Origin of the sequence: Pseudomonas sp. GM78 (assembly GCF_000282475.1) — a bacterium.
Taxonomy (GTDB): domain Bacteria; phylum Pseudomonadota; class Gammaproteobacteria; order Pseudomonadales; family Pseudomonadaceae; genus Aquipseudomonas.
In genome coordinates this window covers 1-57,671 of record NZ_AKJF01000085.1, presented here as the reverse complement: position 1 = coordinate 57,671, position 57,671 = coordinate 1, and the positions used below count along the sequence as shown (strand labels likewise).

The 57,671-nt window shown below is 60.9% G+C and carries 48 protein-coding genes (1 of these 48 running past the window's edge); 13 read left to right on the top strand and 35 right to left on the bottom strand.

From position 1 onward, the window contains the following. The 3 genes from PMI35_RS17055 to PMI35_RS17065 form a co-directional block, all read right to left on the bottom strand. A protein-coding gene (locus PMI35_RS17055; RefSeq protein ID WP_008059362.1) for a monovalent cation:proton antiporter-2 (CPA2) family protein crosses the window boundary here: on the bottom strand, positions 1-523 show its start. 1,286 nt of this gene lie to the left of the window's left edge; 523 of the gene's 1,809 nt are visible here — the first part of the coding sequence; the start codon lies at positions 521-523; the stop codon falls past the left edge of the window. A gap of 105 nt (positions 524-628) precedes the next feature. Beyond that, positions 629-952, bottom strand: a complete 324-nt coding sequence (locus PMI35_RS17060; RefSeq protein ID WP_008059361.1) for a protealysin inhibitor emfourin — start codon at positions 950-952, stop codon at positions 629-631. Beyond that, positions 949-2,004, bottom strand: coding sequence for a M4 family metallopeptidase (locus PMI35_RS17065; protein WP_008059360.1), 1,056 nt, complete (start codon positions 2,002-2,004; stop codon positions 949-951). The genes PMI35_RS17060 and PMI35_RS17065 overlap by 4 nt, the downstream gene beginning before the upstream one ends. Positions 2,005-2,151: 147 nt before the next feature. Between PMI35_RS17065 and PMI35_RS17070 the strand changes: the two genes are divergently transcribed. Further along, on the top strand, positions 2,152-2,490 hold the full coding sequence (locus tag PMI35_RS17070) for an FKBP-type peptidyl-prolyl cis-trans isomerase (protein ID WP_008059359.1): 339 nt from the start codon (positions 2,152-2,154) through the stop codon (positions 2,488-2,490). A gap of 66 nt (positions 2,491-2,556) precedes the next feature. On the opposite strand, the gene PMI35_RS17075 is transcribed toward PMI35_RS17070, so the two are convergent. The 5 genes from PMI35_RS17075 to PMI35_RS17095 all read right to left on the bottom strand — a co-directional run bounded on the left by PMI35_RS17075 (position 2,557) and on the right by PMI35_RS17095 (position 8,778). Then, positions 2,557-3,576: a branched-chain amino acid aminotransferase gene (locus PMI35_RS17075; protein ID WP_008059358.1), complete on the bottom strand. Its 1,020-nt coding sequence runs from the start codon at positions 3,574-3,576 to the stop codon at positions 2,557-2,559. A gap of 242 nt (positions 3,577-3,818) precedes the next feature. Further along, entirely contained in the window at positions 3,819-5,201 is a 1,383-nt protein-coding gene (lpdA, locus tag PMI35_RS17080; protein WP_008059357.1) for a dihydrolipoyl dehydrogenase, read from the bottom strand. Between the two features lie 3 nt (positions 5,202-5,204). Then, entirely contained in the window at positions 5,205-6,482 is a 1,278-nt protein-coding gene (locus tag PMI35_RS17085) for a dihydrolipoamide acetyltransferase family protein (protein ID WP_008059356.1), read from the bottom strand. Then, positions 6,483-7,541 carry an alpha-ketoacid dehydrogenase subunit beta gene (locus PMI35_RS17090; protein ID WP_008059354.1) on the bottom strand — a complete coding sequence of 353 codons (1,059 nt, stop codon included), beginning with the start codon at positions 7,539-7,541 and terminating at the stop codon, positions 6,483-6,485. 1 nt (position 7,542) lies between these two features. Then, on the bottom strand, positions 7,543-8,778 hold the full coding sequence (locus PMI35_RS17095; protein ID WP_008059352.1) for a 3-methyl-2-oxobutanoate dehydrogenase (2-methylpropanoyl-transferring) subunit alpha: 1,236 nt from the start codon (positions 8,776-8,778) through the stop codon (positions 7,543-7,545). Positions 8,779-8,963: 185 nt separating this feature from the next. Here PMI35_RS17095 and bkdR point away from each other — a divergent pair, with 185 nt between their 5' ends. Next, positions 8,964-9,452 carry a Bkd operon transcriptional regulator BkdR gene (bkdR, locus tag PMI35_RS17100; protein ID WP_008059350.1) on the top strand — a complete coding sequence of 163 codons (489 nt, stop codon included), beginning with the start codon at positions 8,964-8,966 and terminating at the stop codon, positions 9,450-9,452. A gap of 111 nt (positions 9,453-9,563) precedes the next feature. On the opposite strand, the gene PMI35_RS17105 is transcribed toward bkdR, so the two are convergent. Next, a complete protein-coding gene (locus PMI35_RS17105; protein WP_008059348.1) occupies positions 9,564-10,427 on the bottom strand; it encodes an MBL fold metallo-hydrolase in 864 nt (287 codons plus the stop codon). Positions 10,428-10,588: 161 nt separating this feature from the next. Between PMI35_RS17105 and PMI35_RS17110 the strand changes: the two genes are divergently transcribed. Beyond that, positions 10,589-11,395: a sulfite exporter TauE/SafE family protein gene (locus tag PMI35_RS17110; protein ID WP_008059346.1), complete on the top strand. Its 807-nt coding sequence runs from the start codon at positions 10,589-10,591 to the stop codon at positions 11,393-11,395. Between the two features lie 151 nt (positions 11,396-11,546). Here PMI35_RS17110 and PMI35_RS17115 read toward each other — a convergent pair whose 3' ends face one another. The 7 genes from PMI35_RS17115 to PMI35_RS17145 form a co-directional block, all read right to left on the bottom strand. Further along, the gene (locus PMI35_RS17115) at positions 11,547-12,416 is read right to left on the bottom strand and encodes an aldose 1-epimerase (RefSeq protein WP_008059344.1); all 870 of its coding nucleotides are present in this window, start codon (positions 12,414-12,416) and stop codon (positions 11,547-11,549) included. 145 nt (positions 12,417-12,561) lie between these two features. Continuing rightward, positions 12,562-13,842 carry a TRAP transporter large permease gene (locus tag PMI35_RS17120; protein WP_008059343.1) on the bottom strand — a complete coding sequence of 427 codons (1,281 nt, stop codon included), beginning with the start codon at positions 13,840-13,842 and terminating at the stop codon, positions 12,562-12,564. After that, complete coding sequence (locus tag PMI35_RS17125) at positions 13,843-14,370, bottom strand: TRAP transporter small permease (RefSeq protein ID WP_008059341.1); 528 nt, start codon at positions 14,368-14,370, stop codon at positions 13,843-13,845. A 79-nt stretch (positions 14,371-14,449) separates the two neighbouring features. Beyond that, entirely contained in the window at positions 14,450-15,421 is a 972-nt protein-coding gene (locus tag PMI35_RS17130; protein ID WP_008059339.1) for a TRAP transporter substrate-binding protein, read from the bottom strand. A gap of 67 nt (positions 15,422-15,488) precedes the next feature. Beyond that, positions 15,489-16,376, bottom strand: a complete 888-nt coding sequence (locus tag PMI35_RS17135) for an SMP-30/gluconolactonase/LRE family protein (protein WP_008059337.1) — start codon at positions 16,374-16,376, stop codon at positions 15,489-15,491. Between the two features lie 50 nt (positions 16,377-16,426). Further along, positions 16,427-17,251 (bottom strand): NAD-dependent epimerase/dehydratase family protein, encoded by an 825-nt coding sequence (locus PMI35_RS17140; protein WP_008059335.1) that lies wholly within the window; start codon positions 17,249-17,251, stop codon positions 16,427-16,429. Between the two features lie 275 nt (positions 17,252-17,526). Next, a complete protein-coding gene (locus PMI35_RS17145; RefSeq protein WP_008059332.1) occupies positions 17,527-18,825 on the bottom strand; it encodes an OprD family porin in 1,299 nt (432 codons plus the stop codon). 268 nt (positions 18,826-19,093) lie between these two features. Here PMI35_RS17145 and PMI35_RS17150 point away from each other — a divergent pair, with 268 nt between their 5' ends. Further along, positions 19,094-19,714, top strand: a complete 621-nt coding sequence (locus PMI35_RS17150; protein ID WP_008059330.1) for a TetR/AcrR family transcriptional regulator — start codon at positions 19,094-19,096, stop codon at positions 19,712-19,714. 37 nt (positions 19,715-19,751) lie between these two features. Here PMI35_RS17150 and PMI35_RS33875 read toward each other — a convergent pair whose 3' ends face one another. From PMI35_RS33875 to hydA, 4 genes are all read right to left on the bottom strand, one after another. Next, positions 19,752-20,801 (bottom strand): RHS repeat-associated core domain-containing protein, encoded by a 1,050-nt coding sequence (locus tag PMI35_RS33875; protein WP_008059329.1) that lies wholly within the window; start codon positions 20,799-20,801, stop codon positions 19,752-19,754. A gap of 190 nt (positions 20,802-20,991) precedes the next feature. Further along, positions 20,992-22,266, bottom strand: a complete 1,275-nt coding sequence (gene preA, locus PMI35_RS17155) for an NAD-dependent dihydropyrimidine dehydrogenase subunit PreA (RefSeq protein WP_008059328.1) — start codon at positions 22,264-22,266, stop codon at positions 20,992-20,994. Beyond that, on the bottom strand, positions 22,267-23,634 hold the full coding sequence (locus PMI35_RS17160) for an NAD(P)-dependent oxidoreductase (RefSeq protein WP_032831582.1): 1,368 nt from the start codon (positions 23,632-23,634) through the stop codon (positions 22,267-22,269). Positions 23,635-23,788: 154 nt separating this feature from the next. Then, on the bottom strand, positions 23,789-25,228 hold the full coding sequence (gene hydA / locus PMI35_RS17165) for a dihydropyrimidinase (protein WP_008059326.1): 1,440 nt from the start codon (positions 25,226-25,228) through the stop codon (positions 23,789-23,791). A 541-nt stretch (positions 25,229-25,769) separates the two neighbouring features. Here hydA and PMI35_RS17170 point away from each other — a divergent pair. The 3 genes from PMI35_RS17170 (at position 25,770) to PMI35_RS17180 (ending at position 34,720) form a co-directional block, all read left to right on the top strand. After that, on the top strand, positions 25,770-27,254 hold the full coding sequence (locus PMI35_RS17170; RefSeq protein ID WP_008059322.1) for an NCS1 family nucleobase:cation symporter-1: 1,485 nt from the start codon (positions 25,770-25,772) through the stop codon (positions 27,252-27,254). 142 nt (positions 27,255-27,396) lie between these two features. Further along, positions 27,397-28,671, top strand: coding sequence for a Zn-dependent hydrolase (locus tag PMI35_RS17175; RefSeq protein ID WP_008059321.1), 1,275 nt, complete (start codon positions 27,397-27,399; stop codon positions 28,669-28,671). A gap of 199 nt (positions 28,672-28,870) precedes the next feature. Beyond that, positions 28,871-34,720: a DUF3320 domain-containing protein gene (locus PMI35_RS17180; protein ID WP_008059317.1), complete on the top strand. Its 5,850-nt coding sequence runs from the start codon at positions 28,871-28,873 to the stop codon at positions 34,718-34,720. On the opposite strand, the gene PMI35_RS17185 is transcribed toward PMI35_RS17180, so the two are convergent. The 9 genes from PMI35_RS17185 to PMI35_RS17225 form a co-directional block, all read right to left on the bottom strand. After that, positions 34,717-35,880 (bottom strand): XdhC family protein, encoded by a 1,164-nt coding sequence (locus tag PMI35_RS17185; protein WP_008059314.1) that lies wholly within the window; start codon positions 35,878-35,880, stop codon positions 34,717-34,719. The two genes, PMI35_RS17180 and PMI35_RS17185, sit on opposite strands and share 4 nt — an antisense overlap. 142 nt (positions 35,881-36,022) lie before the next feature. Then, entirely contained in the window at positions 36,023-37,411 is a 1,389-nt protein-coding gene (locus PMI35_RS17190; RefSeq protein ID WP_008059312.1) for an amidohydrolase family protein, read from the bottom strand. 12 nt (positions 37,412-37,423) lie between these two features. After that, positions 37,424-38,785, bottom strand: coding sequence for a nucleobase:cation symporter-2 family protein (locus tag PMI35_RS17195; RefSeq protein WP_008059310.1), 1,362 nt, complete (start codon positions 38,783-38,785; stop codon positions 37,424-37,426). A 113-nt stretch (positions 38,786-38,898) separates the two neighbouring features. After that, positions 38,899-39,945, bottom strand: coding sequence for a CobW family GTP-binding protein (locus PMI35_RS17200; RefSeq protein ID WP_008059308.1), 1,047 nt, complete (start codon positions 39,943-39,945; stop codon positions 38,899-38,901). Between the two features lie 18 nt (positions 39,946-39,963). Then, on the bottom strand, positions 39,964-40,650 hold the full coding sequence (locus PMI35_RS17205; RefSeq protein WP_008059306.1) for a UbiX family flavin prenyltransferase: 687 nt from the start codon (positions 40,648-40,650) through the stop codon (positions 39,964-39,966). After that, positions 40,647-42,032 (bottom strand): UbiD family decarboxylase, encoded by a 1,386-nt coding sequence (locus PMI35_RS17210; protein ID WP_008059305.1) that lies wholly within the window; start codon positions 42,030-42,032, stop codon positions 40,647-40,649. The genes PMI35_RS17205 and PMI35_RS17210 overlap by 4 nt, the downstream gene beginning before the upstream one ends. A 141-nt stretch (positions 42,033-42,173) precedes the next feature. Continuing rightward, positions 42,174-43,079, bottom strand: coding sequence for an amidohydrolase family protein (locus PMI35_RS17215; RefSeq protein ID WP_008059304.1), 906 nt, complete (start codon positions 43,077-43,079; stop codon positions 42,174-42,176). Between the two features lie 4 nt (positions 43,080-43,083). Then, positions 43,084-44,013, bottom strand: coding sequence for an amidohydrolase family protein (locus tag PMI35_RS17220; protein WP_008059303.1), 930 nt, complete (start codon positions 44,011-44,013; stop codon positions 43,084-43,086). A 325-nt stretch (positions 44,014-44,338) separates the two neighbouring features. Next, positions 44,339-45,229, bottom strand: a complete 891-nt coding sequence (locus tag PMI35_RS17225) for a LysR substrate-binding domain-containing protein (protein WP_008059302.1) — start codon at positions 45,227-45,229, stop codon at positions 44,339-44,341. 118 nt (positions 45,230-45,347) lie between these two features. On the opposite strand from PMI35_RS17225, the gene PMI35_RS17230 reads away from it, so the two are divergent. The 5 genes from PMI35_RS17230 to PMI35_RS17250 all read left to right on the top strand — a co-directional run bounded on the left by PMI35_RS17230 (position 45,348) and on the right by PMI35_RS17250 (position 51,012). Further along, positions 45,348-45,812 (top strand): (2Fe-2S)-binding protein, encoded by a 465-nt coding sequence (locus PMI35_RS17230; RefSeq protein WP_008059301.1) that lies wholly within the window; start codon positions 45,348-45,350, stop codon positions 45,810-45,812. Beyond that, entirely contained in the window at positions 45,812-48,016 is a 2,205-nt protein-coding gene (locus PMI35_RS17235) for a xanthine dehydrogenase family protein molybdopterin-binding subunit (protein WP_008059300.1), read from the top strand. The genes PMI35_RS17230 and PMI35_RS17235 overlap by 1 nt, the downstream gene beginning before the upstream one ends. 5 nt (positions 48,017-48,021) lie before the next feature. After that, entirely contained in the window at positions 48,022-48,924 is a 903-nt protein-coding gene (locus PMI35_RS17240; RefSeq protein ID WP_008059299.1) for a LysR substrate-binding domain-containing protein, read from the top strand. Between the two features lie 167 nt (positions 48,925-49,091). Then, positions 49,092-50,579 carry a helix-turn-helix transcriptional regulator gene (locus PMI35_RS17245; RefSeq protein ID WP_008059298.1) on the top strand — a complete coding sequence of 496 codons (1,488 nt, stop codon included), beginning with the start codon at positions 49,092-49,094 and terminating at the stop codon, positions 50,577-50,579. Between the two features lie 181 nt (positions 50,580-50,760). Then, on the top strand, positions 50,761-51,012 hold the full coding sequence (locus tag PMI35_RS17250; protein ID WP_008059297.1) for a DUF1652 domain-containing protein: 252 nt from the start codon (positions 50,761-50,763) through the stop codon (positions 51,010-51,012). 486 nt (positions 51,013-51,498) lie between these two features. Here the strand turns inward: PMI35_RS17250 and PMI35_RS17255 are convergent, their stop codons facing one another. The 5 genes from PMI35_RS17255 to PMI35_RS17275 all read right to left on the bottom strand — a co-directional run bounded on the left by PMI35_RS17255 (position 51,499) and on the right by PMI35_RS17275 (position 55,729). Further along, positions 51,499-52,266 (bottom strand): SDR family oxidoreductase, encoded by a 768-nt coding sequence (locus PMI35_RS17255; RefSeq protein ID WP_008059296.1) that lies wholly within the window; start codon positions 52,264-52,266, stop codon positions 51,499-51,501. 115 nt (positions 52,267-52,381) lie between these two features. Further along, a complete protein-coding gene (locus PMI35_RS17260) occupies positions 52,382-53,449 on the bottom strand; it encodes a phosphotransferase family protein (protein ID WP_008059295.1) in 1,068 nt (355 codons plus the stop codon). Positions 53,450-53,592: 143 nt separating this feature from the next. Beyond that, positions 53,593-54,558, bottom strand: coding sequence for a 2-hydroxyacid dehydrogenase (locus PMI35_RS17265; RefSeq protein WP_008059294.1), 966 nt, complete (start codon positions 54,556-54,558; stop codon positions 53,593-53,595). A 161-nt stretch (positions 54,559-54,719) separates the two neighbouring features. After that, positions 54,720-55,316 (bottom strand): TetR/AcrR family transcriptional regulator, encoded by a 597-nt coding sequence (locus tag PMI35_RS17270; RefSeq protein ID WP_008059293.1) that lies wholly within the window; start codon positions 55,314-55,316, stop codon positions 54,720-54,722. A 29-nt stretch (positions 55,317-55,345) separates the two neighbouring features. Then, positions 55,346-55,729, bottom strand: a complete 384-nt coding sequence (locus PMI35_RS17275) for a tautomerase family protein (RefSeq protein ID WP_008059292.1) — start codon at positions 55,727-55,729, stop codon at positions 55,346-55,348. 366 nt (positions 55,730-56,095) lie between these two features. Between PMI35_RS17275 and PMI35_RS17280 the strand changes: the two genes are divergently transcribed. Further along, the gene (locus PMI35_RS17280; protein ID WP_008059291.1) at positions 56,096-57,376 is read left to right on the top strand and encodes a serine/threonine transporter; all 1,281 of its coding nucleotides are present in this window, start codon (positions 56,096-56,098) and stop codon (positions 57,374-57,376) included. A gap of 199 nt (positions 57,377-57,575) precedes the next feature. On the opposite strand, the gene PMI35_RS35900 is transcribed toward PMI35_RS17280, so the two are convergent. Then, positions 57,576-57,671, bottom strand: a 96-nt coding sequence (locus tag PMI35_RS35900) for a hypothetical protein (RefSeq protein WP_008059290.1), incomplete at its 5' end; no start/stop codon positions are given.

Genomic DNA, 57,671 nt, shown 5'->3' with positions numbered 1-57,671 from the left:
TGCCTGCCAGCAGCGGCACCATGGCGATCAGCGGAATCGCGGCGATGTCCTGGAACAGCAGGATCGCGAACGCCAGGCGCCCGTGGGGGCTGGTCAGTTCCTTGCGTTCGGCCAGGCTCTGCAGGCCGAACGCGGTGGACGACAGGGCCAGTCCCAGGCCCAGCACGATCGAGGTGTTCAAGGGTTGGCCGAAGACATACAGCGCCAGCACGCCCAGCAGCGCACCGGTCAGCAGTACTTGCGCCAGGCCGACGCCGAACACCGCCTTGCGCATCACCCACAACCGTCGTGGCGACAATTCCAGGCCGATGATGAACAGCAGCAAGACCACGCCGAGTTCCGAGATGTGCGCGACACTTTCCGTATTGCCGATCAGGCCCAGGCCCGAGGGGCCAATGATCACCCCGGCAAACAGATAACCCAGCACCGCGCCCAATTGCAGGCGCTTGGCCAAGGGTACGGTGAGCACGGCCGCGAGCAGGAATACGACTGCGGCTTGTAACAGACTGCCTTCATGGGGCATGAGAAAAACTCCATCAACTCGGTAAAGCGGGTCGACAAGGATAAAGGCAGGTTTGGGTTCAAGGCTATCGCGGGAAAGAACTGTCGCGCGGGCAATGCCGCGCAACTACAACAATTGGCCAACGTCCCAGAGCCGCACAAGCTCAGCGGGGGCGTCATTTTCCGGCACTTTCAACACCATCTGGTCGTCCTGCTCGCCTTCGCGGTAGCGCAGCTCGATCTGGTAAAAGCGCTGATCGCCGCTACCTGTGGCCGGGCTGGCCAGCGGCAGGCAACCTTCGAGCAGTACACAGATGCGCGAGCGCTGCTCGATATCGCATTGGGCGAATGCAATCTCCCGGGGGCGCGTCAGGGCCTGGATCGCGGCGAAGCCGCCCTGGCGGGAAAGGCGCACAACCGCACGGTCGTCCAGGGTTGGCAGGGTTTTCATGATGTCTCCCGCGTCGAATCGACGCCCACTTGCGACCAGCCACGCTGCACCGCCTGGGCTTCATGGGGAGTGAAGCGCCGGCGTGCATGCTCAACGGTCAGTTTGGCAAAGGCGCTGAATGAGGTCTCGTGGCCCAGGCGCTTGTCACACAGTGCGTCGTACCAGATGCGCCCGGCGTGTTCCCAGGCGAATCCGCCCAGGGCCTTGACTGCCAGGTAAAACGCCCGGTTGGGAATGCCTGAATTGATGTGCACGCCGCCATTGTCCTCTTGGGTGATGACGAATTTACGCATGTGATCCGGTTGCGGGTCCTTGCCCAACAACGGGTCGTCATAGGCGGTGCCTGGGTGAGCCATCGAACGCAAGCCGATGCCCTTGACGCGCGGCGTCAGCAAATCCGCGCCGATCAGCCAGTCCGCCTGGTCGGCGGTGTGCCCCAGTAGATACTGCTTGGTCAGAACGCCAAACACGTCCGACAGCGATTCATTCAGCGCCCCCGACTGGTCGGCATACACCAGGCCCGCTTCGCTCTCGACCACGCCGTGGGTCAGTTCGTGCGCGACGACGTCCAGCGAGCGAGTGAAACGCTCGAAGATTTCCCCGTCGCCGTCACCAAAGACCATCTGCGAGCCGTTCCAGAAGGCGTTTTCGTAGTCCTGGCCATAATGCACGCTGCCGATCAGGGCGAACCCTTTATCGTCGATGGAATCGCGTCCGAGCACCTTCCAGAAGAAATCGTAGCTGGCCCCCAGCGCGTCGTAGGCTTCATCGACCGCCGGATCGCCACTCGGAGCCTGGCCCTCAAGGCGCACCGGCATGCCGGGCAGGAGCATCTTGCCCTGGGCATCGTGCACGCTGCGTTGCGCCTGGCCAGGTTTGCCGGGCGCCGGAAGGATCGCGGCAGCCGCAGGGCGCACCGGTGGCCCGGGCGGGTGCCACAGGGTGCGCACATGGGCCAGTGTGGTCATTGCGCTGGAACGCTGGCGTTCAGATCCGTGCGCGACGATGCGGTGCAGAATGTAGGGTGGAATGAAACTGCGCAGGCCGGTCATCAGAGGATCCCTTTCTGAACGCGAAGTCGATACTTATGTGAACGACGCAGGGGCGTTCGGTTCCGCGGGTTGCATACGGCCGCGGATTCTGCGAAAACCTGCGTCCGCGCCCGCAAGTCCCGGGCACCGTAGATGTGAGTTAAGAACATGAACGACGAACTGCAAATCATTGATCTTGAACCGGGTGACGGCAAGGCCGCCGTCAAGGGCGCGCTGATCACCACCCAATACCGCGGCTGGCTGGAGGACGGTAGCGAATTCGACTCTTCCTACAGTCGCGGCAAACCGTTCCAGTGCGTGATCGGCACCGGGCGGGTGATCAAGGGCTGGGACCAGGGCCTGATGGGCATGCGGGTCGGTGGCAAGCGTAAATTGCTGGTCCCGGCGCACCTGGCCTATGGCGAGCGCACGATGGGCAAAATCCCGCCGAATTCGAACCTGGTATTCGAGATCGAGTTGCTGGAAGTGCTGACGCGGGACGATTGATGGGGCAAAAAAAATCGCCGCCCTCGAATTCAAGGGCGGCGATTTTCATTGCAGGGGAGCGTCAGGTCAGACCTTGACGATCCAGCCTGCTGGCGCTTCGACGTCGCCGGTTTGCACGCCGGTCAGCTCTTTGTAGAGCTTCTGGGTGATCGGGCCGACTTCGGTTTCGCTGTGGAACACGTGCAGGTGGTCGTTGTAGCTGATGCCACCGATTGGCGTGATCACGGCGGCGGTACCGCAAGCGCCGGCTTCCTTGAAGTCCGACAGCTTGTCGATGAACACGTCACCTTCAATCACTTCCAGGCCCAGGCGCGATTTGGCCAGCTCGATCAGCGACAAGCGGGTGATGCCCGGCAACACCGACGGCGAGTTCGGGGTCACGAACTTGTTGTCGTGGGTGATCCCGAAGAAGTTGGCCGAACCGACTTCCTCGATCTTGGTGTGGGTCATCGGGTCCAGGTAGATGGCGTCGGCGAAGTGCGCCTTCTTGGCCTGGGAGCCCGGCATCAGGCTGGCGGCGTAGTTGCCACCGACCTTGGCCGCGCCAGTGCCTTGCGGGGCGGCACGGTCGTAGCTGGAGATCAGGAAGTTGTGCGGGGTGAGGCCGCCCTTGAAGTAGGCGCCGACCGGGATGCAGAAAATCGAGAAGATGAACTCGGGTGCGGTACGCACGCCGATGTTGTCACCCACGCCGATCACGAACGGACGCAGGTACAGCGCGCCGCCGGTGCCGTAAGGCGGGATGAAACGCTCGTTGGCGCGCACCACTTCCTTGCACGCCTCGATGAACTGCTCGGTGGACACCTGTGGCATCAGCAGGCGTGCGCAGCTGCGCTGCATGCGTGCGGCGTTCTGGTCCGGGCGGAACAGGTTGATCGAACCGTCCTTGCAACGGTAGGCCTTCAGGCCCTCGAAGCATTGCTGGCCATAGTGAAGGGCCGTGGAGCCTTCGCTGATGTGCAGCACATTGTCTTCGGTCAGGGTGCCTGCGTCCCACTCGCCATTACGCCAGTTCGACAGATAGCGCTTGTCGGTCTTGATGTAGTCAAAACCCAGCTTGTCCCAATTGATGCTTTCGTTACCCATGACACCCTCTATCACTTAACAACCGCCGAAACGGTTCAATGTTTCTGACGTTTTCTGGATGGGGACAACAATACTTCATTCCGGACCCATTTCGCAGCCCGGACTATCGGATGACAGGCAGATAAATCGAGTTGGCCTCAAGAAATCGCCAGCAGGCTGGCTCCCACAGGAGAACGCATTCCAAATGTGGGAGCCAGCCTGCTGGCGATGGGGTCATCCCTGCCGCCATCAATTGTTCTGAATCACAGGTGCAAGGCGTGGCCCAAGGCACGCAATGCCGCTTCCTGCACAGCCTCGCCGAGCGTTGGATGCGCATGGATGGTGCCGCCGATGTCTTCCAGACGCGCGCCCATTTCCAGGCTTTGCGCGAACGCCGTGGACAATTCGGAGACCCCGACCCCCACCGCCTGCCAGCCAACGATCACATGATTGTCCCGACGAGCGACCACGCGCACGAAGCCGCTTTTCGACTCCAGCGTCATCGCCCGGCCATTGGCGGCGAAGGGGAAGCTCGACACGATGCAGTCCAGGCCTGCCGCCTTGGCCTCGTCCGGGGTCTGGCCGACCACCACCAGTTCCGGGTCGGTAAAGCACACGGCGGCGATGGCGGTGGGGTTGAACTCGCGGCTCTTGCCGCTGATCAGCTCGGCCACCATCTCGCCCTGGGCCATGGCCCGGTGGGCGAGCATCGGTTCGCCACTGAGGTCGCCGATGGCGTAGACGTTGCGCATGCTGGTCTGGCAGCGGTCGTCGATGTTGATCGACGCGCCGTTCATCGCAAGGTTCAGCGCTTCGAGGTTCCAGCCCTGGGTGTTCGGTTTACGGCCCACAGCGACCAGCACCTGATCTGTTTCCAGATTCAATGTACGATCATCAGGCGTCCTGACTTGAAGCGTATTTGTAGTTGAATCAAAGCCTTGAACGCTGTGATTCAAGTAAAGTCTCACACCAAGCTTTTTCAGTTCTTCATGCACCGGTTGGGTCAATTCCGCGTCGTAGGCCGGCAGGATGCGTTCCTGAGCCTCGACGACGCTGACGTCGGTACCGAGCTTGCGATAGGCAATCCCCAGCTCCAGGCCGATGTAGCCGCCACCAACCACGATCAACCGCTTGGGCACGGACGTCGGCGCCAGGGCTTCGGTGGAGGAAATGATCGGCCCGCCAATCGGCAGTATCGGCAGGTTCACGCTTTTGGACCCGGTGGCCAGCACCAGGTGTTCGCAAATAATGCGCGTGTCGCCGACGTCGACGGTTTTGCCGTCAACCACCTTGGCCCAGCCCTGAATGACCTGGACCTTGTTCTTTTTCAGCAGGGCCGCGACGCCGGTGGTCAGGCGATCGACAATACCGTCCTTCCACTCGACGCTTTTGCCGATGTCCAGCGTGGGTGCCGACACGCTGATGCCCAACGCCGACTGCTGGCTGTGATGCCGGGTTTGATGGAACTGCTCGGCGACGTGAATCAGCGCCTTGGACGGGATGCAGCCGATGTTCAGGCAGGTGCCGCCCAACGATTCGCCTTCCACCAGGATGGTCGGAATGCCCAACTGGCCGGCACGGATCGCCGTCACATAACCGCCAGGGCCGCCGCCGATGATCAGCAGCGTGGTGTGCAAAGTGTGCATGACTTACTCCACAAACAGGGTAGCGGGTTGTTCGAGCAGGCCGCGCACGGCCTGGATGAAGAGCGCCGCGTCCATGCCATCGACCACCCGGTGATCGAAGGAGCTGGAGAGGTTCATCATCTTGCGGATCACGATCTGGCCCTTGATCACCATCGGCCGTTCGACAATCTTGTTCACGCCGACAATCGCCACTTCCGGCAGGTTCAGCACCGGGGTGCTGACAATGCCGCCCAACGCGCCGAGGCTGGTCAGGGTAATGCTGGAGCCGGACAGTTCATCGCGGCTGGCCTTGCCATTGCGCGCCGCCGTGGCCAAACGGGAGATCTCTGCCGCGTTGTCCCAGAGGCTGCGAGCTTCGGCGTGACGTACCACCGGCACCATCAAGCCAATATCGGCCTGGGTGGCGATGCCCACGTGCACAGCGCCGAGGCGGGTGATGAGCTGGGCTTCGTCGTCGTAACGCGCGTTGATCTGCGGGAAGTCGCGCAGGGCAACGACCAGGGCGCGGACCAGGAACGGCAGCAAGGTCAGCTTGCCGCGAGTGGCACCGTGTTTTTCGTTGAGGTGCGCGCGCAGTTCTTCCACTGCAGTCACGTCGATTTCCTCGACATAGCTGAAGTGCGCGGCACGTTGGGTGGCGTCCTGCATGCGCTGGGCGATCTTGCGGCGCATGCCGATCACCGGGATCTGTTCTTCGTCGTTGCGCTGGATGTAACCGCTGCTGACGGACGAAGCATTGGACTGACCTTGAGCCAGATAGGCATCCAGGTCTTCGTGCAGCACACGACCGGCCGGGCCGGAGCCACGTACCAGACGCAACTGAATGCCCAGGTCCAGCGCATGTTTGCGTACGGCAGGGGAGGCCAGTGGACGCTCATTGGCTTGGCGAGCGACCATCGGGCCCTGGCAAACGGCTGCCGGACGCGGTGCCGCCACCGGTTTGTTTTCCACCACCGCTTCGACTTTCGGTGCAGCGGCTACCGGCGCTTCCTTGACGGCAGCCGGTGCTGGCGCAGCCGACGCCTTAACGTTCCCCGCGCCTTCGACTTCAATGCTGATCAGGATGCTGCCAACCGCCATGACTTCGCCCGGCTGCCCGCCAAGGGCGATCACCTTGCCATGCACCGGCGAGGGGATATCCACCATCGCCTTGTCGGTCATGACATCGGCCAGCACTTGATCCTCGACGACCATGTCGCCGACTTTCACATGCCACTGAGACAATTCAACTTCTGCGATGCCTTCGCCAATGTCTGGCATCTTGATAACGTGCGTGCCCATTCAGACCTCCATGACCCGTTTCAACGCCGCGCCCACACGGGACGGCCCTGGGAAATACGCCCACTCCTGCGCGTGCGGGTAGGGGGTGTCCCAACCGGTGACGCGTTCGATCGGCGCTTCCAGGTGGTGGAAGCAGTGTTCTTGTACCAGCGCGGCCAGTTCGGCGCCGAAACCACAGGTGCGAGTCGCTTCGTGAACGATCACGCAGCGCCCGGTTTTCTTAACCGATTTGGTGATGGTTTCCAGGTCCAGTGGCCACAGGCTGCGCAGGTCGATGACTTCGGCATCCACGCCACTTTCTTCAGCGGCGACTTGCGACACGTAGACGGTGGTGCCGTAGGTCAGCACGGTGACGTCCTTTCCCGGGCGGGCGATGGCGGCAACGTCCAGCGGCACGGTGTAGTAGCCGTCGGGAACCTGAGCGGCCGGGTGTTTCGACCAAGGGGTCACCGGGCGCTCGTGGTGGCCGTCGAACGGGCCGTTGTACAGGCGCTTGGGCTCGAGGAAGATCACCGGGTCATCGTTTTCGATGGAGGCGATCAGCAGGCCCTTGGCGTCGTAAGGGTTGGACGGCATGACAGTGCGCAGGCCGCACACCTGGGTGAACAGCGCCTCGATACTCTGGCTGTGGGTCTGGCCGCCATAGATGCCGCCGCCGCAAGGCATGCGCAGGGTCAACGGCGCGGTGAATTCGCCGGCCGAGCGATAACGCAGGCGCGCGGCTTCGGAAATGATCTGGTCGTAGGCCGGGTAAACGTAGTCGGCGAACTGGATTTCCACCACCGGGCGCAGACCGTAGGCGCCCATGCCCACCGCGGTGCCGACGATGCCGCTTTCAGAGATCGGCGCGTCGAACACCCGCGAGGTGCCGTACTTGGTCTGCAGGCCTTCGGTGCAACGGAACACACCACCGAAGTAACCGACGTCCTGGCCAAACACCACGACGTCTTGGTCGCGCTCAAGCATCACATCCATGGCCGAGCGCAGGGCCTGGATCATGGTCATGGTGGTCGTGGTCATGGCGGTTTCCAGCTCGATATTGTTGTTGTGATCGTTCATGTCAGATCCCCAACTCCTGACGCTGGCGCTTCAAATGCTCCGGCATCTCTTTATAGACGTCTTCGAACATGGTCGCGGCGCTTGGAATCTGGCCGCCGGCGAGGGTGCCGTACTGTTCGGCTTCTTTCTGTGCGGCGATCACTTCGGCTTCCAGCTCGGCGCTGACGGCGCTGTGTTCCTCTTCGGACCAGTGGCCGGCCTTGATCAGGTGCTGCTTGAGACGCGCGATCGGGTCGCCCAACGGGAAGTGGCTCCAGTCGTCGGCGGGACGGTATTTGGACGGATCGTCCGAGGTCGAGTGCGGGCCGGCGCGGTAGGTGACCCATTCGATCATGGTCGGGCCGAGGTTGCGGCGCGCGCGTTCGGCGGCCCAGGCGGAAGCGGCGTAGACCGCGTAGAAATCGTTGCCGTCGACCCGCAGCGAGGCGATGCCGCAACCGACACCGCGACCGGCGAAGGTGGTGGCTTCACCACCGGCAATGGCCTGGAAGGTGGAGATCGCCCACTGGTTGTTGACCACGTTGAGGATCACCGGCGCGCGGTACACGTGGGCGAAGGTCAGGGCGGTGTGGAAGTCCGATTCGGCGGTGGCGCCGTCGCCGATCCAGGCCGAGGCGATTTTGGTGTCGCCCTTGATCGCCGAGGCCATGGCCCAGCCTACAGCCTGGACGAATTGGGTGGCGAGGTTGCCGGAAATGGTGAAGAAACCGGCCTCTTTGACCGAGTACATGATCGGCAGCTGGCGGCCCTTGAGCGGATCGCGCTCGTTGGACAGCAGCTGGCAGATCAAGTCCACCAGCGGCACTTCGCGGGCCATCAGGATGCTTTGCTGGCGGTAGGTCGGGAAGCACATGTCGTCGATGTTCAGGGCCAGGGCCTGTGCGCTGCCGATGGCTTCTTCGCCGAGGCTCTGCATGTAGAACGACATTTTTTTCTGACGCTGGGCGACCACCATGCGGTTGTCGTAGATCCGCGTCTTGAGCATGGCACGCATGCCCTTGCGCAGGATCTCCACCGGCACGCCTTCGGCCCATGGCCCCAGGGCGTTACCCTGGTCGTCGAGCACGCGAATCAGGCCACGGGCCAGGTCGGCCGTGTCCGCCGGTTCTACGTCGATAGGGGGTTTGCGCACCGTGCCGGCATCGGTCAGGTGCAGGTAGGAGAAGTCGGTCTTGCAGCCGGGGCGGCCCGAGGGTTCCGGGACGTGCAGGCGCAGCGGTTCGTACGCTTGGTTCATGGCTTCTACGCTCGATCTTGTGAATTTCTTGTAGTGAGCTGACAGATTTCGTTCTGTGGAAGAAATCTTGTCCTACAACAATCATAGGCCCGGCCAAGAAGAATATTTCTCTGTGTTTCGTTGCGCCCAAGATCATTTCCAGATAAAAAATCTGCATAAACATAAAAAACAGGTGTTTTTGTCTCATGCGCAAACTGGACCGTACCGATATCGGCATTCTCAACAGTCTTCAGGAGAACGCACGCATCACCAACGCCGACCTGGCCCGCTCGGTCAACCTGTCGCCTACGCCGTGTTTCAACCGGGTCAAGGCGATGGAGGAACTGGGCTTGATCCGTGAGCAGGTGACCCTGCTGGATGCCGATCTGCTGGGGCTGCACGTCAATGTGTTCATCCATGTCAGCCTGGAAAAGCAGGTGGAAGAGGCGTTGCAGCATTTCGAAGAGGCTATCTCCGATCGTCCCGAGGTGATGGAGTGCTACCTGATGGCCGGCGATCCTGATTACCTGATTCGCGTATTGGTGCCGACCATCCAGTCGCTGGAGCGCTTCATGATGGACTTTCTGACCAAGGTGCCCGGCGTCGCCAATATCCGTTCGAGCTTTGCGCTCAAGCAGGTGCGCTATAAAACGGCGCTGCCATTGCCGGCGAATGGGTTGACCTTGGGTACCTGAAAATCAAGAGATCGCAGCCTGCGGCAGCTCCTACATTGATCACGTACAACCGCGATTTCGCATTTGTACCGGGACCCTGTAGGAGCTGCCGCAGGCTGCGATCTTTTGATCTTAAAATTTGTTGATCGGGATCTTCAGGTAGACCACGCCATTGTCCTCCGCCGGCGGCAAATTCCCCGCCCGCACATTGACCTGTATCGCCGGCAACAGCAGCGTCGGCATGCCCAACCCGGCATCGCGGCGGGTGCGCATGTCAACGAACGCGGCTTCGTCGATGCCGTCGCGCACGTGGATGTTGCTCTTTCGTTGCTCGCCGACGGTGCTCATGCACTGCGGCGCACGGCCCTCGGGCGGGTAGTCGTGGCAGACGTAGAGGCGCACGCTGGCGGGGAAGGCCAGCAGCTTGTGGATCGAGGCGAACATCTGGTGCGCGTCGCCGCCGGGAAAGTCGCAGCGGGCGGTGCCGACGTCTGGCATGAACAGGGTATCGCCGACCAGGATGATGTCGCCGTCGATCAGGTAAGCCATGTCCGCCGGGGTATGGCCCGGTACATGCAGGGCGCTGGCCTTGAGGTTGCCGATGCGAAATGACTCGTCCGGGGCGAACAGCTGATCGAACTGGGAGCCGTCGATGCAGAATTGCGGCTCAAGGTTGAACAGGGTCTTGAACACGCCCTGCACCTTGCAGATCGACTGGCCGATGGCGACCTTGCCACCCAGTTCCCGGCGCAGGTAAGGCGCGGCGGACAGGTGATCGGCGTGGGCGTGGGTTTCCAGCAGCCATTGCACCTGCAAGCGGTGCTCGCGCACGAAAGCGATGATCCGGTCGGCCTGCAGGGTGTCGGTCCGTCCGGCAGCCGGGGTGTAGCCGAGCACCGGGTCGACGATTGCGCATTGTCCGCCATCGGCTTCATAAATGACGTAACTGTAGGTTGACGAGGCGTCGTCAAAAAAAGCTTCAATCAGGGCAGGCATGTGAGTTTTTCTTCATGGGCACGTCATGAGGGTAGTTTCATTTTCCCTGCGCTGACCAGCCCGCGATGCATTCAGTTGATGAAAAAAACGCAGCGGGCTCTATCCTGTCACTCTATCGATACCGGGCGTTCCCGGCCTTTGTCATGGATTACGAGCGTTCTATGTTGCTGGCGAGTTTTTTTGGGGTGGTCATGGGCTTGGTGCTCGGTTTGACCGGGGCCGGGGGTGGCATTCTGGCGGTGCCGGCGCTGGTGTTGGGGCTGGGTTGGAGCATGACCACGGCGGCGCCGGTTGCGCTGTTCGCGGTGGGCAGCGCGGCGGCGGTCGGGGCCATCGATGGCTTGCGCCATGGCCTGGTGCGCTATCGCGCGGCGCTGTTGATCGCCTTGCTGGGCGCGGTGTTTTCCCCGCTGGGCATCTACTTCGCCCATCGGCTGCCGGAAAAAGTCCTGATGATCCTGTTCAGCCTCCTGATGGTCATGGTGTCTGCGCGGATGTTGCGTCGCGAGCGCAAGGATGAAGGCCCCAGCGATCATGGTCACGCCAACTGGGGGCAGAAGAACTGCATGCTCGACCAGCAGACCGGGCGCTTTTCCTGGACCGCCAAATGCACCGCGACCCTGGCGGCCCTCGGCGCGGTGACCGGTGTGGTCTCGGGTTTGCTGGGCGTGGGCGGCGGCTTCCTGATCGTGCCGGCCTTCAAGCAACTGACCGACGTGCAGATGCGCGGCATCATCGCCACGTCCCTGATGGTCATCAGCCTGATCTCGGCCATCGGCGTGATCGGCGCCTTGCATGCCGGGGTGCGCATCGACGGCCTGGGTGTTGCCTTCATCGTCGCCAGCATCGTCGGCATGGTCATTGGCCGAAAGCTTTGCGCACGAGTACCGGCGCGAGCGTTGCAGGTGGGGTTTGCCAGCGTCTGCCTGATCGTTGCCGGCTATATGCTGTTGCGGGCAGGTGTCTGAATCCGCAATACCGCGTCATCGTCGTTCGCCTGTAGGAGCCAGCGGTGCGGCGATCCGACTTGCCGGCGAACCAGGCGCCGCGGTGTACCTGCAATACCGCATCATCGTTCTTCGCCGGCAAGTCGGATCGCCGCACCGCTGGCTCCTACAGTCACAGGGGGCGGTAGTGCAGGGTGAACATCAATTCTGCCGATTGACCTTGCTCCAGCAAACGCAACCCTGGCCGACCGGGCAAGTGGTGCGCATTGACCGGGTGGCTGACCGGCTCGATGCAGAAAAACCCCAGGCCTGCCGGGCAATAGAGCAGGTAGTAATCGCTGCCAGTGGCCTGGCACTCCAGTTCGTAACCTAGGTCGGGTTGCTGGATCAGGCAGTGACCATCCCATTGGCAGAAACCGTTGTCGACCAGGGTGTCGGGCAGTGCCTTGAGTTGCCGAAAATCCCATGCGGCGGGTAATGAACCCAGCTCGGTTGGCAGCTTGGAGGCGTCGCAAAACCACACTTGCCCAGCCTTTGCCTGCAGCCGTGTGCCTGCGCTGCGCGGCAGATACGGGTGCAACCCCAGGCCATGCCAGGCCGCGCGTTCGGCCAGGTGGGTGACGCTCAATTCGATACTCAGCTTGCCTTCGCCCAGATGGAAGCGTTGGCGGGCGCAATAGGCAAAGGGCTCGCTGCTATCGAGTTGCAGCACGACTTCATCTGCGGTTGTGGAAACCACCTGCCACGGCTGCTGCCAGGCGCTGCCGTGAATCGGCAGGGGATCGGTGAGGCTGTTGGGTCTCAGCGGCTGCCAGCCATCCGGGCAATCGAAACCCCCTTCGGCAATGCGGTTGGACCACGGCACCAAAGGGAAGCAGCCCAGCTTGCCGGGAAGGCCGGTGTTCAAGGCGTGCTCATCGGCGTGCCGCAGCAACGGCTGGCCCGTGTTGCGTACGGACCAGTTGACGATGCTGCCGCCGAGTTCGGGGGCGAGGGTGAGGCGGGTGAATTCGTCTTCGAGTTCGAGGAGTGTTGGTTTCATGTTCACCGCGATAGTAAAAGATACACGGAATGCCTCTGTAGGAGCCCGCGGTGCGGCGATCCGACTTGCCGGCGAAGGCGTACTCAACGACGCCTTCGCCGGCAAGCCGGGCGTCTACAGTTCAGGGGTTACAGGGTCAGCCGGTTTACAACACCAAATGCGGCAACCACAGCGACAACGCAGGAATGTAAGTCACGGCCATCAGCACCAGGAACAGCACTGCGTAGAACGGCAGCAGCGCCTTGACGGTTGATTCGATGCTGACCTTGCCCACGGCCGATCCCACGAAGAGTACCGCGCCCACCGGCGGTGTGATCAAACCGATCCCCAGGTTCACCAGCATGATCATGCCGAATTGCACCGGGTCCACGCCAATGCCGAGAATCACCGGCATCAGGATCGGCGTGAGGATCAGGATCAGCGGCGCCATGTCCATCACGGTGCCGAGCAACAGCAGCATGACGTTGATGCACATCAGGATCACGTAACGGTTGTCCGACAGGGTCAGGAACATCGTGGTGATCTTTGCCGGGATCTGCATCAGGGTCATGATGTAGCCGAAGCTGGCGGCGAAGCCGATCAGGATCATCACGATCGAAATTGTGCGCACCGTGCGGTGCATCAGTTTCGGCAGCTCGCTCCACTTGTAGTCGCGGTAGATGAACATGGTCACGAAGAACGCCCACAGCACCGCAATGGCCGCCGACTCGGTCGCAGTGAAGATCCCGCTGAGGATCCCGCCAAGGATGATGACCATCGCCATCAGGCCCCACAACGCTTCGCCGCAAATCTTCAGCGCTTCACGCATCGGAATGACTTCGCCCTTGGGGTAGTCACGCTTTTTCGCGAAGATCAGGCACAACACCATCAGGCACGCGCTCATCAACAGGCCCGGTACCACGCCGGCCATGAACAGCGAGGCAATCGACACCGTACCGCCCGCCGCCAGCGAGTAAAGCACCGAGTTGTGGCTCGGCGGGGTCAGCAGCGCTTGCACCGAACCGCTGACGGTCACGGCGGTGGCGAACTCACGGGGATAGCCGCGACGTTCCATTTCCGGAATCAGCACCGAGCCGACCGAAGCGGTGTCGGCCACCGAGGAACCGGAGATCGCGCCGAAGAAGGTCGACGCCATGATGTTGACCAGCGACAGGCCACCGCGCACGAAGCCGACCAGCACTCCGGCAAAGGCGACCAGGCGCCGGGACATCCCGCCCTCGGCCATGATCGCACCGGCAAGGACGAAGAACGGAATCGCCAGCAGGGAAAACTTGTTGACGCCGCCGGCGACCTGAATCATCAGCGCCTGGAATGGAATGTCGATCCAGAACGCGCCGATCAGCGCGGAAAGCCCCAGTGCGTAGGCAACCGGCATACCGATCAGGATCAACGCGATAAAACTGCCCAGCAGAATAAAAGCGTCCATTCAGGCAGCCCCTTCGTTTTCTTCAACGTGGTCGAAACGCACGACCCGACGGTGGCTCTGGTCGCCGAACAGGAGTTTTTCCAGGACAAAGATCAGCGTCAGCAGACCGCCCACGGGAATCGGCATGTAGGTGATGCCCACGCGCAGGGTCGGCAGGGCGCTCATGAACTGGTTCCAGGTCGACAGGCACAGCTTGCTGCCCCAGACGGTCATGAACAGGCAAATGGTCGCCATCAGCAATTGGGAAAACACGCTCATGGCCTGGCGCATTTGCGGCGACATGCGGTCGGTGAGCATCGCCACCGCCATGTGCGAACCGGAACGGTAACTGGCGGCGGCGCCGATGAAGGTGAAGACCATCATCAGCAGGATCGCCGTGGGCTCGGGCCAGCTCGAGCCGGTGCCGAGCACATAACGGGCAAACACGCCCCAGGGAATGATCAGCGCGATGGCCAGGACGGACAGCCCCGCGACCCAGATACAGGTCATGTAGAGCTTGTCATTGAAACGCAGCAGTAGATTCTTCATCGGGTTCCACCGTAACCGGGCACGCACAGACCGTCACCCAGGTCAGTGCGTGCCGGGCCTTTCTTGAATGCAGGGAGGGTTACTGAACGGCTTCGATGCGCTTGATCAGGTCCGCGTAGGGCGCGCCGTATTTCTCGCGGATCGAGGCGGTCGCTTCATAGAAAGGTTTTTTGTCGACGGTGATGAACTCGACGCCGGCAGCCTTGAGTTTTTCTTCGCTGCTGGCCGATTTGGCATCCCACAGGGTGCGCTCCTGCGCCTGCGCGGCCTTGGCGGTCTTCTTCACCAGAACCTGCTGCTCGGGGGTGAGTTTGTTCCAGGTGATCTTCGACATCACGATCGGCTCGGGCAGGATCAGGTGCCCGGTCAGGCTGTAGAACTTGGCGTTCTGGTAGTGATTGTGTTCGAGCAGGGTCGGCGGGTTGTTCTCCGCGCCGTCGATCACACCGGTCTGCAGGGCGCTGAAGATTTCGCCGGTGTCCATGGCGATGCCGTTGCCGCCCATGGCGTTGATGGTTTCGATGAACATCGGATTGCCTTGCACGCGGATCTTCATGCCCTTGAGATCTTCGAGGCTGCGCACCGGTTTCTTGGTGTAGATGTTGCGCGTGCCGCCATCCATCCAGGCCAGGGCCACGAGGTTGAATTCAGACTGGGTGATCTTGTCGAGGATCTCGTCGCCGACCTCGCCATCGATGACCTTGCGCATGTGCGCCTGGTCACGGAACACGAACGGCATGTTGAACACGTTCACGTCCGGTACCACCGGGCCGACGATACCCAGGCTGACCCGGGCCATCTGGATGGCGCCGACCTGGGCCTGCTCGACCACTTCTTTTTCCGAGCCGAGCACACCGCCGGCGAACATCTTGAAAGTCAGCTTGCCATCGCTGTCGGCGACCAGGGTCTTGCCCAGCTGTTCTTCGGCGACCACGGTCGGATAGCCCGCGGGGTGGATGTCGGCGAATTTGATTTCCAGCGCGTGGGCGGCGCTGCTGAGGGTGAAGGCCAGGGGGAGTGCTGCGGCGAGCAAGGTGCGTTTGAAGTCCATTGGGGGTGTCTCCAGTCTTGTTGTTGTTTTTATTCAAGGCACAGCGGTGTAGCGCCAACAGTTGCGTTCATTGCTTGAAGTGCGGCTCGGGCAAGCCCTTGACGCCAGGGTCCAGGGCGAACACGCCACCGGCCAGCGACTGTTCATCCTGGTCGTCTCCCGGGCGAATCGAGGTTACGAACAAGGTGTCCAGGCGACTGCCACCGAAGGCGCACATGCTCGGTTTTTTCACCGGTACGGCGAGGGAACGGTCCAGTCGACCGTCGGGGGTGAAGCGGTGGACCAGCCCGGCATCGTTGCCGCAGATCCAGTAACTTCCCTCGGCATCGACCGCCGCGCCATCAGGACGACCGCCGTACTGATTCATGTCGATGAACACGCGGCGGTTGGACGGGATGCCGCTGTCGACGTCGTAATCGAAGGCCCAGACCTGCTGCACCAGCGGATGGGAATCGGACAGGTACATCGTCTTGCCGTCCGGGCTGAAGGCCAGGCCGTTGGGCACGATCAGGCCGTTCATCTGTGCCTGCAGCGGCCCCTGTTGTCCGGCGTCGTAGCGATAAAGCGTGCCCACGGCGGCATTGGCGTTCATGTCCAGCACCATGCTGCCGGCCCAGAAGCGGCCCTGACGGTCGCAGCGACCATCGTTGAGGCGCATGCCGGGGCGGGCGTGATCGACGTGGGCCAGGGGGGCGCTGTCGAGTCTGCCGTCTTCATGCGCATGCAGATGGAAGAACCCGGTCTCCATGCCCGCGACCCAGCCGCCGTCGGGGTGACGGGCGATGCAGGCGAGCATCTGCGGGGTTTTCCAGGCATGCACATGCCCGGTTTGCACGCTCCAGCGTTGCAGGCGCCCGGCGGGAATATCGACCCAATAAAGGGCGTTTTCCTCGGGGGCCCAGATCGGGCTTTCACCCACCGCGTTGCGGGCATCGACAATCAGTTCGGCTGGCATGGCAACTCATTCCTTGGGTTGGTTGTGCTGGGGATCCGGATCAGGGGCGATCAGTCGCCGAACGGGCCGGCCGCGCAAAAGGCACCGCCCTGGTAGACCCGCACCGGGTCATCGGCGGCCGGTTGCGGCTGGGCTTCGACCTTTTCACGGAACACTTCGGAACTGTCCTGCGGCGCGTAGCCCAGGGCGCTGGCGTAGCGGTTGTCCCACCAGATGTCCTTGTTGTCGGACGCGCCGTAGACCACGGTGTGGCCGACGTTCGGGGTGTAGAGCGCACGTTCGAGCAACTGGGTGAGGTCGCCGAAGCTCAGCCAGGTGCTCATCATCCGGCGGTTTTGCGGCTCGGGGAACGAAGAGCCGATGCGCACGCTGACGGTCTCGATGCCGTAGCGATCGAAGTAGAACGTGGCCATGTCTTCGCCGTAGGACTTGGACAAACCGTAGTAACTGTCGGGGCGGCGAGGGGAGTGGGCGTCGATGACTTCGTCCTGCTTGTAGAAGCCGATCACGTGGTTGGAACTGGCGAAGATCACGCGCTTGACGCCGTGACGGCGCGCCGCTTCGTAGATGTGGAAGATGCCGCAGATGTTGGCGCCGAGGATCTCTTCGAACGAGCGCTCAACCGACACGCCGCCAAAATGCAGGATCGCGTCCACGCCTTCGACCAACTGGTGCACGGCGTGCTTGTCGGCGAGGTCGCAGGGCACGACTTCTTCGCGATCATCGATGGCCGGGGCGATGTCGGCGATGTCCGACAGGCGAATGACATTGGCGTACGGGCGCAGGCTCTCGCGCAGGACTTTGCCCAGGCCACCGGCAGCACCGGTCAGCAGCAGGCGATTGAAGGGCTTTTGGGCGGGTGCGGTGGTCGTCATGGGAATCCCTGGCAAGCAGTTGTTGTTATTCGGTCGTTGTAGGTTGTCGTACGACTTTGCTGAAGTATCGGTAGGCTTTGCGGTTTTTGTCAACGCGACGTTGGTGGAAATTGACGGAGGGTCGTCTCCCTCCTGCCGGGATTAAATTTCTGGACTGACCCGGAACCTGTGGGAGCGAGCCTGCTCGCGATGGTCGTCAACGATAACGCTGGAAGCCTGACACCCAGCGGCGTTCTCAGGTTCATCGCTGGCAAGCCAGCTCCCACAGGGGTGCGTTACAACAACGAAATCGGATAACTGATGAAAATCCGATTCTCATCGAACTCGTTCGTACTGAAATCCTTGCGAATGCTCGCATTGCGCCATTTCACGTTGAGGTTTTTCAGCGCGCCGCTCTGCACGGTGTAGGCCAGTTCCGATTCACGGCCCCATTCCTTGCCATCGGTGATGGTGCCGGTGTGCACGTTGTCGCCGCTGATGTAGCGGTTCATCAACGTCAGGCCGGGAACGCCGAGGGCCACGAAGTTGTAGTCGTGACGCACCTGCCAGGACTTCTCCCGGGCGTTGTCGTAGCTGGAGTTGTAGCTGTCGTTGGCCAGGGTCCCGCCGCTGGTACCGTTGACCCGCATCCACACATCGTCGCCGCTGAGTTTTTGCAGGCCGATGTAGAAGGTGTTGCCGCCGTACTTGGCCGAGAGCAGGGCAAATGCGGTCTTGTTATCGAGATCGCCGGCCAGGGCGCTGCCGTCTTCCTTGCCGATGAAATAGCCGAGGTTGGCGCCGAGGGTCCAATCGCCGATGGGCTGGCTGTGGCTGAGGTTGAAGTATTGCTGTTGGTAGATGTCGCTGAGCTGCGCGTACCACACGCCGACTTGGGTGCGTTTTTCGTTGAAGGCGTATTCGCCGCCGCCGAAGTTGAAACGGTCCGAGGCAAAGGCCGCCGATTTGCCGTTCATGAACATGTCTTCCATGCTCGCATCGTTGCGTGGGCTGTTCTGCCGGAACTGGCCGCCGTAGAGCGTCAGGCCGCTGATCTCGGTGGAGGTCACCTGGCCGCCGCGGAAGGTCTGCGGCAGCGAGCGACCGTCGTCGGAACGCAGGATCGGCAGCACTGGCATCCATTCGCCGACCTTCAGTTCGGTTTTCGAAATCTTGCCCTTGAGCGCCACGCCCAGGCGCCCGAAGTTGTCGGCCGGGCGGCCGTCACTGTGGATCGGCAGCAACTGCGTACCCCCGGTGCCTTTGCCGCCATCGAGCTTCTGCGAATACAGGCCCAGCACATCCACACCGAAGCCGACCAGGCCCTGGGTGTAGCCGGATTTGGCGTCGAGGATAAAGTTCTGTGTCCATTCCTCAGCCTTGCCCTGGGGGTAGGCCGGGTTGGTGTAGTTGCGATTGAAGTAGGCGTTGCGCAGGTTCAGCGTGGCTTTGGCGTCATCGGTGAAACCTTCGGCCTGGCTGCTGACGGGCAGGGCGAGGGCCAGGCTGGTGCAACCGAACAGGCTCAGCGTCTGCAGGCGGGTGAAGGATGGGCGTGGGGTACGGGCGGACGAATCGCGGACGAGCTGGCTCACTGTGACGCTCCCTTGCTGCTTTTTGTTTTTATTTTTGTTATACGTCGTCGTACAACGTTGGCGGCGATATTTGCTAGATTTTCAGGGGTTGTCAATTGGAAGTTATACGATGACTTCGTGGGTGTGCAGGATGGGAGCTTCGGCACCAGGCAAGAAGTGGGGCGCAGTCGAGCCCTGTTGGCCAGGTTGTACGAAGTTTGCCTGCGCCCTGTCGCCGCGAGCTAGAGCGGATGCTAGTCTTGTTCAATGTTGTTGTCAGGGAGCCCTCATGGGCAATCACAAGATCGAGATCCGTCGCAGTAACGTCGAGAAAATTCTGCTGGGGGCCGAGAAGGTCTTCGCCGAAAAAGGCTTTGGCAGCACCGCCATGGCCGACATTGCTGCCGAAGTGCAACTGCCGCGTTCCAACCTGCATTACTACTTCAGCACCAAGACCGAACTGTACAGCGCCGTGCTGTTCGACCTGCTGGAAGTGTGGAAGCAGGACGCCCTGTGCTTCGAGATGTTCGACGACCCCCGCGTGGTGCTCAGCAGCTACATCCGCGCCAAGATGAACCACTCGCGCAGCCGCCCCTACGGCTCGAAAGTCTGGGCCAACGAAATCATCCACGGCGCACCCACCTTGGGTGTAACACTGGACGCGAGCCTGTACGACTGGGCCAAGATGAAGGAAGCGAAGATTCGCCAGTGGGTCGACGACGGGCGCATCCTGCCGGTGGAGCCTTCAAGCCTGCTGTACATGATCTGGGCCTCGACCCAGCACTATGCCGACTTCGATCATCAGGTGAATATCCTCAATGATCACCAACCGTTGTCGGACATGCAGTTCGAGCGGGCGGTACAGACGGTGACGAGTGTGATTTTGCGGGGGATTGGGTTGGAGCCGTAGTTTGTTCGCTATCGCTAAATTCCGGGGTGCTTAGGACCTAGTTAGTTCTAATGTATTTATTGGTTGTTGAAGCCTGGTAGTGGTCTACACTTGTACTTTTTATTTTCAGTAGTAATGCATTAGTCTTTTCAGTATGAGATTTTATGGCGTCGGAATCCTGGAGGTCGGCTCTACTTTTCAAATGTGTGCTTAATTCTTTATAATCATTTTTGGTGGCTACTGTCTGGATGCGGCCGTTGGAGTATGCGTGGTCAAATACTTTTCCAGAATACACTACGTCCTGATAGTCCGGTGTGTTTTTAAATGAGTCGGGAATAGCCTTAATGAGTTCTTCCGTCGGAGGGAGTGTGTGATTTACTTTTACGAGCTGAGAAGCTGATGTTGAGGTGCTGGGTCGAGAAGGGGGCGCAGTGACTGAGGATTCCCCCAAGGCGTTTAACGACGACTTATGCACTGGATGGTTATTTTGGACGGTCCGCTTTATTCCGTTCCCGGACTTTTGTATTTGTCCCAATTTGTCTCTGACGACTCTTCTTGGATTTGCTACTTTGATGCGGAAATTACCCGTCGGGTCATTAAAGTTTACGGGGTCCCCCTGGCAGTATGCATAACAATTAATTCCTCCCTCACCGAACGGACTCAAATTATCCGGGCTGTTGAAACGCATCAACACCGGATTGAAAGCCCGATTTCCCTGGCCAAGTAAATAGTGCCCGGTTATGACGTCAGGACACTCACCGCTAAATTCAATCAAGAGGCTTAAACCACTGTCAGCCGGGTGGTGACCGTAAGCGGTATAGGCCAGCTGCCGCGGGTTTGTTTGCCCATGGGTCTGTAGTACCGAATGGGCTTGATCGGTTGCTAAAAGCGTGGCTTCGGTCACACCAACTGTAATTTGTTGCTGCGCCAACGGCTGAGCTTCATGGCGCAGGATTGTGCGTTGCGTCTGCTGTCCCAGCTCGGTAGTCAGGTGGTTCACTTGATAAAAACGCTGTGTGCTGTCGCCCGCCAGTAGCCCGACATCCGTAAGGCGGTCGAGTGCGTCGTATTGATAGCGGCGAAGAATTTTCAATGATGAGTCCGACATATCGAGATCCACGCTGGCGAATTGACTGTGTGAGCTTCGGAGATATTTCGAGTGGCGTCTACTAGCAGAACTGATAGGTGAAGCCTGAAAAAAGATCGCAGCCTCGTTGCACTCGGCAGCTCCTACAGGGGGGAACGCATCCCTTTGAGCTGTCGAGTGCAACGAGGCTGCGATCTCTTGATCTTAAAAATCAAACCGCAACGTGATAGGGATTCCTCGGATCATGATTCCAGTCCAGAAACGGCTTGCCGTTCTCCATCGGCACCATCTCGATGCAATCCTGCACCGGGCAGGTGATCTGGCACAGGTTGCAGCCCACGCATTCATCTTCGATCACTTGATACTTGTGGGTACCGTCCGCCTGTTTGAGGCTGGCCACCGCCTGGTGCGAGGTGTCTTCGCAGGCGATATGGCAGCGCCCACAACCAATGCACGCTTCCTGATCGATCTTCGCGATCACCTGATAGTTGATGTCCAGGTACTTCCAGTCCGTGGTATTGCCCACCGCACGCCCGGAAAACTCGGCGATGCTGGTATAGCCCTGACTGTCCATCCAGCGTGACAGGCCGTCCTTCATCTCCTCGACGATGCGGAAACCATGCAGCATCGCCGCCGTGCACACTTGCACCGAGCCGCTGCCCAGGGCAATGAATTCGGCGGCATCGCGCCAGTTGCCGATGCCGCCGATGCCGCTGATCGGCAGGCCATGGGTCTGCGGGTCGCGGGCGATTTCGGCGACCATGTTCAAGGCGATCGGCTTGACCGCCGAGCCGCAATAGCCGCCATGGGTGCTTTGGCTGCCGACAATCGGATTGGCAACCATGCGCTCCAGGTTGACGCTGGTGATCGAGTTGATCGTGTTGATCAGCGACACGGCATCCGCGCCGCCTCGGTGCGCCGCGCGGGCAGCCACGCGGATATCGGTGATGTTCGGCGTCAGCTTGACGATCACCGGCAATGAGCAATAGGTCTTGCACCAGCGGGTGACCTGCTCGACGTATTCCGGCACCTGGCCGACCGCCGCGCCCATGCCGCGCTCGGGCATGCCGTGGGGGCAACCGAAGTTCAGTTCGATGCCATCGGCCCCCGTGGCCTCCACCAGCGGCAGGATGTGTTTCCAGGATTCTTCGACACAGGGCACCATCAGCGACACGATCAGCGCGCGGTCTGGCCAGTCCTTCTTGACCTGGGTGATTTCCCGCAGGTTGATCTCCAGTGAGCGATCGGTGATCAGTTCGATGTTGTTGAAACCCAGTACCTCCCGGTTAGCCCCGAAGTGCGCCGAATAGCGCGACGACACGTTGACCGCCGCCGGGTCTTCCCCCAGGGTTTTCCAGACCACGCCGCCCCAGCCGGCCTCGAAGGCGCGGACCACGTTGTAGGCCTTGTCGGTCGGCGGTGCGGAGGCCAGCCAGAACGGGTTGGGGGACTTGATGCCAGCGAAGACAATCGACAGATCGGCCATTTATGCAGCCTCCACGTTGAGCATCAGTTGAGCGTTGATTGCCTCGGCGGCGCGTTTGCCGTGTTGTACTGCCTGCACGGTGAGATCCTGGTCGAGGCTGGTGCAGTCGCCGCCGGCATACACGCCGGGGATGCTGGTGCGCAGGTGTTCGTCCACCTGTATGCGATCACCCTCACGCTTGAGTTCCCGGGCCAGCGGATCGGCGAGGGCGCTGCTGTCGAAGGCCTGGCCGATGGCCTTGAAAATCGCGTCGGCGGCCAGCTCGAAGGTTTCACCGGTGGTTTGCAAGCGGCCTTCAACCAGATGGGTGCGGGCGAATCGCATGCCGCGCACCTGGCCTTGGGCATCGAGCAAGACTTCTTCCGGTTGGGCCCAGGTCATCAGGCGTACCTGATTGGCCTTGGCGATTTCCTGTTCGTGGTGGGTCGCGCCCATGTCCTCGACGCCACGGCGATAGACCAGGTTGACGTCGTGGGCGCCGAGCCGGGCCATTTGCACGGCCATGTCGATGGCGGTGTTGCCGGCGCCGAGCACGATGCAGTGGTCGGCCAGTGGTAACTGGCTCAGGTCATCGGCCTGGCGCAGTTCGCGGATGTAATCGGTGGCGGCCATCAGGCCGGGGGCGTCTTCATGCGCGAGGCCCAGCTGTTTGCTGGCTGCCAGGCCTAGGCCGAGGAACACCGCGTCGAATTGCTGATGCAGGTCGCTGAGGCTGAGGTTTTCCCCGAGTTTTTGCCCGTGGCGGATTTCGATCCCACCGATTTGCAGCAGGAAGTCCAGCTCCTTCTGTGCGTAGTCGTCCACCAGTTTGTATTTGGCGATCCCGTATTCATTCAGGCCGCCGGCCTTTTCCCTGGCCTCGAAAATCACCACGTCATGGCCGTGCATGGCACTGCGGTGGGCGCAGGACAACCCGGCTGGCCCGGCACCGACCACGGCAATGCGCTTGCCGGTGGCGGCGGCACGGGGGAACGGGTGCTGGCTGAAGTGCGCGTTGTCCACGGCATAACGCTGTAACAGGCCGATCAACACCGGCGCGCATTCATGGGCGTTGTTGCGCACACAGGCTTGCTGGCAAAGAATCTCGGTCGGGCAGACCCGGGCGCAACTGCCGCCGAGGATGTTGGCGGAGAGGATTCTCTGCGCCGCGCCCTGCACGTTGTCCTGGTGGATGTTGCGGATGAACGAGGGAATATCGATTTCGCTCGGGCAGGCATTCACGCAGGGCGCGTCGTAGCAATACAGGCAGCGCGAAGCTTCCAGGTGAGCCTGGCGATCGTTGAGTGGCGGCGCCAGGTCGGTGAAATGACCGGCGAGGGCGGCCGCATTCTCTGCGGGATGCGGGAGGTGGGTCAGGGTCTTGATCACGGTTTTGGCCTCACGGTTATTTGAGGTGCTGCCTCTGATGGGCATTTTTTTGCCTGTACCGGCCTCTTCGCTGGCAAGCCAGCTCCCACAGGGATCTCGGTCGTTCACATAACCTGTGGGAGCTGGCTTGCCAGCGATAGGCCGGAGGCCGCTTTCAGCGTTTAACCGCTGTAGGCTGATTCAACTCAGCCCGCTTGCTCAGCAAATCGAACACCGCCGGATAAGCCGGCCGTTCGATGTAGCGCCCGGCACCGCGCTCGGCCCGCAGATCGCCATCGGCCCAAACCACGCGCCCCTGGCTGATGGTATGGCTCGGCACACCGCGTACTGTCTTGCCTTCGAAGATGTTGAAGTCGACCTGCTGGTGATGGGTCTTGGCGGAAATCGTCCGCGTGCCTTGCGGGTCCCACAGCACCAGATCGGCATCGGCGCCGACGCGGATCGCGCCTTTGCGTGGGTAGAGGTTGAAGATCTTCGCGGTGTTGGTGGAGGTCAGCGCCACGAATTGCTGCATCGAAAAGCGCCCGGTGTTCACGCCTTCGTCCCACAACACGGCCATGCGGTCTTCGATGCCGGCGGTGCCGTTGGGGATCTTGCTGAAGTCGTCCTTGCCGGCGGCTTTTTGCTCGGCGCAGAAGCAGCAGTGATCGGTGGCGGTGGTGTGCAGGTTACCCGCCTGCAAACCGTGCCAGAGTGCCTCCTGATGACCGCGAGGACGGAACGGCGGGCTCATCACGTAACCGGCGGCGGTTTGCCAGTCCGGGTGCCGGTAGACGCTGTCGTCCAGCAGCAGATGCCCGGCCAGCACTTCGCCGTAGACCGGTTGGCCTTTGGCGCGGGCATAGGTGATTTCGTCGAGGGCCTCCTTGGTCGAGACGTGGACCAGATACAGCGGCGTGCCGAGGGTTTCGGCAATGCGGATGGCGCGACTCGCGGCTTCGCCTTCCACCTGCGAGGGGCGCGATAGGGGATGCGCTTCGGGCCCGGTCATGCCCTGGGCCATGAGTTTGCGTTGCAGGTGATACACCAGCTCGCCGTTTTCCGCATGCACGGTCGGGACCGCGCCCAGTTCCAGGCAGCGCTCGAAACTTGCCACCAGGGTGTCATCCGCCGCCATGATCGCGTTCTTGTAGGCCATGAAATGCTTGAAGCTGTTGACCCCGTGATGAATCACCAGCTCGGCCATTTCTTCGCGAACCTGTTCACTCCACCAGGTGATGGCGACGTGGAAGCCGTAGTCGGACGCCGACTTTTCGGCCCAGCCGCGCCACTGATGAAAGGCTTCCATCAGGGACTGCTGCGGATTGGGAATCACGAAATCGATGATCGACGTGGTGCCACCGGCCAAACCCGCCGCCGTGCCACTGAAAAAGTCTTCACTGGCCACGGTGCCCATGAAGGGCAGCTGCATGTGGGTGTGGGGGTCGATGCCGCCGGGCATCAGGTACTGACCGCTGCCGTCAAGTATCTCGGCACCTGCGGGAGCCTCGAGGTCTTCGCCAATGGCTTTGATTATGCCGTCTGCGCAATACACATCGGCGCGAAAACTTTCATCATGGGTAATAACGGTGGCGCCACGGATCAACAGAGACATTCCGAGTTCCTCGCAGGCATGACCGGCTGATGCCGGTTCTAGATGTTTTATATGAGGCCAGCGTCAACCGTTGTATTCCTGTCATCGCTGTCAGGATTAAAAGCTAGTCCGAGTTATGGGAATCAGCAAGAATATTTTTTATAAGCTTATGATTGTTTTAACTATCTGATAAATAAAGATAAATAGCAAAAATCAGCAAAATGGTGCGCCCGCTCACCATTTTGACGCACTTGACAGGATCTAAATATGGTCAAGATTTCTTATGTGAAATCAGCCGTTTGAGGATGGTCTATGGTTGATGCGCGACCGTGGGAAAAACATCGATGCACCAGATTGAGTCCTGACTGTTCGGACAACTTGGCGGACCAGTGGCATGACCTTTAACCAAGTGCTGCCCCGTTGATCCAATAAAACTGATAAACATCAGTTGTTTACAAAGTGTTTATGGAACTGCCCGATGCGCAAGCGGGGCAACCGGCACGTTTATTGAAGCCGCCAGCCCCTGATGAGCAAAAATAATTCAAAGATCAGTGGAGCGGCCATGCAACAGATCAGATCGCAAGTGAACGAGCGCGACGGCTTGTTCGAGCTGGAAGCCGGCAGCGATGTCCTCGACAGTCCCCGTTACAACCACGACATAGCACCGACCAAGGTGCGCGAGCGAACCTGGAACAAATGGCACATCACGGCATTGTGGGTGGGCATGGCGATTTGCGTGCCGACTTACACCCTGGGCGGGGTACTGACGGCGTACTTCGGCCTGAGTGTCGGTGAAGCGCTGCTGGCGATTCTGTTCGCCAACATCATCGTATTGATCCCGCTGACGCTCAACGCGTTTCCCGGCACCAAGTACGGCATCCCGTTTCCGGTGCTGCTGCGTTCGTCCTTCGGCATCTTCGGGTCCAACATCCCGTGCCTGATCCGCGCCTTGGTGGCGTGTGGCTGGTTCGGCATCCAGACCATGTTCGGTGGCCTGGCGATCCACCTGTTCCTGGGCTCGGTGTTCGAGGGCTGGAAATCCCTGGGCGGCACCGGCGAGGTCATCGGCTTCATGGTGTTCTGGGCGCTGAATCTGTGGGTGGTGATTCGCGGTGCCGAGTCGATCAAATGGCTGGAAACCCTCTCGGCACCGTTGTTGGTGCTGGTGGGCGTCGGGTTGCTGGTGTGGGCCATGCCCAACGTGTCGATGACCGAGCTTCTGGCGATCCCGGCCAAGCGTCCCGAAGGCGCGGGCGTGGCCAGTTACTTCGCGGCGGGGCTGACCGCGATGGTCGGGTTCTGGGCCACGTTGTCGCTGAACATCCCCGACTTCAGTCGCTACGCGAAAAGTCAGAAAGACCAGATTGTCGGGCAGATCATCGGCCTGCCACTGACCATGTTCCTGTTCGCCTCCCTGGGCGTGGTGATGACCGCCGCCTCGGTGAAGCTGGTGGGGGTGACGGTGTCCGACCCGGTGACCCTGATCGGCCACATCCAGAGCCCGGTCTGGGTGGCGCTGGCCATGGCGCTGATCATCATCGCCACGCTGTCGACCAACACCGCGGCCAACATCGTATCGCCCACCAACGACTTCCAGAACATCGCCCCCAAGGCGATCAACCGGACCAAGGCGGTGATGCTCACCGGGCTGGTCGGGCTGGCGTTGATGGCCCATGAACTGCTGAAAAAACTCGGTCTGATCGTTTCCGACCTGAGCCTGGAAACGGTCTATTCCAACTGGCTGCTCGGCTATTCCAGCCTGCTGGGGCCGATTGCCGGGATCATGGTGGTGGACTATTTCCTGATCAAGAAGCAGCAGCTGGACCTGGCCGGGCTTTACCGTGACGACGTGTATCCGGCGTGGAACTGGAACGGTTTTATCGCCTTCGGGGTGCCGGTGGTGTTGACGTTGCTGTCGCTGGGCAGCGATGTGTTCAGCTGGTTCTACAGCTATGGCTGGTTTACCGGCTCGGCCCTGGGTGGGTTGATTTACTACGGGCTGTGCGCGATGCGGCCCAGTCCATCTGTCGCGAAATCTGCGGTGTGAGGTAGGGCCCCATCGCTGGCAAGCCAGCTCCCACAGGGTTCTCGGGCGTTCACAATACCTGTGGGAGCTGGATTGCCAGCGATGAGGCCTCAAAGACACCACGCAATTGCCTAAACCATAAGAACAGCCTGAGGAGATCCCCATGAACGCAGCCGTAGACGTTCTGCAATCGACCCATCAGCACATCAACCGCGACCGCCTGTGGCAGTCGCTCATGGAGCTGGCCAAGCTCGGCGCCACGGTCAAGGGTGGCGTCTGTCGCCTGGCCCTGACCGACCTCGACCGCCAGGCCCGGGATACGTTCGTGAAGTGGTGTGAGGAAGCCGGCTGCACCGTCAGCATCGACGCCGTCGGCAATATTTTCGCCCGCCGCCCTGGGCGCAACCCGGACCTGCCACCGGTGATGACCGGCAGCCACATCGACACCCAGCCCACGGGAGGCAAGTTCGATGGATGCTTCGGTGTACTGGCCGGCGTCGAAGTGCTGCGCACCCTCAATGACCTGGGCATCGAGACCGAAGCGCCGCTGGAAGTGGTGGTGTGGACCAACGAAGAAGGCTCGCGCTTCGCCCCGTGCATGATGGGCTCCGGCGTCTTCGCCGAGAAATTCACCCTGGAAGAAACCCTGGCCAAGGTCGACGCCGAGGGCGTGACGGTAGGCGAAGCACTCAACGCCATTGGCTACGCGGGAACCCGCAACGTCAGCGGTCACGCGGTGGGCGCCTATTTCGAGGCGCACATCGAGCAAGGCCCGATTCTGGAGGACGAACGCAAAACCATTGGCGTGGTCATGGGCGCCCTTGGACAGAAATGGTTCGACCTGAAACTGCGCGGCGTCGAAGCCCACGCCGGCCCAACGCCGATGCACCTGCGCAAGGATGCCCTGGTCGGCGCGGCGGTGATCGTCGGCGCCGTCAACCGTGCCGCCCTGAGTCATCAGCCCCATGCCTGTGGCACCGTTGGCTGTCTGCAAGCCTATCCTGGCTCGCGTAACGTCATCCCGGGCGAAGTGCGCATGACACTGGACTTCCGTCACCTGGAACCGGCGCGTCTGGACTCAATGATCGCCGAAGTCCGCGAAGTCATCGAAACCATCTGCGAAGAACACGGCCTGACCTTCGAACTGACCCCGACGGCAGATTTCCCGCCGCTGTATTTCGACAAGGGTTGCGTCGAAGCGGTACGTAGCGCAGCGCAAGGGCTGGGCCTGTCACACATGGACATCGTCAGCGGCGCAGGGCACGACGCAATCTTCCTTGCCGAGCTGGGACCGGCCGGGATGATCTTCGTACCCTGTGAAGGCGGCATCAGCCACAACGAAATCGAAAACGCCGCTCCGGATGATCTGGCGGCCGGGTGTGCGGTGCTCTTGCGGGCGATGCTGGCGGCTTCGGCGGCGATCGCTGGCGTCAGTTAAGCAGGTAGCGGATAACCCCATTGGGTGTGTAACTACTTCAATTAAAGAAACGGCCTTGCGGCCGTTTTTTTATAGCTGGGTGAAAAACTACGATATTCAAAAAAAGCAGTTTCAAAAATCCTGTGTGTCGGGGAGTATGCCCGCCATTTGTGCATGTATTAACAGTCGTGCTGTCAAGTTCACCATGGAGTAATGGTTAATGACCATCAAGATCGAGGGGGTAATCGCCAACAAGATTGGCTTCGCTTCCCACCAAAATGCTGTGCCGGTTCTGAGAGAGCTGACGGTGCACAACCACGGTGAGGCAGACTTCAACGATCTTGAACTGGAGCTTGTGGCAGATCCACCCTTTCTCGAAGGTAAAACGTGGCGCCTGGACCGTCTGGGTAAAGGGTCGACGCTTCATATTTCCGAGCGCAATCTGGCGCTTAATGCCGGCTATCTTGCTGACCTTGCAGAAAGTCTTGCGGCAACCGTCGTTCTGCGTCTTCGCTGCGAAGATGAAACGCTCTTCAGCCAATCATTTGCGGTTGAGCTTCTGGCAAAAAATGAATGGGGCGGAATCAACTCCATGCCAGAGCTGTTGCCCGCGTTTGCCATGCCGAATGACCCTGCGATCGATCGAATCTTGAAGTCTGCATCGGACGTTTTGCGTCGGGCAGGAAAGGCAGATGGCATTGATGGATACGAAAGCAAATCCAGGACCAGGACGTGGGAGCTGGCCTCCGCGATATGGTCGGCTGTTTGCGGGTTAAGACTGAGTTATGCGTTACCCCCCGCAAGTTTTGAAACCCAGGGGCAAAAGGTTCGAACGCCGGGCCTTATTCTGGACGCAGGTGTAGCGACGTGCCTGGATACGGCTTTGTTATTTGCGGCAGCTCTGGAGCAGGCCGGGCTAAATGCCCTTTTGATCATGACCAAAGGGCATGCGTTTGTGGGCGTTTGGCTTCAACCACAAGAGTTCTCCCAGCTCATTACGGACGAAGCCAGCGCGGTACGTAAGCGTATCGACTTGAAAGAATTACTCGTATTTGAAACGACGCTCGCAACCCGTTTTCCTGTGCCGGGTTTCAGCCAGGCAATAAGCAATGCAGAGCGGCAAATCAATGATGAAGACTTCATCATGGCCATTGATATACATCGGGCGCGTATGCAGCGCATCCGGCCTTTGGCGTCGTCGGTGTCTGTGCCTAAATCCGGTCCCGCTGAAGAGCCGCAAGAAGTATCAGAGTCTTTGGAAGAAGCTCCCCCTTTGCCTGGCTTTGACATAGAGATATCTACGGATGCAGATTCCCCTGCCGGCAAGTTAACGCTTTGGCAGCGCAAACTTCTTGACCTCACCACGCGCAACAGGCTGCTGCATTTGCCCGACAGCGCAAAGGGTGTCCGACTGATTTGTCCTGATCCGGCGCAATTGGAGGATCAGCTCGCCAGTGGACAGCGTATTCGTATTGTTTCCGTGCCGGATCTCGAAGCGGGCGGGCGGGATGCGGCTCTGTATGAGCAACAGAACAGTGAAAGTTTGCGCGATGAGTATGCCAGGACGGCGCTGTCTCGAGGCGAAGTACTTGCCACCCTGGAAAAGAGCAAGCTTGAAGTCGCGTTGATCGATCTCTATCGCAAAGCACGGAGTGATCTCGATGAAGGGGGCGCAAATACGCTGTTTCTCGCTCTCGGTTTTCTAAAATGGAAAAAGTCGGCAGACGATCCGAAAACTTATTCGGCTCCCTTGATTTTGCTACCGGTGAAGCTTGATCGAAAAAGCGCTTTGTCGGGCGTGACCATGACGCTGCTTGAAGATGAGCCTCGTTTTAACCTGACCTTGCTTGAGTTGCTGCGACACGATTTCGAGTTGGTCATCCCGGGGTTGGAGGGGGAGCTTCCGAGCGATGAAAACGGTATCGATGTAGCCGGCATCTGGAATACGGTCAGACGCGCGATCAGGGATGTGCCGGGATTCGAAGTCACCACGGAGCTCGTGCTGGGGACTTTTTCCTTTGCGAAATACCTGATGTGGCAGGATCTGGCGGCGCGTTCGGAACAGCTTCTGAAAAGCCCCATGGTCAAGCACCTGTTGGAAAGAAGCATTGGCGGTGAAGGTTATTCGACGGCGGGTGACTTTCCTCAACCCAATGAACTGGACAGGAAGGTCAACCCGGCCGATCTTTTTACACCGTTACCGGCGGATTCTTCTCAGTTGGCGGCCGTGGTCGCTTCGGCCAGTGGTTGTGACTTTGTACTCGACGGGCCTCCCGGTACCGGTAAATCCCAAACCATTGCAAACATGATTGCGCACAACCTTGCCCTGGGCCGCAGGGTCTTGTTCGTCGCTGAGAAAATGGCGGCGCTGGACGTGGTCTATCGTCGACTTGAAGAACAGGGGTTAGGCGAATTCTGTCTTGAACTCCATTCGAGCAAGACGTCGAAAGTTGAAGTGCTCAAGCAACTCGAGCGAGCGTGGGACGTTCGTGATGCGCTGACCGCTGAAGAGTGGACAGCTGAAACGGCGAAGCTGCATACGCTGAGAAATCGACTCAATGAAGTGGTTGAGCTGTTGCATCGCCGCGCACCAAACGGTTTGTCCGTGCACCAGGCCATTGGCCGGGTTGTTCGCGATGGCGATGCCTCGATACCGCGTATTGGATGGCCAGAGGGCACAACTCACGACGCCCAGGCTTACGCTCGGTTGCACGATGTCGCCAGACGCCTCGATCTCAATAGCCAGGCTGCACGAGAGCTGTCTGCAAGCTTTTCACTGTTGGCCCCTACGGATTGGTCGAACGGATGGCAGGAAGCAATTGTTGCTGCAGCGAATGATCTTCCGGGCGCCATCGAGCGACTCAAGGTCGCCAGCACCAGTTTGCTGAAAGCAACCGACCTTCCACTGGCGGTTGCAAGTAGCGAGGATATCGAACGACTGATCCAGTTTGTCGCGGTCCTGATGGATACCCACGGCATTGATCTTTCATTTGTCTTTACGCTGAACGCGAGCGCGAAGATCGGTGCTGCCAAAAAAGCTGCTCAATTACTCGCAGAATATCGAGAGATCGAGCAGTCGCTGTCCCTGCGGTATGCGCCAGACGCTTGTCGCACTATCAACCTTGAACAGGTCAAAAACGATTGGGATACGGCGAAGGCCAGATTCTGGTTCCTGGCGACGCTTGGTAAAAAGAAGGTCGCTAAAAATCTGGCAATGGCAGGGGGCGCCGTCGGAGTTCCGCAAGTCGAGTCGGACCTGTTCAAGCTCAACCAGCTGCGTAACTTGCTTACCGCGCTGGACGGCCTGGCTGCGGATGTAAGTTCCGTGCCTGGATGGAATGGCGTGTCCAGTGATGCGCCAACCATGGCTCAAGCGTGCGAGCTGGGCGAACGTCTAAGGACGATGATCAGCGCCAGAGCCGAGTCTGCCGAAGATTTGATTTCCTTGCGCGCAGCGACTGAAAAGCTTGTCGTAAAAGCCAATGAGTTACTGGGCGGTGGCGGATTTATTGCTTCGGCATTGCAGCAGTTGAAAAATGCATTCGCTGACCTCAACGAAACTGCCAAGCGATTCAACGATTTGGGCAACCGGCCAATTGCGCAAACGCTCACAATCGAATCTCTGCTGGAGGCTGCCAATGCAATCATCCGTCAGGAATCCAAGCTGAAGGCCTGGTGTGATTGGTGTCGAGTCAGGGAGGAGGCGGTAGCGTCGGGGCTTCAGCCTTTAAGTGATGCGTTGGCGTCGAACGCATTGCCTGAAGGTGGCACTGTCAATGCTTTCGAAACTGCCTACGCTCGCTGGTTTGCGACCGTGATGATTGATGCCCAGCCGTTGCTGCGAAACTTCGTACCTGCCGAGCACACAAGCGACATTGAGGCGTTTGTGCGTCTTGATGAGGACTTGTCCAAACTCACAGTGCGGTACATACGAGCGAAGCTGTGTGGTGTGATTCCATCGAAAAACGAGATTGGCAAGCAGGGTGGCTTTGGCATTCTCAAGCACGAGTTGCAGAAGTCCCGACGCCACAAACCCGTGCGACAACTGGCTGTCGAGATGGGGGATGCCATGACGAAGCTTGCCCCTTGCATGCTCATGAGTCCGCTTTCGATTGCACAGTATTTACCGACGGACCTGGCTCTTTTCGACCTGGTTATTTTCGATGAGGCTTCGCAAATCGCGCCTTGGGATGCCATCGGTTCGATTGCAAGAGGCAAGCAGGTCGTGATTGCGGGAGATCCCCGACAAATGCCGCCGACGAACTTCTTCAATCGTGCTGCGTCCGCGACAGAGGATGATACGTCGGAAGATATGGAAAGTATCCTGGATGAGTGTCTCGGCGCGGGTATTCCAAGCCACAGCCTTAGCTGGCACTACCGTAGTCGTCATGAAAGCTTGATTGCATTTTCAAACCACCGTTACTACGACAGTAACCTGATTACTTTTCCAGCGCCTGAAACCCGCGCAAGTGCCGTGGAATGGCGACGAGTCGATGGTGTTTATGCGAAGGGCAAAGGGCGACACAATCAGGCAGAAGCCGAGGCTATCGTTACTGAAACCGTGAAGCGTTTGTTGGACCCTGCCTTTGTCGCTGCCGGTCATAGCATCGGGATCATTACGCTCAACACTGATCAACAGAGATTGATTACCGATTTGCTGGACCGGGCGCGCCAGCAGTTTCCGCAGATCGAGCCGTTCTTCCAGGATGATATCGCTGAGCCTGTCGTGGTCAAGAATCTGGAGACGGTGCAAGGCGATGAGCGAGATCTGATCATGTTGGGTATTGGCTACGGTCCGACCGAACCCGGTGCCCAGGTCATGTCGATGAACTTCGGTCCCTTGAACAAAGAGGGTGGGTGGCGCCGCTTGAATGTCGCGATTACACGTGCGCGCAGGGAAATGTTGGTTTTTTCATCTTTCGACGCGTCAATGGTCGATTTGAACCGTACCAACACCCGGGCTGTACGCGATTTGAAGCACTTTATCGAGTTTGCCCAACGTGGCCCAAAGGCGCTTGCCGAGGCGGTGCAGGGATCTGTAGGTGGCTATGATTCGCCCTTTGAAGAAGCTGTTGCTCAAGGGCTGAGACGCAAGGGCTGGCAGGTTGTGCCTCAAATTGGTGTATCTCGTTTCCGAATTGACCTGGGGATCGTCCATCCGGATAGACCGGGCGACTATCTCGCCGGTGTCGAATGCGATGGCGCGACTTATCACAGTGCAGCTACGGCGAGAGATCGTGACAAGGTTCGAAGTGCCATCCTCAAAGGATTGGGATGGAAACTGGTTCGACTGTGGTCTACCGAATGGTGGATTGACAAGTCTGGAGCACTTGATCGTTTGCATGCGGCACTCGAGAGCCTGTTGAGTGAGTCGCGCGCAGTCCCTGCGCTAGCACAGCCTCAAGATCTACCTGTTCCTCATCTGCTCCTGGTACAGACGCCGTCGGCAGAAGCTACCGTTGAACAGACAGAGGCGATTGCCAGTCCTTCCAAGCAGGATCGGCTCGTTGACGAGAAGGCGGAAATCAGGATTGCCGGCGCGTTTGCTGCTCCCGCCAAGCCTGCCATGAAGGGCGAGTATCGCGCCACAGACTTCACGAATGTGAGTGACCGGATTCAGGCCGACGCCTTTTACGCGCAAGAGTACGACGCTGTTCTTTCGGATTTGATTGCTCATGTGCTAGTTCAAGAAGCTCCAATACTCGATTCGTTGTTGGTTCAGCGGATTGCCAGGGCTCATGGTTTTCAGCGCTCAGGACGTCTGATTCGTGAACGGGTACTGGATCTGACAGAGAAAAATCATCACCTGAGGAGCGACCCTGTCGAAGGTCTGTTCGTCTGGCATTCTGAAAGCGACGTTGTTGGCTGGAATAGTTATCGGATCGCAGGCGCGTCAAATGATGCTCGGTCAGTAGAAGAGATTGCAGCTGAAGAATTACTGGTCGTCGCGTCCTTGATTTCGGCAGGTGACAGACCGCACGAAATCGCCAAGGCATTCGGTGTGAAGCGTTTGACGAGTGCGGCACGTGAGCGGATAGAGTTGGTGATGAAGTCAGGAACAGGTCTCTAGGTGGCGCTTGCCAGCGGGCATATACCTGACGGCTCAAGCTTTTCACTGACCACAAGATCCACCTGGTGAATCGGTTTGCCCCGATGCCTGAGCATCCCGCCCTGGCGTTGATGCATCACCGCCGTCATCTCGGCGAGTATCGCCAGCGCCACGCTCTGCGGTGCATCGCCACCCAGGTCGAGGCCCATCGGGTAGTGCAGCGCCGAGTGGCCCGGGCCGATTTCCGCCAGCAGGCGTTCGGTGCGCTCCCTGGGGCCGAGTTGGCCGATGTAGGCGGGCGCGGCGTGCAGCGCCAGCCCGAGCCAATGGCGGTCCTGGCGGTAGCTGTGGGTCATCACCGCCACAAAGGCGCCGTCGATCAGCGGGGCCAGGTCGAACGGGTTGTCGAGGCTGGCGAGGACAACGGCGTCGGCTTGCGGGAAACGTTCGGCGCGGGCGAAATGGCTGCGGCTGTCGATGACGCTGACGTGCCAGTCCAGCAGTTTGGCCATGCGCACGAGCGGCTGTGCGTCGTGGCCGGCGCCGATAATCACCAGGCGGGGCGGTGGGGCGATGTACTCGAAAAACACTTCGACCTCACCACCGGCGTTGCTGTAGAGCCGTGTCGAGGATTTTTTCTGCGTCAGTGTCTTGTGCAGGTCACGGCGGATCGCCTCGTTCAGTTGCAGGTTGCGCAGGCTGCCCTCGGTGTCTGACAGCAGACGGTCACCGACCCTGGCCGATGCATCCCGGGAACTGGCAATCACCGTGGCCATGGCGGCCGGTTGTTGACGGTCGCGCACCCGTCGCAGCAGTTCGATGGCCGGGGATGGCGATTTTGCCCGCAGGCGTTCGAGCATGACGAATACCGTGCCGTTGCAACCCAGGCCAAAGGTCAGGGCGCTTTGCTCGTCGTCTTCGTCCTCGGTGGCGCCTGTGCTGTAGCGGCGCACCACCGGTTCGCCGGAATCGGTGAGCCACCAGGCTTTTTTCGCCAGGTCCTGCTCCAGGCAACCGCCGCTGACGGTGCCGACCGTGCGGCCGTGTATGGGGATGAGCATCCGTGCACCGGGACGGCGGTAGGCCGAGCCTTCCACCTTGACCACGGTGGCGAGGACGCTTTCTTCGCCGTGGTGGGCGGCAGTGTCGATGGCTTGTAAGAGATCATTGAAGCCGGACATGGCAGTAAATCCTAAGCATCGTGGAGAACCCTGTGGGAGCGAGCCTGCTCGCGATTGCGGTACATCAGTCAACGTCGATGTAGCTGACCCACCGCTATCGCGAGCAGGCTCACTCCTACAGGGGAGCGGGGTGGCTTGAGGATCAGTTGTCGATGTTCATCAACTGCCGTACTCCATCAAAGGCCTCGGCCCGCATCCGCTGCATGTCCAGCCCCGGGATCTCGCCGTTATCGACCACCACCCGGCCACCGACCAGGCTGTACTTCACCGTGATCGGCTCACCCGCCACCACCGGCGCGACGGCAATGTCGTGGAAACCGAAGAAGCGTGGATGGTCCAGGCCGTAGATCACCAGGTCCGCCGCCTGGCCGATTTCCAGGGTGCCGACCGCACCCAGCCCCAGCACCTGGGCACCGCCGGCCGTACCCCAGTTGATGACATCTTCGGCAGTGGTGGCCGAGGCGCCTTGCTGTGCCCGGTGAATCAGCCACGCGGTGTTCGCTTCGCCCACCATGCTGCCGGACTCGTTGGAGGCCACGCCATCCACGCCAAGGGAAATCGGCACCCCGGCCTCGAACATCTGCGGCACCGGCGCGACGCCGCTACCGAGGCGCGCATTGCTCACCGGGCAATGGGAGATGCCGGTGCCGGTTTGCGCGAGCATGCGGATTTCAGCGGGTTGCATATGAACGGCGTGGGCGAACCACACGTCCGGGCCGAGCCATTCGTGTTCGGCGACGAATTCCACCGGCAGGCAGTTGTATTTCTCGCGGCAGAAGTTCACGTAGTTCTGCGTTTCCGACAGGTGCGTGTGCAGGCGCAAACCGAGGCCGCGGGCGGTGTGGGCCAGTTCGCGCAGCAGCGTCGGCGGCAGCGAAAACGTCGGTGTGGTCGGCGCGACCACCACCCGGCGCATGGCATCCGGGGTGTCCTGGTGATAACGCGACTTCAGCCGTTCGATGTCACCGACCATCTGGTCGAGGGTTTCCGGTTGCAGCGCGGTTTTCGAGAACCCCGGATGGGCGCTGGCGGACTCCAGCGCGCCGCCCCGGCACAGCACGAAACGCAGGCCGAACTGATCGGCCATGTCGAACAGCAGGTCACCGGTCTCGGTGGTGCTGTTGGCATGGTAGAGGTAATGATGATCGGCGCAGGTGGTCACGCCCGACAGCAGCAGTTCGGCCATGCCCAGTTGTGCGGCGATCCGCGCCAGTTGCGGCGTGAAACGGTTGAGGCGCGGGTAGGGCACGCTGGCCAGCCAGCCTTGCAGGTCCTGGTTCAATCCTTCGGGAACCGCTTTGAGCAGGTTCTGGAACAGGTGATGGTGGGTGTTGATCCAGCCTGGATACACCACCGCGTGGCGCGCATCGATCAGCCGCTCTCCGGGTTGCGCTTGAAGGCCCGGAGCCATTTCGGCGATGCGCCCGTCGACGATGCGGATGTCCGGGGCGCCGGCCCTGGCCCGCGGGCCACGCAGGCCGGTCATCACCGCCACGGGGTTCTTGATCAGGATGTTTTGCAGTTGAGTCATGGTCGGCTCCAGTCAGAGGCTGTGGGTGGCGGATTCGCTGGTGGCGGCATCAGGCACGCTGACGCCGTTGAGGGTGGCGTTGAGCAGCACCGACACCAGGCAGGCGATCACCACGCTGCTGTGCAGGAACGGCTGCGACCATTCGGGCAATTGCTTGAACAGGGCCGGGGCCAGCACCGGTACCAGGGCGGCGGCGAGGGTGAAGCCGACGATCAGCACGTTGTAGCGGTTGCGCTCGTAGTCGACCTTGGCCAGGGTCTGGATCCCGGCTGCCGCGACCACGCCGAACATGGCGATCCCGGCACCGCCGAGGGCCGCCGTCGGCATCGAGGCGATGATCGCCCCGGCCTTGGGCACCAGTGCCACCGAGCACATCAGCAAGCCGCTGATGGCGACCACCCAGCGACTGCGCACACCGGTGAGGATCACCAGCCCGACGTTTTCCATGAAGGCAATGAACGGGAACGCCGCGAACATCCCGGCGATGGTGCTCGCCAGGCCATTGGCGCGCAGGCCGTTGATCACCTGTTTCTCCTCCACCGGTTTGTCGACGATGTCCCCAATGGCCACGAACAGCCCCATGGATTCGACCATCTGCACGATCATCACCACCACCATGGTCGCTATGGGAATCAGGCTGAAGGTCGGCAGGCCGAAGTAGAACGGGTAGGGCACGGTGAGCCACGGCGAATCCTGCACGCTGTGAAAACTGCCCATGCCCAGCCCGTAAGCCAGCGCCGCGCCCACCAGCATGCCCACCAGCACCGCCATGTTGCGCAGCATCGGGCTGCCATAGCGGTTGACCAGCAGGATGCTGAGCAACACCACCGCAGCTACGGCCAGGTACGCTGGCGCGCCGAAATCACTGGCATGGCGCCCGCCGCCGACCCACTCATAGGCAATCGGAAACAGCTGCAGGCCGATCACGGTGACGATGCAACCGGTGACCACGGGTGGAAAAAAGCGACGTAATCGACCCACGAACGGTGCGATCAGCATGGTGAAAATCCCCGCGCCGATCACCGCGCCGCAGACCCCGGCGAAACCGACGTCCGGGTTGGTGCCGATGGCGATCACCGGGCCCACGCTGCTGAACGCCACGCCCTGGAGGATCGGCAGGCGCACGCCGAATTTCCAGAAACCGACGGTTTGCAGCAGGGTGGCGATGCCCGAGCAGAACAGCGTGGTGCTGATCAGCACCACCGTGTCGGCCTGGGACATTTTCAGGGCGCTGGCGACAATCAACGGCACTGCGATTGCGCCGATGTACGAAACGGCCATGTGCTGCAGGCCGAGGGTAAGCATTTGCCGCACCGGCAGAACCCGGTCGACGGGGTGGATGGATGACGTTGCGGGGGTATTGGCTGACGACATGGAGAATCACCTCTAGCTGTTGTTATTCGGTAAAGAGGGGTATTCGTTCTGATGCCTGTTGCATCTGTCATTCATGTGCCCGGAACCGCCATCCACCGGCTCCGATGCCTTTTTCAGCCTGCCAGGCAGGCGGCAAAGCCCTGGTTCAGGGCCGCGCGGTCCAGGTCGCGGCCGATGAACACAATCTTGCTGGTGCGCGGTTCGGCGCCCCATGGGGTGGAGGCACGGAACTCGACGAGGCTGTGCACCCCTTGCAGCACGTAGCGCTGGTCCTGATCGGCCACCGCCAGCACGCCCTTCATGCGATACAAGTTGTCGGCTTGCTCGGTACGCAGGCGGGTGATCCAGCGGTGGAAGTCGCCCAGGTTCACCGCGCCATCCACGGCGATGCCCACCGATGTCACGCTCGGGTCGTGCTCATGGTCGGGTTCGTCATGTTCGTGATGATGGTCATCGGCGTGGTGATCGTGCTCGGCACCTATTTCCATGAGTTTCTGCGTGGATTCGAAGGCGCCGATGCCAAGGATTTTCGACAGGTCGATTTCGGCATAACTGGAGGTCACCAGGTCGGCCGTGGCATTCAAGCCGCGAATCTTGTCACTCAGGGACGCCACTTCGGCGTCACTGACCAGATCGACCTTGTTGATGACAATGCGGTCGGCGCAGACGATCTGGTCCACGGCCTGGTTGTCCACGCCATCGAGTTGCAGGTCGTGCAGGTGCTGGGCGATGTGCCTGGCATCGACCATGGTGACAATGGCGTCGAGTTCCACTTCATCGGCGATCGGGTCGTTGATGAAAAAGCTCTGGGCCACCGGGTACGGGTCGGCCAGGCCACTGGTCTCGATCAGGATGTGATCGAGTCGCACCGGCCGCGCCACCAGTTCACGGACGATGCGCACCAGGTCTTCGCGGACCTCGGCGGTGCAGCACACGCAGCCGTTGACCATCTCGTAGATTTCTTCGGTTTCGGAACTGAGCACCAGGTCGCCGTCGATGCCGACCTCACCGAACTCGTTTTCGATCACGGCGATCTTGCGCCCGTGGTTTTGCTTGAGGATATAGTTGAGCAGGGTGGTTTTGCCGGCGCCGAGGAAGCCGGTGAGGATGGTCACCGGGATTTTGGTGTTGGGGGTTGGGGCGTTGAAGGGGGTGTTCATGTGATGCTCCTTAAAAAACTATATGGTCGGAGTGCTATCAACTGTGGGAGCGGGCTTGCCCGCGATGGCGGTGTGTCTGGCAACGGGATTGTTGGATGTGATGGCCTCATCGCGGGCAAGCCCGCTCCCACAGGTTCTTGTGTGTTCACCCCAGCGCGTTGCAGTGCCGGCATCGAGGCCGAACAGGTCGAGGACGCGGCCGAGGCTGTGATCGACCATCTGCGCCAGGTCTTGCGGGCGGGCGTAGAAGGCCGGAACGGGCGGGGCGATGATGCCGCCCATCTCGGTGACAGCCGTCATGTTGCGCAGGTGGGCGAGGGTCAGCGGGGTTTCCCGGGCCATCAGCACCAAGGTGCGACGCTCCTTGAGGGTGACGTCGGCGGCCCGGCCGATCAGGCCTGAAGAGGTGCCGGTGGCGATTTCCGCCAGGGTGCGCATGGAACAGGGCGCGACCACCATGCCCAGGCAGCGGAACGAACCGCTGGCGATCCCGGCGGCCACGTCGTCGGCGCGGTGGTAATGGCTGGCCAGCGCGGTGACGTCGGCCAGTTTGTAATCGGTTTCGTGGGCCATGGTCAGCAGCGCGGCGCGGCTGATGACCAAGTGGCTTTCAATGTCGAGCTCGGCGAGCAATTGCAGCAGGCGCACGCCGTAGATAAAACCCGACGCACCGCTGATGCCGACCACCATGCGCTGGCGGTTCATGATTGCTGGCCTGCGAGCAGTTGGCGGGCGCGCTCGAGCACGTCCTGGTCCAGCTGCGCCTTGATCCCGTCGAATCCCGAACCGCGGGTAGCGTCCAGGCCCATGCGCGAGGTGGTGCCGTCGACGGACGATGACGGGTCCAGCGGGCTGCCAGGCAAGCCATCAATGACGAAGATGTCCTGGTGCGGCTGGAAGTGCGTGGCCAGTGCCCACAGCACCTGACTGTCATCGCTGATGTCGATGTCGCTGTCCACCGCGATCACGGTTTTCAGGTACGGGTCCCAGCCGAGCAGGGCGAGCATGATCTGCCGCGCTTCGCCGTCGCGGCTTTGCTCCAGAGCCACGTAGCAATGGAAGTGTGTGCCTGAATTGGGGTAGTGCACGGCGGTGACGGCGGGGAAGCGCGCCTTGAGTTTCTCGCTCATTTCCGCTTCCCGGGGCAGGCGCGCCAGGGTCAGGTGTTCGGCGTAGCGGCCACCGACCACGTCCACCAGCCAGGCGTCCTTGCGCCGCATCAGGGTATCGACCCGCAGCACATTGTTGGTCGAGCGATCCGAGGAGTAGCCGCTGAACTCACCGAACGGACCTTCTTCGGCATAGGCCGCCGGATCGATCGCACCTTCCAGGACATACTCTGCGCTGGCCGGGACGCCGATGCCGTAGCGCGGGGTTTTTACCAGCTCCAGCGGTGCGCCGAACAAACCGCCCGCCACTGCTCGCTCATCGCTGCCGAATGGCAGCCGTGCCGCCGCCGCGAACATGAACAGCGGGTGTGCGCCGACCACCATCGCCACGCGCAATTCCTCGCCGCGCTCGCGGGCGGTCTGCAGCATGCGCCACAGATGGCCGCGTGAGTGCAGGCTGGTGGCGAGGGTTTGCCGGGTGTGGCGCATCGAGCGGTGGTAGCTCATGTTGGCGATGCCGCTGACCGGGTCTTCGGCAATGATGATCGCGTTGGTGATGTAGGGGCCGCGATCACTGGCGAAATGCTTGAGCATCGGCAGCAGCGCCAGGTCCACGGCTTCGCCTTCGAAGATCTCGTCCTGCACCGGGCCGGTTTCGACGTAGCGCGGGGCGATGGGGTGGTTGGCGCGTTGCTGGAAAGTCTCGTGCAATTGCGCCGGGGCAACGCCGAACATGCGGGCGATGCGGGTGCGGGAGGCGAACAGGTTGGTGGCCACCGGGGCGCCGAAGTGGCCGACTTTTTCGCAGATCAACAAGGGATCGCGGCCCTGGGAGGCGAGCGCATCGACCAGGGCGGTGACATCCTGATCGGCTGAAAGGGAATGCTGGACGCTGAGCACATCGTCCGGGTATTGCCGGCGATAGGCGTCTAGAAAATCGTGAAAATCCTGGGTATCGCCGAGCGTCGAGAGGGTCATGGTTTCACCTCGTGAAAAGCAGTGCTGTGCGTACCTGTAGGAGCGAGCCTGCTCGCGAAGAGGTCAGCCCATTCAAAATCAATGTGACTGATCGACCGCTATCGCGAGCAGGCTCACTCCTACAGGGGATATTGCATGTCGTTACAGGTAAGTGGTGGTCAGGCGAATGTCCGCCTCGGCCAGGTCCTTGGGTGGCGGCGTCGGTTCGATGCCGCACAAGCGGGCGATGTTGTTGCCCAGGTAATCCTCAAGATGGTCCTCGTCGATGCCCAGGCCCTGTGGCGCCGGCGAGCACAGCACCTCAAGCTCGCGCAGCCACATGCCCGGCTCGTTCGGCGGCGAGTCGGTGCCGAACACGATCTTGTTGCGTGGCAGGTCCTTGGCGAACTCGACGATCCGCGACTGGAAGCACCAGCCGGATTCGCAGTACACGTTCGGCGTGTCCATCGCCATCCAGAACGCTTCGAACGAGTAGTTGCCGCCGGTCTGGATGCCGAAGTGACCGATGATGAAATTGACCATCGGGAACTCGCGGATGATCGGGTAGAACATGGTCGGAATGGTGTACGGGCCGTCGCCGGTGTGGATCAGCACCACGATGTTGTACTTGGCACACACCTTCATCGCCGGGCGCAGCCAGTCCAGCGCCCGGTCCGGGCGATAACCGTGCATGTTGGCGTGCAGCTTGAGCATCTTGAAGCCGTATTCCTTGATGTGGAATTCCAGCTCCGCCGCACCGTTTTCCGGTCCCCAGCGCGGGTTGAAGTTGAAGTTGCCGATGAAACGGTCGGGGTACTTCACGCACAGCTCGGCGACGTAGGACATGTAGTCACGCACGCCTTCACGGCCACGGCGGTTGCCGTCGCGGTAGCCGGTGTTGCCCGGCGGTGGCTGGATGAACCCCATGTCGATGCGGCGCGGCTTGCCGTTGATCATGTACGGGCCGTCCATCAGCTTGAGCATGCGCTCGCCGGTGAAGGGTTCGCCGGTGTGGCGCCAGGCCTCGTCGACCAGGTTGGTGGGGTGCAGATGGGTATCGATGATCATCGGTTCAGCTCCTGGCCAGTTGCGTGGTGACGGGACGCTTGAGTTGCGCCTCTGCTTCGGAAACGGAGCGCGGCGGCGGTGTCGGTTCGAGGCCGATCATCCGGGCGGTGTTGTTGCCCAGGTACTCCTCGAGGGTGTCTTCGTCGAGGTTCAGGCCTTGCGGCGGTTCGTGGCACAACACTTCCAGCAGGCGCAGCCACATGCCCGGTTCGTTCGGCGGTGTATCGGTGCCGAAGAGGATCTTGTGGGTGGGCAAGACCTTGGCGAACTCGACGATCCGCGATTGCAGGCACCAGCCCGATTCGCAGTAGACGTTGGGCAACTCCATCGCCCATTGCATCGGCTCGAACACGTAGACCCCGCCGGTCTGCACGCCGAAGTGGGCCATGATGAAATCGACGTTGGGAAACTCCTTGATCATCGGCACCCATTCCGAGGGGATGCTGTAAGGCCCGTCGCCGGTGTGCAGCTTGACCGGGATACCCAGCTCGGCGCATTTCTCGAAGGCCGGGCGCACCCAGTCCAGGGCGCGGTCAGGACGGTAGGCGTGCATGTTGGCCTGCATCTGGACCATCTTGAAACCGTGTTCCTTGACGTAGCGCTCGATCGCCTCGACGCCGTTTTCCACGCCGCAGCGCGGGTTGTAGACGAAGCAACCGATGAAGCGATCGGGGTAGGTCTGGACCATTTTCAGCGTGTAGGCCATGTAGGCGTCGATGGATTCGCGCCCGCTGAGTTCACCGTCGGTCCAGGTGTAGATGGTGTTGCCCTGCGGCGGCTGGATGAAGGCTTTGTCGATGCGGCGAGGTTTGCCGTTGACCATGTACGGGCCATCCATCATCTGCAGCAGACGCTCGCCGGTGAACGGGTCACCGTCATGCCTCCAGGCGAGGTCCACCAGATCGGTGGGATAGCAACTGATATCGATGATCATTGAAGTCGATCTCCTGATAGCGGGTAAGGGAACCTTGCGGTTCGCTAGCAGCCACGTCCGGGCAATCGGCCATTTCTATGCGCAAAGACTCGCGCATTCCCTCGCCTGGTCGCATCCGGCTCGGGACGCTGGCTGCTTGGGGAGGAGTATTGGAAGGGGGTGTGGGATTCGTACAATATTAATTGGGCGAGGGGTTGATACGTGTTCGATATGGTTTCGTGTTGACTGGGCGGGCCTCATCGCCAGCAGGCTAGCTCCCACAGGGGAATGCATTCCACCTGTAGAAACGCAGTCAACTGTGGGAGCTAGCCTGCTGGCGATGGCGTCAGTGTTGTGTATGCAAAGCCAACTGCTTGACCGCCTCAACCACCGGCGCCACCCGCTCGGCTTGCCCCGGCGGCCACACGGCGTAGAGGTTGTAATGCGCCGCAATCTGCGCCTCGTTCAGCGCCACCAACCGACCGCTGCGCAACGCATCTGCCGCCAGCAAGCCACGCACCAGTCCCGCACCGACGCCGGCCTCGGCGGCGGCAATCAGGTTCGCCGCGTTATCAAACACCACCCGCGCCGCAGGCTCGACAGGAGGCATGCCCGCCGCATCCAGCCACGGAATCCACGACCGTCGCGTATACCCCAGCAACGGCAATTCCAGGATCTGCGCCGGGCTCAGCGGTAACTGCAAACCATGCCGCTCAAGCAATTCGGGCGAAGCCACCGCCATCACCCGATCGCCGCAAATCTGCGTCATCTCGCAGTCTTCCCAATCGCCATAACCGTAGCGCAAGGACAGGTCCACCCGTTCGAACGTGCTGCGGTCCGAGCGCGGCATCGACAGCAAAACCACCTCATGCTCGGGCAACAGATCGAGCAGTTGCGGCAGGCGCGGATTGAGCCAGCTCTGCGCCAGTTCGCTGTCCACATCGAGGGTGAGGCGTTGCGCCACGCTGCGGTTTTTCACTGAAGACAGCGCCCGGTCGATCTGCGCCAGTCCGTCGGACAGCACGCTGGCGAACAACTGCCCGGCGTCGGTCAGGTTGCTGCCGCCGCCTTCGCGTACGAAAAGCGGCTGGCCGATGAAGTCTTCCAGGGAGCGGATCTGCTGGCTGATGGCGCTGTGGGTCAGGTCCAGTTTGCGCGCGGCGCTGGAGAAGCTGCCGCTGCGGGCGGCCTGGATGAAAGCACTCATGGACTGTACTGACGGGTATCGCTTGTACATGCTGTTAGTCCTACTTACACAGGATGGCAGAAATCGTCGCTGGCCCGATTTTCCCAAGGCTCCCAATAATCGAGTACCAGGCCTGCACAAAGACGGGCCGCTCTCTTGGAGCCTGACAATGATCGAATTCACGGTAAACGGCGAACGACGCGAGCTGGTAGAGACATCGCCCTCCATGCCCTTGTTATGGGTGTTGCGTGACCATTTGAAACTCACCGGCACCCGCTTCGGTTGCGGCATGGGCCTGTGCGGCGCCTGCACCGTGCATCTGGACGGGGTCGCCGTCCGCTCCTGCCAATTGCCGGTGGCTGCCGTGGCGGGGCACAGCATTACCACCATCGAAGGCTTGTCGCCCACCGGGCAGCATCCGCTGCAACTGGCCTGGGTTGCCGAAGATGTGCCGCAATGCGGTTACTGTCAATCCGGTCAGATCATGTCTGCCGCCGCGTTGCTCAACACCGGTGCAGCAGTGACCGACGATTCGATCCGCAATGCCATGTCCGGCAACCTGTGCCGCTGCGGCACCTACGGGCGGATCAACAAGGCGATCAAGCGCGCGGCCAACGCGCCGAAGGAGGCGTGATGACGATCTCCCCAGTGGACCTCTCGCGGCGTGCGTTTCTCAAGCAAAGCGCCACCGCTGCCAGCGGCCTGGCCATCGCCTTTTACCTGCCCAGCGGTTTGTCTGCGACAGACCCCAAGGCCCCGACGCCGGCCGCTGACTTTGAACCCAACGCCTGGGTGCGCATCCTGCCCGACGGCACGGTGAAACTGGTGGTGCACAAGCACGATTCCGGCACCGGCACGCACACCGCGCTGGCCGCATGCGTGGCCGAGGAACTGGACGTCAACCCGATGACCGTGCAAGTGATCTCACCGGAAAACCCGTTCTTCGAGACCTACATTCACCCGATCTGGAAAGTCTTCTCCACCGGCGGCAGCACCAGCGTGTCGCTGGAGTACGAGCGCCTGCGCATGGCCGGGGCGACGGCGCGCACGCTGTTGCTGACGGCGGGCGCCCGGCAGTGGAAAGTCAGCCCCGACAGCTGCACCACCGAGGAGGGCCGCGTGGTGCATGCAGCGAGCCAGCGCAGCCTTGGTTACGGTGAGCTGGCCGCAATCGCCGCGCATCTGCCGACACCGGCCAAGGTCACGCTCAAGGACCCGGCGCAGTTCAAGTACATCGGCAAACTGCGGCACAAGCGCGATGCCCAGGCCAAGGTCTGCGGGCGCTTCACCTACAGTATCGACGTGGTGCTGCCGGGCATGCTGGTGGCGGTGATTCAACGCGCGCCGGTGGTGGGGGCGAGTGTCGTGTCAGTAAACAGCACGGCGGCGCTGCAGGTGCCGGGCGTGCGCAAGGTGATCAAGGTGCCGGGCCGTCCCGACGTGCTCGGCGGTAACGTCGAAGGCGTGGCGGTGTTGGCGGACCACTACTGGGCCGCGCATCAGGGCCGCGAGTTGCTCGAGGTGCAATGGAGCGACTCGCCGCTAGGCGGTTTCGACAGCGATGAACTATACAAGGCCCAGGCCGCGGCGCTGGCTGACAAAGGCGCGCAACGGGTGTCCGCGATGGCTGCCGGGGATGTGAACGGCCAATGGCCGAACGCCGCGAAACTGCTCGAAGCCGAGTACCGCATGCCCTACAAGGTGCAGAATCCGCTGGAGCCGATCTGCGTCACCGCACACGTCAAGGACAACGCCATCACATATTGGGGTGGCGTGCAGGTGCCTTCGTCGGCCCTGGAGGCGGCGCAAACCGTGTGCGGGATCGCCAAGGACAAGGTCACCATCAACGAGTTGGTGTCCGGTGGCAGCTTCGGCGCGCGGGAGGCCAAGTACTGGCTGTTCGAAGTGGCGTACCTGGCGCAGCAGGCCAGGGTGCCGGTGAAACTGATGAACAGTCGTGAAGACGAAATGCGTTCGTTGTTCATGCACCCGGCCACGCTCCACCGGGCCAAGGGCGCGCTGGACGCCCAGGGACGCCTGACGGCGTTGCAGCTGGAGGCCGTGTCACCGGCCTCGCCGGAGCAGTGGGAACCTGGCTACTTCGAACGCCCCGACAAAATGGACTACAGCACCACGGAAGCCATCACCGCATGGGATTTCGCCTATCGCCCGGCCAACCTCGACCTTTCCTGGGTCCGGCACGAAACCCGGGTGCCCAGCGGCTGGTATCGCTCAGTGAGCTTCATCCCCAACGTGTTCGCCGTGGAAAGCTTCATGGATGAGCTGGCCCATGGCGCCGGGCAAGACCCGCTGGCCATGCGCCTGGCCAACATGCAGGAGCGGCCACGGCACGTCGCGGTGCTCAAAAGCGCTGCCGAGCGTGCCGGTTGGGGCCAGCCCCTGCCTGAAGGCACGGCGTTGGGCATCGCCACCCACCAGGGCTACAGCAGTTTCATCGCGGTCGTTGCTCGGGTGTCGAAACAGGACGGGGCGATCAAGGTCGAGAACCTCACCTGCGTGGTCGATTGCGGTCTGGCGGTTTCCCCCGGCGGTGTCGAAGAACAGATCTACGGCGGCCTGATGTGGGGCCTGGGGCACGCCTTGTTCGATCGCCTGGACATCAAGCAGGGCAGGGTGGTGCAGAGCAACTTCCATGATTATCGGGTGGCGCGCATGTCGGACATGCCGGCGCTGGACATCCTGCTGGTCGAAGGTGATCCGGCCAAGCCCGGTGGCGTCGGTGAACTCGGCAGCCCAGCAGTGGCCCCGGCCATCGCCAACGCCCTGTTCAGCCTGACCGGCGTGCGCCAACGCTCGACGCCGTTGAACCTGGGTTAGGCATCATGGACTTGCGTCTGTTGCGCTATTTCATGGCGCTGGCCGAAGAGCTGCATTTCGGCCGGGCCGCCACCCGCTTGCACATCTGCCAGCCACCGCTGAGCCAGCAGATTCGTCTGCTGGAGGAGGAACTGGGCACGCCGCTGTTCGAGCGCAGTCATCACCGGGTCGAGTTGACCGCCGCCGGGCAAATGCTCAAGGAGCAGGCGCCGCTGGTGTTCGAACAGCTCAACCGTGCCCTCGACCTGACGCGGCAAACCGGCCGCGGCCAGTTGGGCGAGCTGGAAATCGGCATGATCAGTTCGGTGATGGTCGGAGTGTTGCCACGGGCCTTGCACCTGTTTCGCGAGCGTTATCCGCAGGTGTCCTGGCGCCTGCATGAGATGACGCCCGCGGCGCAGGTCAAGGCGCTGAAGGAGAAACGCATCGATGCCTGCGTGTTCCGGGTCGGCTATGACGACCCGCAGTTGCGCAATGAACTGCTGATCTACGAGCCGATCCGGGTGGTCATGCCTGCAGATCACCCGTTGGCCGCAAAGCCGCTGCTGGCGCCTGCGGATCTGGCGCCCGAGCCGTTCGTGGCGCTGGAGCTCAAGCAATCGCGGTTTGCCGATTTTCTCTACCAGTGCTGCATCCAGGCCGGATTCACGCCGCAGATCCGCCAGCAGGTGATCGAGGTGCAAACCTTGCTCAGCCTGGTCCGGGCCGGTTTCGGCGTGGCCTTGTTGCCGGCCTCCATCGAACAGCTGGCTCCGGCAGGCCTGGTGTTCCGGCGCCTGAGCCCGGCGTTACCGGAGGTGCCGTTGTACGCCACCTATCGTGCGGACGATGATTCGCCGGTGCTCAAGCTGTTTCTCGATACGTTGCGTGAGCTCGTCCTGCAAGACCGCAACAACTCTCCCCTGTAGGAGTTGCCGCAGGCTGCGATCTTTTGATCTTTAGCAATGATGCTGGCGCCGAAGATCAAAAGATCGCAGCCTGCGGCAGCTCCTACACCGGTTGCGTGCGCAGGTTGCACGATCATGAGCGCGTGTGGTCGGAAACTTCACAGGGTCACCCAACTTGTGGAGTCGCAATGAGCCAGGACGTCTTGACCAGGGAAACCAACCGCCGTCAGTTGCAGCAAATCATCGCCGGTCTGTCCGACGGCGTGATCCTGCTGGATCCCGACCAGAGCATCCTCTGGGCCAATGACGCGGCGCTGGCCATGCACGGCGTCGAGCAGATCGGCGAGTTGGGCAGCAACGCCAAGGCCTACACCAAACAATTCGCCCTGCGCTATCGCAATAACCACGTGGTACCGGCCGACAGCTATCCGATTAGCCGGTTGGCGCGCGGCGAGACCTTCAGTGATGTGCTGGTAGAGGTGACGAGCGAGGAGCGTACCTGGGTCCATCGCGTGCGCAGCCTGGTGCTGGCCGACAGCCGTGGTGAACCGGAGTCGCTGGTGCTGATCATGGACGATGTCACCGACTGGGCCAGCGCCGAGCAGCGCTTCGAGAAAACCTTCGCCGCCAACCCGGCACCGGCCGTCATCTGCCGCCTAAGTGATTTGCGCTACATCAAGGTCAACCCCGGGTTTCTGGAAATGACCGGTTATGCCCGCGACCAGGTGATCGGCACCTCGACCTATGAGCTGGACGTGCTGGAACAGGCGGAAAACAAGGAACTGGCCAAGCAGCGCCTGCGCGAAGGCGCGACCATTACGCAGATGCAGGCCCAGTTGCGCCTGGCTGACGGTGGCAGCAAGCAAGTGATCGTCGCCGGCCAGCCCCTTGAACTCAATGACGAGGCCTGCATGCTGTTTTCCTTCGTCGACATGGAGCCCCGGCACAAGGCCGAAGTTGCCCTGCGCCAGAGTGAGGAGCGGTTTGCCAAGGCCTTTCGCCTGACGCCAGTGCCGACCCTGGTGTGCAGCGCCAGCGATCAGGTGGTGATGGATGTGAATGATGCGTTTCTCATTACCCTCGCGTACTCGCTCGAAGAAGTGGTCGGAAAAACCATCGCCGAGATCGATTTCTTTCATGACAAAGGCGCACGGACACGGCTCTTCACCGCACTGGAGAAAACCGCACGCCTGGACCGTGTTGACGTACGTGTGCGCGGCAAAGATAACCAACTGATCGATTGCGCCGTCAGCGCCGATACCGTGAACATTCAGGACAGCCCCTGCTACCTGCTGGTGATGATGGACATCACCGAGCGCAAACGCACCGAGCTTGAGTTGGTGTCGGCCATTGAAGAGGTGATGAAGGATGCCTCCTGGTTCAGTCGCACGCTGATCGAAAAACTGGCTAACGTGAAGAACGTCAATGCGCCGCAGTTGCCCAGTGTGTCCTTTACCGACCTGACCGCCCGGGAGCGCGACGTGCTGGAGTTGATCTGTGAAGGCCTGGCGGACAAGGAAATCGCCACGCGCCTGAAGCTGTCGACGAACACCGTGCGCAACCACGTCGCCACGGTCTATTCCAAACTCGATGTGCATAGCCGCAGCGAGGCGATTGTCTGGGCGCGCGAGCGTGGGTTGTTTTCCAGTGCATGGCGCCCCAAGGGGCAACGGTAAGGTGCAAATGCACCAGGCCATGGGGTGCAAATTCACGTTCTGGCAGGCAGGTGGCAAACCTTAGGCTAAGAGCGGGCGAATGACGTTTTGTGATCACTTGCCCGCCTCTGGTCGCTAAAGGAACAGCCATGCACGATGAACGCTCTACCCACAATGTGACTTGCCGTAGTGGGTTTTCGCGATGATCCACGTATCCCAGCTGCGCACGCAGCTTGAGCGGACCTTTTCGCCCCTGGCCTGCGAGTGCAATGTCAGCGGCGATCATTCGTTGACCATCAAGCTCTACCATCCCGTGTCAGGGCAAGTCGATCTGGTGGTCAGCGGGTTGAATGTGGCCATGCTGCAGTCCGCTGAAGCGGTGGCCTCGCTCATCGAAGAACTGCGCTATGAGTTGCAGTGCAACAGCCTGCAACGCCCGGACCCGGTGGTGTAGGAATTGCCAGGTTTGGCACGCCAGGACCAATGAATACGCGAGAAAAAAGTACAAAAGTGATTTTTCTGCAACCGCGCCGTGAACTTTACGGCGGTGTTGTGTTGTCACACCCATGTGTACTTCTTTTTGCGCGGGTCATCCTATGAAAAGTCTTGGGAAACGCCTTTTTACACCTGTTGCCCTTTGTGCCTTGATTCTCGGCGGCTGTTCCAGTCCGCCGCCACCGCCACCTGCTGCGCCACCACCGCCACCTGAAACCACCTGCCAGACCTCCGATAACACTCAGGTCATGGGCGAAATGCGGGCGGAAGGGCAGGTGACACGAGAAACCACCGTGACGCGGTGTGTGACTCAGTAAGCAAATCCTGTAGGAGCGAGCCTGCTCGCGAAAAACGTTAACGATGACGCGTGGTGCCTGACAGCCCGCGGCGCCCCGACGTCCATCGCGAGCAGGCTCGCTCCTACAAGGAGTGGGGGCACATCAAATCAGGAGAGGAAACCGCCATCCACGTTCAGGGAAACGCCGGTGGTGTAGCTCGATGCGTCGCTCGCCAGGTACAGCACGGCGCCGGCCATCTCGCTCGGATCTGCCACACGCTTGAGCGGGATCTGTTGCAGCGCAGTGTTCAGGATCGCCTCGTTCTTCACCAGCGCCGAAGCGAACTTGGTGTCGGTCAGGCCCGGCAGCAGGGCGTTGCAGCGGATGTTGAACTGCGCGCATTCCTTGGCGAATACCTTGGTCATGTTGATCACGGCCGCCTTGGTCACCGAGTAGATACCCTGGAAGATCCCCGGAGAGACGCCGTTGATCGATGCGACGTTGATGATGCTGCCGCCGCCGTTTTCGCGCATCAGCTTGCCGGCTTCCACCGACATGAAGAAGTAGCCGCGGATGTTGACGTCGACGGTTTTCTGGAAGGCGCTGAGGTCGGTGTCCAGGACGTTGCAGAATTGCGGGTTGGTCGCGGCGTTGTTGACCAGGATGTCCAGGCGCCCGAACTGTTCCTTGATGCCGGCGAAGACCTGGCTGATCTGTTCCATCTCGCCGATGTGGCAGGCGATAGCGGTGGCTTTGCCGCCAGCGGCAATGATCGCGTCGGCCACGTGCTGGCAGCCCTCGAGTTTGCGGCTCGAGACGATCACGTGGGCGCCTTGCTGGGCCAGCAGTTTGGCGATGGCTTCACCGATGCCGCGGCTGGCGCCGGAGACGAAAGCGATCTTGCCGTCGAGGTCGAACAACTGAGTCTTGGACATGATTTTTCCTTGTTATGGAGCCGAAATCGCCTTTATAGGAGCCAGGCTTGCCGGCGAAGGCGTACCTGAGGCCGCCTTCGCCGGCAAGCCGGGCTCCTACAGGTTCGTGTAGGTATCAGAGGCTGGATTTGTCGATGACCTGCAAGCTCATCTGCTCCAGCAGTTTGTTCATGTGAATGAACTGCGCGAAGCGTTTGTCCTGGGTCTGGCCATGGTAGAAGCGGTAGTAGATCTGCTGCACGATACCGGCCAGGCGGAACAGGCCGTAGGTGTAGTAGAAGTCGAAATTGTCGATTTCGATGCCTGAACGCTGGGCGTAATAGTCGACGAATTCGCGGCGGGTGAGCATGCCCGGTGCGTGGCTGGGCTGACGGCGCATCAGTTGTACCGGCGCCGGGTCACTGGCTTCGATCCAGTAGGCGAGGGTGTTGCCCAGGTCCATCAACGGGTCGCCCAGGGTAGTCAGTTCCCAGTCGAGCACGCCGATGATTTGCATCGGGTTGTTCGGGTCGAGGATGACGTTGTCGAAGCGGTAGTCGTTGTGCACGATGCTGGAGGTCGGGTGATCGGCCGGCATCTTGTCGTTGAGCCAGGCTTTCACCGCTTCCCACCGCGGCGCGTCGGGGGTCAGGGCTTTCTCGTAGCGGTCGCTCCAGCCCTTGATCTGCCGCGCTACGTAGCCTTCAGGCTTGCCGAGGTCACCCAGGCCGTAGGCGTTGTAGTCGACACGGTGCAGTTCGACGAACTTGTCGATGAAACTCTTGCACAGGGCTTCGGTTTTCGCCGAGTCCAGCCCCAGCTCGGGGGGCAGTTCGGAACGCAGGATGATGCCGTTGACGCGCTCCATCACATAGAACTCGGCGCCGATCACCGCTTCGTCCGTACAGTGCACGTAGGCCTTCGGGCAATACGGAAAGCCGTCGCGCAGTTGATTGAGGATGCGGAATTCGCGGCCCATGTCATGGGCGGACTTGGCCTTGTGGCCGAACGGCGGGCGACGCAGGACGAACTCCTGCTCAGGGTACTCCAGCAAATAGGTGAGGTTGGACGCACCGCCCGGGAACTGGCTGATCCGTGGCAAGCCGCTCAAGCCCGGAATGTGGGACTTGAGGTAGGGATCGATCAGGCTGGCATCGAGTTCTTCGCCGGTGCGGGTGCGGGTGGATTGGTCAGTAAGCGTCATGCTTATCCCTTCTGCTTATTCTGGAGGCCTGAAACTATTGGCTAATCTAATGCGCACACCCGGCACCCACAACCTCGAATCCCCCTTATAGGTGAGCGTGTTGCCGGGCAATCATTGCTTTTGATACACCTGTTTGAATTGTCTTACTGGACGGCTTGGGTAATGTCCTTCGGCAGTTCGATGGGGGTCAACACCGGCTGGCCGGAGAAAAACGCCACCAGGTTGCGTCCCACCAGTTCCACGGTGCCCTGGGTGGCCTCGGGGGAGAGTCCGGCCACGTGCGGGCTCAAGATGACGTTCGCCAGGACCTTGAGCGCATCCGGCACCTTGGGTTCGGCATCGAAGACATCCAGCGCGGCACCGGCGATCCGTCGTTGCTCAAGCGCGGTAATCAGGTCGGCGGTGACCACCACGCTGGCACGGGCGATGTTGACGAAAAAACCGTTGGGCCCCAGGGCCTCGAGTACCTGGCGGTTGATCAGGTGCTTGGTGCCCAGGCCCCCGGGGGTGGCAGCGATCAGGAAGTCCGAGGCACGGGCCAGTTCGGTGGGCGTCGAGCAGAACTTGTAGGGCACATCGCTGCGGTGCTGGCGGTTGTGGTAACTCACCGTCATGTCGAAGCCCGCGGCGGCCCGTTTGGCGATGGCCATGCCGACCGCACCGAGGCCGAGAATGCCCAGGCGCTTGCCGGCCAGGGAAGGGCGCATGATTTTTGGCCACTCACCCCGGCGTACGGCGGCATCGCAGCGGGGGACGTCGCGCACCAGCGACAGCAGCAGCGCCATGGCATGGTCGGCCACCGAGGAGGCGTTGACGCCGGCGCCATTGGTGACGGTGATGCCCCGGTCGGCGGCGGCTTGCAGGTCGACCTGCTCAAAGCCCGCGCCAATCACGCAGATGATCTTGAGGTTGGGCAGGACGGCGATTTCATCGGCATAGAGACCCAGCGGGCCGCGGGTCAGGACGGCATCGATCTGGCCGCTGTGGCGGATGATGGCCTCGGCGCGCTCGGCGGGCGTGGGCGCCAAAATCAGGTGAAAGCCCTGATGTTCGAGAATGGGCAGGTAATCATTGATGGTTTCAACCAGTACCAGAACGGTTGCAGGCATGCTTTGCTCCTGTGGGCAGCGGACAGTCGGGCTCGAACGTCGGTCGAGAGTGCTGGTTGCGAACCAATTTGGCAATCTCACTGTCTTCGTTCCTCAGTGTAGGAGCTGGCGAAGCCTGCGATCTTTTAAAGCCACGGAATATTTTTGATGCCAGCGAATTTTCAGGCCGGGGCAGGGGGCTCTGTCAGGAAGGTCTGGGCCGCCTCAAGGATTTCCTCCGACAGGGCGTCGCCCCGGGTGGCCCGCGCCAGGGTCAGCGCGCCGACCATCAGTGAATACTGCACCAGCGCCTGCTGTCGCTTTTCGGCGGCATCGTCCGAGTCCATCAGTTCGCCCAGGGCATCGAGGAGCCGGTTCAGGCCGGCCATGAACGGCTCGCGCAAGCCGCTGTCGGCGTGTTCGTGGCACATGTCGCCGGCAAAGGCCACCACCGGGCAGCTTTCACCGGGGTTGTCGCGGCTGTAGACCGACAGGTACGGTTTGATCAGGGCCTGGCGCGCCGCCGCTTTATCGTCGCCTTGGGTGATTCGTTCGCGCCAGCGCGTACCCACCTCCTTGAAGGCCCGCTCGCTGGCCTCCCTGGCCAGCGCTTCCTTGGACTGGAAGTGACCATAGAAACCACCATGGGTCAGGCCTGCCGCCGCCATCACGTCGACGACGCTGATCCCGTGCAGGCCGCGTTCGCGAAACAACCGTGTGGCGGCCTCGACGATGATTTCGCGGTTGAGGTCGGCTTGTTTGCGGGAAACGCGGGGCATGGGCGGCTCACAGGTCAATAAGTTGGCGATCAGAGGGCGTATTGGGCAATGCCATTGCCGAACGACCAGTTCTCTTTCTTCACTTCCACCAGATTAATGAAAACATCCTCCAGGCGCACGGCCAGCTGCGTGTTGAGGCTTTCGACGATGGTCTTGTAGAGCAGCTTTTTCTGCTCCAGGGTTCGGCCTTCGCTCAGGGTGATCTGGATAACCACCAGATTGTTGGTGCGCGGGATGCCCAGGTACTGGGGATCGAAGATGAAATGCTGTTCGTCATGTTCGGCGAGGATCTGGAAGTTATCGTTCTCCGGTACACCAATCGCGCTGCGCAGGGCGGCGTAGATCAGTTGTCCGACGCGTTTGGCGTAGGTGGGGTCCTGCTGTTTCTTGAGGTCGACGCGAACCAGTGGCATGGGATGACTCCAGAGGGTTGACAGGTTCTTTAAAAATACATGATGAACGACCTTTATCAATGCTGAATTGGCGATTACCGATGAGTTGATGCAAATCCATGTGGGAGCGAGCCTGCTCGCGATAGCGATGTATCAGCCAATGCGGGTGTTGAATCTGCCGCCGTCATCGCGAGCAGGCTCGCTCCCACAGGGTTGTGCATCGTTCGAAATTTCCTCAATTGGTACCACCGTTCCTCACCTAAGTCTTTGCTTCTGTTCACTAATCCTCCAGAATCGCGCCCCTGTTTCGGCCAGGGCGCTGCCTGTCGGGTATTCCGACGCGTCCCGGCCGGGTGGCAAGTGACCGGAATGTGGAGATCCCACCGGATGAATGATCAGGCCAATAGCGTTAACGAACGCTTTGTAGCAGCGACACCCGCAACTCTTTCGAGCTGGAATCGCCAGGACACCACCTGGATGCTGGGCTTGTTTGGTACGGCGATTGGCGCGGGAACCCTGTTTTTACCGATCAACGCAGGCCTGGGCGGCTTCTGGCCGCTGCTGATCCTGACATTGCTGGCGTTCCCGATGACGTTCTACGCACACCGCGGCCTGACCCGCTTTGTGCTGTCCGGCCGTGAAGGCGCGGACATCACCGAGGTGGTGGAAGAGCATTTCGGCCTCAAGGCCGGTGCGTTGATCACCTTGCTGTACTTCTTCGCGATCTTCCCGATCCTGTTGATCTACAGCGTGGCGCTGACCAACACCGTGGGCAGCTTCCTCGAGCATCAACTGCACATCATGCCGCCACCGCGCGCCGTGCTGTCGCTAGTGCTGATCCTCGGCCTGCTGGCGGTGGTGCGTTGTGGTGAGCAACTGATCGTCAAGGCCATGAGCCTGATGGTTTACCCGTTCATCGTCGCCCTGCTGTTTCTGGCGGTGTACCTGATTCCGCACTGGAACGGCGGCATCCTGGCTACCGCCAGCGATGTACCGGCGCCGTCGGCGTTGCTGCACACCCTGTGGCTGGCGATTCCGGTGATGGTTTTTTCGTTCAACCACTCGCCGATCATCTCGGCGTTCGCCGTGGACCAGAAGCGTCGTTACGGCGAGCACGCCGAGGAGCGCAGTTCGCAGATCCTGTCCCGCGCCCACTTGCTGATGGTGGTGATGGTGCTGTTCTTCGTCTTCAGTTGCGTGCTGACCCTGTCGCCGGCACAACTGGCCGAGGCAAAGGCACAGAACCTGTCGATCCTGTCGTACCTGGCCAACCACTTCAGCAACCCGACCATCGCCTTCGCGGCGCCGTTGATTGCCTTCGTGGCCATCTCCAAGTCGTTCCTGGGGCACTACATCGGTGCAAGCGAAGGCCTCAAGGGCCTGATCGTCAAGAGCGGCAAGCGTCCGGCAGCCAAGACCCTGGACCGCATCGTCGCGGCGTTCATGCTGGTGGTGTGCTGGATCGTCGCCACGCTGAACCCGAGCATCCTCGGCATGATCGAAACCCTGGGTGGCCCGGTGATCGCGGCGATCCTGTTCCTGATGCCGATGTACGCGATCCGCAAGGTGCCGGCGATGGCGCGCTATCGTGGCCAGGCGTCGAACGTGTTTGTGGTGGCGGTAGGCCTGGTGGCTATCTCGGCGTTGATCTATTCGCTGAGTGCCTGATACCCCAGGCATGCACTAAACCTTGTGGGAGCGAGCCTGCTCGCGAATACGGCAGCACATCCAGCATTGATGTGCCTGATACACCGCATTCGCGAGCAGGCTCGCTCCCACATTGGTTTGTGTAGTGTTCAGTTAAGAAGGGGCATAAAAAAACGCCGCTCATCTCACGATGGGCGGCGTTTTTTATTGCTGTGTAACGTTAGGCTTGAACGACCGGGATGTTGGCGTTCGCAGCAGCTTCACGGAACTCGGCGATCTGGTCGAAGGACAGGTAGCGGTAGACATCGGCCGCCAT

Coding starts and splice junctions, on each gene's coding strand:
- PMI35_RS17060 (WP_008059361.1), bottom strand. CDS start 952: ATGAAAACCCTGCCAACCCTGGACGACCGTGCGGTTGTGCGCCTTTCC.
- PMI35_RS17065 (WP_008059360.1), bottom strand. CDS start 2,004: ATGACCGGCCTGCGCAGTTTCATTCCACCCTACATTCTGCACCGCATC.
- PMI35_RS17070 (WP_008059359.1), top strand. CDS start 2,152: ATGAACGACGAACTGCAAATCATTGATCTTGAACCGGGTGACGGCAAG.
- PMI35_RS17075 (WP_008059358.1), bottom strand. CDS start 3,576: ATGGGTAACGAAAGCATCAATTGGGACAAGCTGGGTTTTGACTACATC.
- lpdA (WP_008059357.1), bottom strand. CDS start 5,201: ATGCACACTTTGCACACCACGCTGCTGATCATCGGCGGCGGCCCTGGC.
- PMI35_RS17085 (WP_008059356.1), bottom strand. CDS start 6,482: ATGGGCACGCACGTTATCAAGATGCCAGACATTGGCGAAGGCATCGCA.
- PMI35_RS17090 (WP_008059354.1), bottom strand. CDS start 7,541: ATGAACGATCACAACAACAATATCGAGCTGGAAACCGCCATGACCACG.
- PMI35_RS17095 (WP_008059352.1), bottom strand. CDS start 8,778: ATGAACCAAGCGTACGAACCGCTGCGCCTGCACGTCCCGGAACCCTCG.
- bkdR (WP_008059350.1), top strand. CDS start 8,964: ATGCGCAAACTGGACCGTACCGATATCGGCATTCTCAACAGTCTTCAG.
- PMI35_RS17105 (WP_008059348.1), bottom strand. CDS start 10,427: ATGCCTGCCCTGATTGAAGCTTTTTTTGACGACGCCTCGTCAACCTAC.
- PMI35_RS17110 (WP_008059346.1), top strand. CDS start 10,589: ATGTTGCTGGCGAGTTTTTTTGGGGTGGTCATGGGCTTGGTGCTCGGT.
- PMI35_RS17115 (WP_008059344.1), bottom strand. CDS start 12,416: ATGAAACCAACACTCCTCGAACTCGAAGACGAATTCACCCGCCTCACC.
- PMI35_RS17120 (WP_008059343.1), bottom strand. CDS start 13,842: ATGGACGCTTTTATTCTGCTGGGCAGTTTTATCGCGTTGATCCTGATC.
- PMI35_RS17125 (WP_008059341.1), bottom strand. CDS start 14,370: ATGAAGAATCTACTGCTGCGTTTCAATGACAAGCTCTACATGACCTGT.
- PMI35_RS17130 (WP_008059339.1), bottom strand. CDS start 15,421: ATGGACTTCAAACGCACCTTGCTCGCCGCAGCACTCCCCCTGGCCTTC.
- PMI35_RS17135 (WP_008059337.1), bottom strand. CDS start 16,376: ATGCCAGCCGAACTGATTGTCGATGCCCGCAACGCGGTGGGTGAAAGC.
- PMI35_RS17140 (WP_008059335.1), bottom strand. CDS start 17,251: ATGACGACCACCGCACCCGCCCAAAAGCCCTTCAATCGCCTGCTGCTG.
- PMI35_RS17150 (WP_008059330.1), top strand. CDS start 19,094: ATGGGCAATCACAAGATCGAGATCCGTCGCAGTAACGTCGAGAAAATT.
- PMI35_RS33875 (WP_008059329.1), bottom strand. CDS start 20,801: ATGTCGGACTCATCATTGAAAATTCTTCGCCGCTATCAATACGACGCA.
- preA (WP_008059328.1), bottom strand. CDS start 22,266: ATGGCCGATCTGTCGATTGTCTTCGCTGGCATCAAGTCCCCCAACCCG.
- hydA (WP_008059326.1), bottom strand. CDS start 25,228: ATGTCTCTGTTGATCCGTGGCGCCACCGTTATTACCCATGATGAAAGT.
- PMI35_RS17170 (WP_008059322.1), top strand. CDS start 25,770: ATGCAACAGATCAGATCGCAAGTGAACGAGCGCGACGGCTTGTTCGAG.
- PMI35_RS17175 (WP_008059321.1), top strand. CDS start 27,397: ATGAACGCAGCCGTAGACGTTCTGCAATCGACCCATCAGCACATCAAC.
- PMI35_RS17180 (WP_008059317.1), top strand. CDS start 28,871: ATGACCATCAAGATCGAGGGGGTAATCGCCAACAAGATTGGCTTCGCT.
- PMI35_RS17185 (WP_008059314.1), bottom strand. CDS start 35,880: ATGTCCGGCTTCAATGATCTCTTACAAGCCATCGACACTGCCGCCCAC.
- PMI35_RS17190 (WP_008059312.1), bottom strand. CDS start 37,411: ATGACTCAACTGCAAAACATCCTGATCAAGAACCCCGTGGCGGTGATG.
- PMI35_RS17195 (WP_008059310.1), bottom strand. CDS start 38,785: ATGTCGTCAGCCAATACCCCCGCAACGTCATCCATCCACCCCGTCGAC.
- PMI35_RS17200 (WP_008059308.1), bottom strand. CDS start 39,945: ATGAACACCCCCTTCAACGCCCCAACCCCCAACACCAAAATCCCGGTG.
- PMI35_RS17205 (WP_008059306.1), bottom strand. CDS start 40,650: ATGAACCGCCAGCGCATGGTGGTCGGCATCAGCGGTGCGTCGGGTTTT.
- PMI35_RS17210 (WP_008059305.1), bottom strand. CDS start 42,032: ATGACCCTCTCGACGCTCGGCGATACCCAGGATTTTCACGATTTTCTA.
- PMI35_RS17215 (WP_008059304.1), bottom strand. CDS start 43,079: ATGATCATCGATACCCATCTGCACCCCACCAACCTGGTCGACGAGGCC.
- PMI35_RS17220 (WP_008059303.1), bottom strand. CDS start 44,013: ATGATCATCGATATCAGTTGCTATCCCACCGATCTGGTGGACCTCGCC.
- PMI35_RS17225 (WP_008059302.1), bottom strand. CDS start 45,229: ATGTACAAGCGATACCCGTCAGTACAGTCCATGAGTGCTTTCATCCAG.
- PMI35_RS17230 (WP_008059301.1), top strand. CDS start 45,348: ATGATCGAATTCACGGTAAACGGCGAACGACGCGAGCTGGTAGAGACA.
- PMI35_RS17235 (WP_008059300.1), top strand. CDS start 45,812: ATGACGATCTCCCCAGTGGACCTCTCGCGGCGTGCGTTTCTCAAGCAA.
- PMI35_RS17240 (WP_008059299.1), top strand. CDS start 48,022: ATGGACTTGCGTCTGTTGCGCTATTTCATGGCGCTGGCCGAAGAGCTG.
- PMI35_RS17245 (WP_008059298.1), top strand. CDS start 49,092: ATGAGCCAGGACGTCTTGACCAGGGAAACCAACCGCCGTCAGTTGCAG.
- PMI35_RS17250 (WP_008059297.1), top strand. CDS start 50,761: ATGATCCACGTATCCCAGCTGCGCACGCAGCTTGAGCGGACCTTTTCG.
- PMI35_RS17255 (WP_008059296.1), bottom strand. CDS start 52,266: ATGTCCAAGACTCAGTTGTTCGACCTCGACGGCAAGATCGCTTTCGTC.
- PMI35_RS17260 (WP_008059295.1), bottom strand. CDS start 53,449: ATGACGCTTACTGACCAATCCACCCGCACCCGCACCGGCGAAGAACTC.
- PMI35_RS17265 (WP_008059294.1), bottom strand. CDS start 54,558: ATGCCTGCAACCGTTCTGGTACTGGTTGAAACCATCAATGATTACCTG.
- PMI35_RS17270 (WP_008059293.1), bottom strand. CDS start 55,316: ATGCCCCGCGTTTCCCGCAAACAAGCCGACCTCAACCGCGAAATCATC.
- PMI35_RS17275 (WP_008059292.1), bottom strand. CDS start 55,729: ATGCCACTGGTTCGCGTCGACCTCAAGAAACAGCAGGACCCCACCTAC.
- PMI35_RS17280 (WP_008059291.1), top strand. CDS start 56,096: ATGAATGATCAGGCCAATAGCGTTAACGAACGCTTTGTAGCAGCGACA.